This is a genomic window from Klebsiella sp. 10 (assembly GCF_018223925.1).
Classification (GTDB): Bacteria; Pseudomonadota; Gammaproteobacteria; order Enterobacterales; family Enterobacteriaceae; genus Klebsiella; species Klebsiella pneumoniae.
Genome location: NZ_JAGRRB010000012.1, coordinates 113509 through 169002, shown reverse-complemented (window position 1 = coordinate 169002; position 55494 = coordinate 113509). Strand labels below are relative to the sequence as shown.

Sequence of the window (55494 nt, the reverse complement as noted above, 5' to 3'; positions counted from 1 at the left end):
TGCACACCGGCCGTTACAGCTACCAGCCCGCGCTGGTGGCCCCCTCGGCGCTACAGGCGCCGATCAACCGTTTTACCCCCCATGAACTGAGCCACGATGAGATCCTGACGCTGATCGATGATTTTGCCCACTGCGCCCAGCTGGCGCGCGAAGCGGGCTATGACGGCGTCGAGGTGATGGGCTCTGAGGGCTATCTGATTAACGAATTTCTCGCCGCGCGCACCAACCAGCGCGACGACCAATGGGGCGGCGATTATGCCAGGCGCATGCGTTTCGCCGTAGAGGTGGTTAAGGCGGTGCGCCAGCGCGCCGGCCACGATTTCATTATCATTTACCGTCTGTCGATGCTCGATCTGGTCAACGACGGCAGCACGCTGGCGGAAGTCACTGAACTGGCCAAAGCGATTGAAGCGGCGGGAGCGACCATCATCAACACCGGGATTGGCTGGCACGAAGCGCGCATTCCGACCATCGCCACGCCGGTACCGCGCGGAGCTTTCAGCTGGGTCACCCGCAAGCTGAAGGGCGCGGTGTCGATCCCGTTGATCACCACCAACCGCATTAACGATCCGCAGGTCGCGGAGGATATTCTCGCCCGCGGCGATGCCGATATGGTATCGATGGCCCGCCCGTTCCTTGCCGACGCCGAATTTATATCAAAAGCGCAGGACGATCGCGCCGATCAGATCAACACCTGCATCGGCTGCAATCAGGCGTGTCTCGATCGGATCTTCGTCGGCAAAGTCACCTCCTGTCTGGTCAACCCGCGCGCGTGTCATGAAACCCTGATGCCGGTCCTGCCGGCCAACGCGCCTAAACGGCTGGCGGTGGTCGGCGCCGGGCCTGCCGGTCTGGCCTTCGCCGTAAACGCTGCCGCCCGCGGTCATCACGTCACTTTGTTTGATGCGCTCCCGGAGATCGGCGGTCAGTTTAATATCGCCAAACAGATCCCCGGCAAAGAGGAGTTTCACGAGACGCTGCGTTACTACCGCACCATGCTCGATCTCCATGGTGTCGATCTACGCCTGAACACCCGCGTCACGACAGACGATCTGCTGGCGTTCGATGAGACGATCCTCGCCACCGGCATCGCCCCGCGCCTGCCGGCGATCGACGGGATCGATCATCCAAAAGTGCTGAGCTACCTTGATGTCTTGCGCGATAAAGCGCCGGTTGGCGCGAAGGTGGCGATTATCGGCTGCGGCGGCATCGGCTTCGACACCGCGATGTTTTTAAGCCAGTCGGGCGCGGCCACCAGCCAGGATATCGGCGAGTTCTGCCGCGAATGGGGTATCGATACCAGCCTGCAAACGGCGGGAGGGCTGAGTGCTGAAGGCCCGCAGCTGAGTAAAAGCCCGCGACAGATTGTGATGCTGCAGCGCAAAGCCAGCAAACCGGGCGAAGGGCTCGGCAAAACCACCGGCTGGATCCACCGCGCGACGCTGCTGGCGCGCGGGGTGAAAATGATCCCGGCGGTCAGCTATGAAAAGATCGATGATGAAGGGTTACATGTCACTATCGGCGGCGAGCGCCAACTGCTGGCGGTCGATCAGGTGGTGATCTGCGCCGGTCAGGAGCCGCGCCGCGAGCTGGCGGATCCGCTGCGCGCGGCGGGGAAAACGGTGCATCTCATCGGCGGTTGCGACGTGGCGGCGGAGCTGGATGCGCGTCGGGCGATTGCCCAGGGCACTAAACTGGCGCTGGCGATTTAGCCCTGTCCCGGGGGCGGCGCGATGCGCCTTCCCCGGGCTACCACGATAATCCCGCACGCTAGCCCGGCTAAGGCGACAGCCGCGAGCCGGGGGAAACCGCGACAAGAATCAGCGCTGCTTACGCACCTTCGTTGCTTTCAAAATGACAAACTTATTGTTCGTCGCAATCGTCGTGCAATTACCAAACGCACGCTTCAGCTTACGGAAGTAATCGAGGTGGCGGTTGCCGACGACGTACAGCTCGCCGCCGTATTTCAGGCTGCGGCGGGCATCGTTAAACATCTGCCAGGCGATATGGTCGGTAATAGCGTGCTGCTGATGGAACGGCGGATTACACAGAATCGCCGTAAAGCGGTCGGGCTCAATGCCGGAGAGCGAGTTGTTGACCATAAATTCACAGCGTGCGATATCGTCCGGCAGATTGCGCTCGACGTTCAACCGGCTGGAAGCCACCGCCATGTGCGACTCATCGGTAAACATGACCCGCGCGTTCGGGTTTTGCGCCAGCGCCTGCAGGCCAATCACCCCGTTGCCGCAGCCGAGATCGGCGATCTCGCCTTCTAGATCAGACGGTAAATGCTGCAAGAAGAAACGCGCGCCGATATCCAGCCCGCTGCGGGCAAAAACGTTGGCGTGGTTATGGATGGTCCACGGCGTGCCGTCCAGCTTCCAGCTGTAGGTTTGCGGCGCATCGGCAAGCTCAGGAGCGGTGAAAACGCAGTGGATCAGACGCGCTTTTTTCCACGCCAGCGAGGTGGTGGTGGTGCCGAGGATTTTTTCAAACAGCGCCAGCGTCGAGTTGTGCACATCACGGGCTTTCGCCGCGGCGATGATGCGGGTTTCCGGCGTAACTACTTCGCGCAGGGCGCGCAGCTGCTGTTCCAGCAGCGCCAGCTGTTTTGGCACCTTAATCAGCACCAGCGCCGGCGCGGCCGGTAGCGGGCTCAGGCTATCCTGAAAGCGCACGCTCTCTTCATCGATACCGTTCATCCGCAGGTTGTGGCGGGTCGCCAGCTCGGAAATAAAGGAGTCGTTGATACTGACCGGGTTGCGCTCCGCCAGCGCGCAGGCGAGCGCGCCGAAGCCGTCGTTGAAGATGAGCGTCAGGCCGTCGACGTCATTCACCTGTTGCAGCAGATATTCATCCGCCGCTTCCCATGCCTGAAGCGCTTCTTCTTCAGCGTTAGGTGGGAACCGCTCTAATGTGAATAACTCACCGTTTAACTCTGCCTGGCTCATCGCCTCTCCGCCTCCGGAATAGTAAAACCCGCGAGTTTATACGCAAATCCTGTCCAGTTGAAGAGAGATCGCTGATCATCGCCGCTCAGCGTAGATCGCCCTCGTCATCGGCTCGCAGCAGCGTTATCGACGCGCGAGCGCCGGGCATCAGCTGCTGCAGATAACCTACCAGCCGCTCTCCCGCCTCATGCAGGGCCGACAACGGCATCGCCGGCAGGCTTTCGAGAATAAACCACATCGTCTGCGCGCCGCTGTCCAGCCGGGTGCGCACGCCCTGTCGCCAGTTCCAGCGTCGGCAGGTTACGCCTATATCATCCCGCCAGATGACTTCGCCCGGCTCCGGATATTCCACTACCGGCTCTGCCGATTTTAGCGTATCGAATGGCTCATCGCCGCGGGCAATGGCCAGCCGCGGTTCGCCACGGTAGGCGGCCAGATTTTCCCCACCGACCGGGACGGCATAGCGAATGCTGATCGCGTTGTAGATATCCACCACCGGATCGATGGCCGGCAGGCTCCCCTCTTTCAGCACCCGCTTGCGCAGCGCCTGCGCCGAACAGGGGGTACGTTTCGCCTTCGCGCCGAAGGCGCTGAACGCTTCATCCCATGCCGCCAGGTGCGCTTGCGCCCAGGGCACATCATCCTGCTGCACCGCCAGGCAGGCCTCGGCCAGCGCCTGCTCCGCGACGGCGGGATCGGCCACCGGCGCGCTCTCCACCACAATACTTAATGCCCGAAAGCCCGGCGCCAGGCGGCTGACCGCAGATTCGATTGACGGCGTTACGCTACGCATTCGATAATCCTGTAATGACCAATTTGTTTCATCATAGTGACCAATGAACGTAAAAGTCAATATAACGACCGATTCAGGATCTGATGTCGACCAGGTAAGTCGCGCCGTCGCCACGCGGCTGAAGGCCTACCGTAAAGCGAAAAAAATGTCGCTGGACGAGCTGTCGCGCCGGGCCAGCATCAGCAAAGGTATGCTGGTCGAGATGGAAAAAGAGGCCGCCAATCCCAGCATTGCGATCCTCTGCAAACTCGCCGCCGCGCTGGGCGTCTCGGTGGCGGATATTGTCAATGTGTCAAGCGAACCCGCGTTGCATATTATTCCCGCCGAGCAGATCCCCACCCTCTGGCAAGGCCCGCTGGGGGGCAGCGCCAGGCTCCTCGCCGGCACCGCCGGGCCGAATATGATTGAGCTGTGGCGCTGGGAGATGCAGCCCGGCGAAGCCTTTGCCTCGCCTGGCCACCCGGCAACAACCTTCGAGCTGCTGCACGTGGAAGCCGGCGCGCTGACGCTGACGCTTGGCGAGACCTGCCGCACGGTGGCGGCCGGGGAATCGGCGGTGGCCCGCACCGAAATAGAGCACGGTTACCGCAATGAGGGTACCGCGCCGCTGGTCTTTACCATGACCGTGGCTGAACTGCCCTCCTGACAGACATAATGATAAGACGATGACAAAACTCATTTATTTACAGGGCTATCCTGAATCGCTGCTGGCGCAGGTGACCACGTTAATCGAGCAAGACCGCCTCGGCGAGGTGCTGCAAAAGCGCTATCCGCAAGGGCACGACGTTAACAGCGATAAAGCGCTGTATCAGTACACCCAGGACTTGAAAAACCGCTTTCTGCGCGGCGCGGCGCCGATCAACAAAGTGATGTATGACAGTAAGATCCACGTGCTGAACAATGCGCTCGGCCTGCATACCGCCATTTCCCGCGTGCAGGGCGGTAAGCTGAAAGCTAAAGCGGAAATTCGCGTGGCGACGGTATTTCGCGACGCGCCGGAAGCCTTTCTGCGGATGATCGTGGTTCATGAACTGGCGCATCTGAAAGAGAAGGATCACAACAAGGCTTTTTATCAGCTGTGCTGCCATATGGAGCCGCAGTACCACCAGCTGGAGTTCGACACCCGCCTGTGGCTGACGCACCTTTCGTTAAATCGTTCTGCGTAGTGACGCACTGGTTTTGTCATGACGGCATGATAGAGTGGCGGCAGGTTCCCTTTAACGGAGTTCGTCAACGTTTATGATACGTTTCGCAGTTGTTGGCACAAACTGGATCACCAAGCAGTTTGTCGATGCCGCCCATGAAACCGGCAAATATAAACTTACCGCCATCTACTCCCGCAGCCTCGAACAGGCGCAAGCCTTCGCCAAAGACTATCCTGTCGAGCATCTGTTTACCTCGCTCGATGAACTGGCACAGAGCCCTGACGTTGACGCGGTCTATATTGCCAGCCCGAACTCGCTGCACTTTCCGCAGACCCGGCTGTTCCTGAGCCATAAGAAGCACGTCATTTGCGAAAAGCCGCTGGCGTCGAACCTGCAGGAAGTCGAGGCGGCGATAGCGCTGGCGAAAGAAAATAACGTGGTGCTGTTTGAAGCCTTTAAAACCGCCAGTCTGCCTAACTTTCTCCTACTGAAAGAAACGCTCGCTAAAGTGGGCAAACTACGCAAAGCCTTTATCAACTACTGTCAGTACTCCTCGCGCTATCAGCGCTACCTTGACGGCGAAAACCCCAACACCTTTAACCCGGCGTTCTCTAACGGTTCGATTATGGATATCGGCTTCTATTGCCTGGCGTCCGCTGTGGCGCTGTGGGGCGAGCCGCAGGCCGTTCTTGCCACCGCCAGCCTGCTGGACAGCGGCGTAGACGCCCAGGGCACCGTGGTGCTGAGCTATGGCGACTTCGACGTGACGCTGCATCACTCCAAAGTTAGCGATTCCGCGATCCCCAGTGAAATTCAGGGCGAAGACGGCGCGTTAGTGATCGAAAAAATCTCCGAATGTCAGAAGCTGGCGTTTGTGCCGCGCGGCGGTAAAGCCCAGGACCTGACGCAGCCCCAGCACATTAATACCATGCTGTATGAGGCGGAGACCTTTGCGCGGCTGGTGGAGACACAGGATGTGGATCACCCGGGCCTGGCGGTGAGCCGGATCACCGCCAAACTGTCCAGCGAAATTCGTCGCCAGACCGGGGTGATCTTCCCGGCCGATACGCAGCCGCTGGCGTAAAAGAGTGTAAAGGCCTGACCGGCCGCCATTGACGAAAACCGCCCTGTGACATATTTTGTTACGTGCAAAGGGGAGTAACTTCCTTGCCGGTTGATCGTCATTACGATGCGTGCAATACCGCATCCGGTCGCCGGGCAATAACCAAAGCCCATCGCGATGTACTTTGGTTGTTGTAAGTGAGACCTTGCCGGAAGGCGAGGTCTATGCATAAAAGCGCAGCGGCTGCCGTCTTCCGACGTCAGCCGTTTTGTTTTTATGTAAGGAATATCAAATGAATACTGTCGGCACGCCGTTGCTATGGGGTGGATTCGCTGTCGTTGTCGCGATCATGTTGGCAATCGACCTGCTGCTTCAGGGACGACGCGGTTCGCATAGCATGACCATGAAACAGGCCGCTGGCTGGTCAATCCTCTGGGTCACGCTTTCTCTGCTGTTCAACGCCGCCTTCTGGTGGTATCTGGTGCAAACCCAGGGCCGGGCCGTCGCCGATCCGCAGGCCTTAGCCTTCCTCACAGGTTATCTGATTGAAAAAGCGCTGGCGGTCGATAACGTCTTCGTCTGGTTGATGCTGTTCAGCTATTTCGCCGTACCGCCTGCTCTGCAGCGCCGGGTGTTGGTGTATGGCGTACTGGGCGCGATCGTTCTGCGTACCATTATGATCTTCGCCGGCAGCTGGCTGATTTCGCAGTTCGACTGGCTGCTGTACGTCTTTGGCGCCTTCCTGCTGTTTACCGGCGTGAAGATGGCGCTGGCGAAAGAGGACGACTCCGGCATCGGCGATAAACCGCTGGTGCGCTGGATCCGCAGCCATCTGCGGATGACCGATAAAATCGAGAGCGAGCGCTTCTTCACCCGTAAAAACGGGGTGCTGTTCGCCACCCCGCTGCTGCTGGTGCTGATTCTGGTGGAACTGAGCGACGTGATTTTCGCCGTCGACAGTATCCCGGCAATCTTCGCGGTCACCACCGATCCGTTTATCGTGCTGACCTCGAACCTGTTCGCCATCCTCGGCCTGCGCGCCATGTACTTCCTGCTGGCGGGGGTCGCTGAGCGCTTCTCGATGCTCAAATACGGTCTGTCGGTGATCCTGGTGTTTATTGGCGTGAAGATGCTGATCGTCGACTTCTACCATATCCCGGTTGCCATCTCGCTGGGCGTGGTGGGCGGCATCCTGGCCGTCACGCTGCTGATTAACGCCTGGGTCAACAGGCAGCACGACAAGCAGCGCAAACTGCCAGAGTAATCTGCTACCGCGCCGTCGGCCCTCGCTGGCGGCGCGGTAATCAGCTATAGCAGACGTTCTCGTAACGAGAATACCTGCTCATGTCACAATTATGTTGCTACGCAGTTAAAAAATAAGATCCATATTAAAATCACAGTATTTTACGCTTCCCGCCAGTCTTTCTTTCCGTATACTCGACTATGCAAACATCTACTTACATCCTGACATAAACGTAAAAAATAATACGTGGCTGGGATGGCTTGCTACATCACTGGAAGGAATGAATTATGACAACACGCACTCCCTCATCAGGGTGGCTCTCCCGCCTGGCGCAAGGCAGCCTGGTGAAACAAATTTTAATCGGCCTGGTGCTTGGCGTACTGTTGGCGCTGGTCTCTAAGCCTGCGGCTATCGCCGTCGGTCTGCTGGGGACCCTGTTCGTCGGCGCGTTAAAAGCGGTAGCGCCGGTGCTGGTATTGATGCTTGTCATGGCCTCGATCGCCAACCATCAGCACGGACAAAAAACCAGTATACGCCCCATTCTGTTTCTCTATCTGCTGGGCACCTTTAGCGCGGCGCTGACCGCGGTGTTGTTCAGTTTTCTCTTTCCCTCGACCCTGCACTTAACCACCGCCGCCGACAGCATCACGCCGCCGTCGGGGATTGTTGAGGTGCTGCGCGGCCTGCTGATGAGCATGGTGTCCAACCCGATCGACGCTCTGCTGAACGCCAACTATATCGGCATTCTGGTGTGGGCGGTGGGGCTTGGCTTCGCCCTGCGTCATGGTAACGACACCACCAAAAACCTGATCAACGACGTCTCCCACGCGGTGACCTTTATCGTTAAAGTGGTGATCCGCTTTGCGCCGCTGGGGATCTTCGGCCTGGTATCTTCCACCCTGGCGACCACCGGTTTCGAGACCCTGTGGGGCTATGCCCAGCTGCTGCTGGTGCTGGTGGGCTGTATGCTGCTGGTAGCGCTGGTGATTAATCCGCTGCTGGTGTTCTGGAAGATCCGCCGCAACCCCTATCCGCTGGTGCTCACCTGCCTGCGCGAAAGCGGCGTTTACGCGTTCTTCACCCGCAGCTCCGCCGCCAACATTCCAGTGAATATGGCGCTGTGCGAGAAGCTGAATCTGGATCGCGACACCTATTCGGTCTCTATTCCACTGGGGGCGACCATTAATATGGCTGGCGCGGCAATCACCATCACCGTGCTGACGCTGGCGGCGGTGCATACGCTGAATATTCCGGTGGATCTGCCGACGGCGCTGCTGCTGAGCGTGGTCGCTTCGCTGTGCGCCTGCGGCGCCTCCGGCGTGGCGGGCGGCTCGCTGCTGCTGATCCCGCTGGCCTGTAATATGTTTGGGATCCCGAACGATGTGGCGATGCAAGTGGTTGCCGTTGGCTTTATTATCGGCGTGCTGCAGGACTCCTGCGAAACCGCGCTGAACTCCTCCACCGACGCCCTGTTTACCGCCGCGGCCTGCATGGCGGAAGACGACCAGCTGGCGAAAAACGCCCTGCGCGGATAACGCCTTTCCCCTCCGCTATCGGGCGGAGGGGCTCTCTTCCTGTACTGCGTTTTCAACCTTAAACGGATCGATACCGCGCTTTTGCATCCGGCGGAAGCGAATGATGTTCAGCCCGTTGACGATCAGGAAACTGCCTTCTATCAGCGTCCCGCCAATGGAACCCAACCACAGATTATGCGTGACCCAGCAGGCGGTGGAGCACCACATCACGCAGCGGACGGTTAGCCCTTTGCAGCGAAACAGCGCCCAGGTGCTGGCGACGGTGCCAATGATCGGCAGCAGCTCCATGGCATGCTGCAGTTTACCCAGGCCGAGAATCAACGTCAGGAGGATAAAGACTGTCATCACCCACAGACTACGGGTGCGTAAGGAAATGACCGTGCGAAGCGCATTGAGCCCGGCGCTCATTCCAGCCGGCCCGGCGCCCATCAGGAAAAAATGAACGCCGATAATAGCGCTATAGACCGCCAGCTGTAGCCTGAAACGGCGTTCATCGCGGTTGATAAAGGTGGTAATGCCGATAAGAAAGGCGATGACGCCGACCCCCTGGGCCAGCCAATACGCGGTCATGTAAGCTCCCTGACTGAAAAAAACAAACGGCGCTTCACTGGCTGAAACGCCGCTGTTACGAGCCCGATGGCGCTACGCTATCAGGCCGATACACAAACCAAGCCTCTGGGCGCCAACGCAAATACGCCTTTACAGGGTAACACCGCTTTTAAAGATGGCCAGCTCGCGGAAGTCATTCTGCTCATTACAGGTCGGTTTACCGTTGGCGAAGGCTACAATGGCATCCACAAACTCTTCCAGCAGCTGCGGCATCGTTTTGCCGTGGAGCAGCTGCCCGGCATCAAAGTCGATCCAATGCTTTTTCTTCGCCGCCAGCTCGCTATTGGTGGCGATCTTCACCGTTGGCACAAAGCCGCCGTACGGCGTGCCGCGACCGGTGCTGAACAGCACCATATGGCAGCCGGCGCCGGCCAGCGCGCTGGTGGCGACCGCGTCGTTGCCCGGCGCGCTCAGTAAATTCAGACCATGAACCTTCAGGCGCTCGCCGTAGCGCAGAACATCCACCACCTGGCTGGAGCCCGCTTTCTGAGTACAGCCCAGCGACTTATCTTCGAGGGTAGTGATCCCTCCGGCCTTATTACCCGGCGAGGGGTTTTCGTAAATAGGCTGGTCGTGAGCAATAAAGTACTGCTTAAAGTCATTGACCATGGTCACCAGCTTGTCGAAGGTCGCTTCGTCGCGGCAGTGGCTCATCAACAACTGTTCAGCGCCGAACATCTCCGGCACTTCGGTCAGCACGGTAGTGCCGCCGTTGGCGATCACATAGTCTGAGAAGCGGCCCAGCATCGGATTAGCGGTAATGCCCGACAGGCCGTCCGATCCCCCGCACTCGAGGCCAAACTTCAGCTCGCTGAGCTTGCCCGGCTGGCGTTTATCCTGACGCATCACTTCATACAGCTGATGCAGATGCTCAACCCCCGCCTCCACTTCATCGTCCTGATGCTGGCAAACCATAAAGTGCACGCGCTGCGGGTCAAACTCGCCCAGCGTCTCGCGAAAGGCCTCCACCTGGTTGTTTTCACAGCCAAGGCCAACCACCAGCACCGCCCCGGCGTTCGGGTGACGAACCATATTTTGCAGCATGGTGCGAGTGTTGATGTGATCGTCCCCAAGCTGCGAGCAGCCATAGGTGTGGCTGAAGAGATGTACCCCATCGATATCCTCAGCGCCATACGTCTCTTTCAGGAAACGGTTCTGCATTTGTCTGGCCATCGCGTTGACGCAGCCGACGGTCGGCAGGATCCACAGCTCATTGCGCACGCCGACGTCACCGTTGGCGCGACGATAAATCTGTACTTCGCGATCCGCAGGCTGTGGCGGTTGGGCAACCAGGTCCGGTTGATAGCGATACGCGTCAAGGTCGCTGAGATTGGTGCGCGTATTGTGCGCATGAACATGCTCTCCCGGCGCGATATCCGCCAGCGCATGGCCAATCGGCAACCCGTACTTAACGACGTTTTCCCCTTTCGCGATAGCGCGCAGTGCAAACTTGTGGCCGCGAACGATATCCTGGCCGAGGGTGACCGAGTCATTATCAATCGTCACCACGCTACCGGCAGCGATATCCGTCAGCGCGACCGCGACGTTATCCTGCGAATGGATTTTGATGTATTGCATATCAACCGACCTCTGGCCTTAGTTCAGTTCAATGGCGAAATAGTCACGCGCATTGTTAAAGCAAATGTTTTTCACCATCTCGCCCAGCAGCGCGATATCCGCAGGCGCTTCGCCGGCAGCCACCCAACGGCCGATCATCTGGCACAGAATGCGGCGGAAGTATTCGTGGCGCGTGTAGGAGAGGAAGCTGCGACTGTCGGTCAACATCCCGACGAAGCGGCTCAGCAGCCCGAGCTGCGCCAGCTGGGTCATCTGCCGCTCCATACCGTCTTTCTGATCGTTGAACCACCAGCCGGAGCCGAACTGCATCTTGCCTGGCATGCCTTCACCCTGGAAGTTACCGATCATGGTGCCCAGCACTTCGTTATCACGCGGGTTCAGGCAGTAGAGAATCGTTTTCGGCAGCAGGTTTTCTTCGTTCTGCTTGCTCAGCAGCTTAGACAGCTCTTCCGCCATCGGACGATCGTTGATCGAGTCGAAGCCGACGTCTGGCCCTAACAGTTTGAACTGACGGAGGTTGTTGTTACGCAGCGCGCCAATGTGGTACTGCTGGACCCAGCCGCGACGGGCATACTCTGCGCCGAGGAACACCAGCACCGCGGTTTTGAACTGCGCCACTTCGTGTTCGCTAAGGGTCTCGCCAGCCAGGCGGCGCGCCAGAATGTCATCCAGCTCGGCGTCGGTCGCTTCGGCAAACAGCACCACGTCCAGCGCATGATCGGAGACTTTGCAGCCGTGTGCGGCAAAATGATCCAGACGTTTGGTCAGGGCGCTTTGCAGGTCAGCGAAGCGGCGAATATCGGTATCGGATACCTCGCCCAGCTTAGCCATATAATCATTGAAGGTCGCCAACTCGATGTTGAAGGCTTTATCCGGGCGCCAGCTCGGCAGCACTTTGATGTCAAAGGAGTTGTCTTTGGCGACAGCCGCGTGGTGCTCAAGAGAATCAATCGGATCGTCGGTGGTACCGACCATCTTCACATTCATCTGCTTCATGATTCCGCGGGCGGAGAAGGCATCCTGAGCCAGCAAATCATTACACTGGTCCCAGATCTCATCGGCGGTGGATGGCGACAACAGCTTACCTGTAATACCAAAAGGTCGACGCAGCTCTAAATGGGTCCAGTGGTATAACGGGTTGCCAATAGTGTGTGGAACCGTGGCCGCCCAGGCGTCAAATTTCTCGCGATCGGACGCATCACCGGTACACAGACGCTCCGGCACGCCGTTAGTGCGCATTGCGCGCCATTTATAGTGATCGCCTTTCAGCCAGATGTCATACAGGTTTTTAAAGCGATAGTTTTCGGCAACCTGCTGCGGCGGAAGGTGGCAGTGGTAGTCGAAAATCGGCTGATCTTTGGCGTAATCATGGTACAGACGGCGGGCAAACTCGGTATCAAGTAGAAAATCTTCAGTCATAAACGATGTCATTCGCGTGTCCTCTTCGCTCCAGTGCGGGAGCCTTTCAGATGATTGACTACAATGCTGACAAAGTTATCACACCAATTTCTACAGACCGAACTGTTTTTCGTGAGTTAGATCAACAAACGTCGATAAAAAAATGACCGCCCTGGAGCAAAACACCTCGCCAGAGCGCGCCATCTCTGGCTTTCCAGGCAAGGGATAAAGACCACACTAACTTTCCCACTTTTGTGACAGCTCTCAACTTTTAAAGTTGTATGACAAGTTATCTTTCTGCCGTCGCAACATATAAACCGACGGAATGCATTACCGGTGCTTATGGCATCGGCTTATACGGAATGGATACCGACTTTCAACATAACAACTGATGGTAAGGTTCAGGCCAGAGGGGACTACCCTCCTGAATCCTCCGTTTCGCTTTCCCGGCCGCTTATTGCGCTCGGTAAAGGCCGCACCTGATGCGGAAAGATAACAGACGATGAGGTTTACATGCGTAAAATTAAAGGGTTACGTTGGTACATGATCGCGCTGGTGACGCTGGGCACCGTGCTGGGCTACCTGACCCGTAACACCGTAGCGGCGGCCGCGCCGACGCTGATGGAAGAGTTACACATTTCGACCCAACAGTACTCCTATATCATTGCAGCCTATTCCGCTGCCTATACCGTTATGCAGCCCGTCGCGGGGTATGTCCTTGATATTCTGGGGACCAAAATTGGCTATGCCTTCTTCGCCATCGCCTGGGCGGTATTCTGCGGCTCAACGGCGCTGGCCGGCAGCTGGGGTGGACTGGCGCTGGCCCGTGGCGCAGTCGGCGCAGCGGAGGCCGCAATGATCCCCGCCGGCCTGAAGGCCAGCTCAGAGTGGTTCCCGGCAAAAGAGCGCTCTATCGCGGTGGGCTACTTCAACGTGGGTTCCTCTATTGGCGCCATGATCGCGCCGCCGTTGGTGGTGTGGGCGATTGTCATGCACAGCTGGCAGATGGCGTTCATCATCTCCGGGGTATTGAGCTTCGCCTGGGCCATCGCCTGGCTTATCTTCTACAAACACCCGCGCGACCAGAAAAAATTATCTGACGAAGAACGTGACTACATCATTGGCGGTCAGGAGTCTCAGCATCAGACCAATAACGCGAAGAAAATGTCGCCGTGGCAAATCCTGCGCAACCGTCAGTTCTGGGGTATCGCCCTGCCGCGCTTCCTCGCCGAGCCGGCCTGGGGGACCTTTAACGCCTGGATCCCGCTGTTCATGTTCAAAGTTTACGGTTTTAACCTGAAAGAGATCGCCATGTTCGCCTGGATGCCGATGCTGTTCGCCGACCTCGGCTGCATCGTCGGCGGATATCTGCCGCCGCTGTTCCAGCGCTGGTTTGGCGTCAACCTGATCGTGTCGCGTAAAATGGTGGTCACCATGGGCGCCCTGCTGATGATTGGCCCGGGGATGATCGGCCTGTTCACCAGCCCGTACGTGGCGATTGCCCTGCTGTGCATCGGCGGGTTCGCTCACCAGGCGCTGTCCGGGGCGCTGATTACCCTCTCTTCCGACGTCTTTGGCCGTAACGAAGTCGCTACCGCCAACGGTCTGACCGGGATGGCCGCCTGGCTAGCGAGCACCATGTTCGCCCTGGTCGTCGGCGCGCTGGCAGACACCATCGGCTTTAGCCCGCTGTTTGCGGTACTGGCCGTCTTTGACCTGCTGGGCGCGCTGGTTATCTGGACGGTGCTGAAAAACAAACCGGCTGACGATGACTCGACGCCGCTTAGCAGCCGCAAACCGGTCACGCAGAGTTAGATCGAATGGCAAGGTAATCGCCGATCAAGCCGCCTTCTCAGGCGGCTTTTTCATGCCTGCCAGTGGTGGAAAGCGCGTAAAAGTGGTATAACAAATCGAATATTGTCGCCATCTTCCGGGAGCGAATATGGAAATCATTGAACCACGCCGTCTATATCAGCAGCTTGCCGCTGAGCTGAAGACGCGCATCGAACAAGGTGTCTACCTTGTAGGGGATAAGCTGCCCGCCGAGCGCTTCATCGCCGATGAAAAAAACGTCAGCCGCACCGTGGTTCGTGAAGCCATTATCATGCTGGAAGTGGAAGGGTATGTCGAAGTCCGCAAAGGGTCGGGTATCCACGTTATCTCCAACCATCCGAAATACCAGCAGGTGGCCGATGAAAGCCTTGAGTTCGCCAACTATGGCCCCTTTGAACTGCTGCAGGCGCGGCAGCTAATTGAAAGCAATATTGCCGAATTCGCGGCGACTCAGGTGACCAAACAGGACATCATGAAGCTGATGGAGATTCAGGAGAAAGCGCGTAACGAGAAATGTTTCCGCGACTCCGAGTGGGACCTGCAGTTTCACGTCCAGGTGGCGCTGGCGACGCAGAACAGCGCGCTGGCGGCGATCGTGGAAAAGATGTGGACCCAGCGCGTGCATAACCCCTACTGGAAAAAGCTGCATGAGCATATCGACCTGCGTACGGTCGATAACTGGTGCGACGACCACGATCAAATCCTGAAAGCTCTGCTGCGAAAAGATCCCAACGCCGCCAAGCTGGCGATGTGGCAGCATCTGGAAAATACCAAGCAAATGTTGTTCAACGAAACCAGCGATGACTTTGAATTTAATGCCGATCGCTACTTATTTGCCGAAAACCCAGTCGTTCATCTCGATACCGCAGTCAACGCCGCGAAATAAGGCCTTATCCCTCCGGCGCGCCCCCCTGCGCGCCTGTCTGACAGTGAGGCTGGAGTAAGCAAGTCATATATAGTGTCAGCCTGTGTAAATCCTCTCGCCTCCCATCTCCGCAATCAGCAAAATCAACGAGCAACACGTTGCAATTTCTCTGACGGAAAGTCAGGTGATTTGTTACAATTAGATGCATTTTGTCGTTCTGGGGGTAGGTATTTACTTACTTCAGTCTTATACAGGGAAGCGTTCAGAGCGCCTAAGCAGCGACCATAATCTCATAAAAATCTTGTCGCCCTATATGCCACGCGCTCAGACGTGCCGTTAACCGATGTACCAGGAATCGTGAATGGAACTATTTACCCAGTTATTGAATGCCTTGTGGGCTCAGGATTACGAAACGCTCGCGAATCCCTCCATGATAGGCATGCTGTATTTTGTCTTGTTTATGATTTTGTTCCTTGAGAACGGGTTATTGCCTGCCGCGTTTTTACCGGGGGATAGTCTGCTCGTGCTCGTGGGCGTGCTGATCGCCAAAGGGGCGATGGGTTTTCCGGAAACTTTGCTGCTGCTCACCGCCGCCGCCAGCCTCGGCTGCTGGCTAAGCTATATTCAGGGGCGTTGGCTGGGTAATACGCGGATCGTGCAAAACTGGCTGTCACACCTGCCTTCGCACTATCACCAGCGTGCGCATCACTTGTTTCATAAGCATGGGCTCTCCGCGCTGCTGATCGGCCGCTTTATCGCCTTCGTACGCACGCTGCTGCCCACCATCGCCGGGCTTTCCGGCCTTAATAACGCCCGTTTTCAGTTTTTCAACTGGATGAGCGGCCTGCTGTGGGTGCTCATCCTGACCTCGCTTGGCTATCTGCTGGGTAAAACCCCGGTATTCCTCAAGTATGAAGATCAGCTGATGTCCTGCCTGATGCTCCTGCCGGTTGCCCTGTTGGTCTTCGGACTGATCGGCTCGCTGGTGGTACTGTGGAAGAAAAAATACAGAAGCCGGGGCTAATGATGGTCATGAAACGCCCTTCCCTGCGCCAGTTCAGCTGGCTGCTGGGTGGTTCTCTTCTGCTCGGCGCCCTGTTCTGGCTTTGGCTGGCGGTGCAGCAGCAGGAGGCCACGCTGGCGATACGCCCGGTTGGCCAGGGTATCGGAATGCCAGACGGTTTCTCCGTCTGGCATCATCTTGATGCCAACGGCATCCGCTTTAAAAGCATCACGCCGCAGAAGGATGGTTTGCTGATTAAGTTCGATTCCACCGCCCAGGGCGCGGCGGCGAAAGAAGTTCTCGGCCGCGCTCTGCCACATGGTTATATTATTGCCCTGCTGGAGGACGATAACTCGCCCACCGCCTGGCTATCCCGCCTGCGCGACGCGCCGCATCGCCTCGGGTAAGCTGCCACAAGACTGGGTTTTTAACCCAGTCTGGTGGTTTCCCGCATTTGTTACTATGCTTAAACCTGCGGGAATCAACGCATTCACGTTCACCAACGGGAACGGGTATATCCTCCGGGTATCCCCTCAGACAATGGAAGGTACTATCCATGAAACACCGCATCGCTCTGCTTCTGGTCCTGACTTCACTTAGCGCCAGCGCCCTAGCCGCCTCTCCCTGCCAGGAAAAAGAGCAGGATATTCAACGAGAGATCAGCTACGCCGAAAAGCATCATAATCAAAGTCGCATTGATGGGCTAAATACCGCGCTACGTCAGGTTCGGGAAAACTGTAGCGACAGTAAACTCAAAGCCGATCATCAGCAAAAAATTGCCAAACAGCGGGAAGAGATCGCTGAACGTCAGCGCGATCTGCAGGAAGCCCGGAAGAAAGGCGATGCGGACAAAATTAACAAACGCCAGCATAAACTCAATGAAGCGCAACAGGAGTTAAAAACGCTGGAGTCTCGGGATTACTAATCACCATTAACTTTCGCAACACGGACCACGCTACAGGAGAACGACATGGCTAAAGAGAATGTGACTGACGACCTTCGTGCAGAACTGAAAACGCTGGCGGATACCCTGGAGGAAGTACTAAATTCCTCGGCGGACAAGTCGAAAGAAGAGATGGGTAAACTGCGCAGTAAAGCCGAGAGCGCGCTGAAAGAGAGCCGCGCTCGTTTGGGTGAAACCAGCGAAGCGATTCTTCGTCAAACTCGTGAGACCGCCGCGCGAGCGGATGATTATGTTCGCGAAAATCCGTGGACTGGGGTAGGAATTGGCGCCGCCGTCGGGCTGGTGCTGGGTGTCCTGCTGTCGCGTCGCTGATTATGGCGAATACTCAACACACGCAGGGACCGGGTCAGCGCGTTTTCTCCATTGGTCAGCGCATCGTCACGCTGCTGGTCGAAATGGTGGAAACACGGCTGCGTCTGGTCGTCGTGGAGCTGGAGGAGGAGAAAGCCAACCTCTTCCAGCTACTGATCATGACCGGACTGACGCTGCTGTTTGCCGCGTTTGGCCTCATGAGTCTGCTAGTGCTGGTTATCTGGGCCGTTGACGCTCAGTACCGCCTGCACGTGATGATCGCCACCACCGTTGTGCTGCTCCTCGCCGCCGCGATCGTGGGTATCCTAACCCTACGTAAGGCGCGCCGCTCCACGCTGCTGCGTCTAACGCGTAAAGAGCTGGAGAACGACCGTGCCCTTCTGGAGGAGGATAAATCGTGAATGGCCGACAGGAGCGTGAACGGCAAAAGACGCAGCTGCTGCGCCAGATCCAGCAGCAACGGCTGGAGCTCAGCGCCTGCCGCCGTCACTGGCACGAGGCGACTGCGCCCCTCGACCGCGGCTGGCATACGCTGCTGAGTTTACGTTCGTGGCTGATGGTTGGCAGCGGTCTGATGGCCGTATGGTCCGTACGACATCCGCATTTTTTAATGCGCTGGACCAAACGCGGACTCGGACTGTGGAGCACCTGGCGCCTGGTGCGCGGGATCCTGCGCCAGTCGGCAGTTCGCTAGCGGCCCTGAGCGTGGGCGCTTTCCCTGGCGCCCACGCTCTGCCATTTCCCTGTCCCTTACTGCACGCTGTTCGCAGCAACATGCGCCTTTTCCGTAGCCGCCCTTCTCTACGACGCCCTTTACCTTACGCCATACCAGGTCCGGTGGTGGCCCATCGCGTTCGGTACGCTTTCGCCTCCGCGTACTGATTGCTCAGAAACTTTGAAATAGATCTACAGTTTTCCTTGCTAACAATTCCCTCTCCGCCTCGCTACTATCCTCTCCATCGACAGCAACACCGCGTAACTACGCGGGATTGCACTAAAAAACAAAACCGCCGCCCTTTGGGTTTTCTGGAGTAACAAATGAAAAAATTAGAAGATGTTGGTGTATTGGTAGCGCGTATTCTGATGCCGATTCTGTTTATCACTGCAGGATGGGGCAAAATCACCGGTTATGCGGGAACCCAGCAGTATATGGAAGCCATGGGCGTCCCGGGCGCGCTGCTGCCGCTGACCATCCTCCTTGAGTTCGGCGGCGGTCTGGCGATTCTGTTCGGTTTCCTGACCCGGACCACCGCGCTGTTCACTGCGGGCTTTACGCTGCTGACCGCGTTCCTGTTCCATAGCAACTTTGCGGAAGGCGTGAACTCCCTGATGTTCATGAAGAACCTGACCATTGCGGGCGGTTACCTGCTGCTGGCCATTACCGGACCGGGCGCCTTCAGTATTGACCGTGTACTGAATAAGAAATGGTAAGCGCACTATACTGAATGAATGAAAAAAGCGAGGAGACCACTCCTCGCTTTTGCTATCTGTAGTCTGAAGGAGGAGCAAAGATGGGACAATTAGTTGACGGCGTCTGGCAGGATACCTGGTATGACACAAAATCCACCGGTGGGCGTTTTAAACGTTCCGTTTCCGCCTTCCGTAACTGGCTGACCGCCGACGGCGCGGCTGGCCCCAGCGGTGAAGGCGGTTTTGCAGCGGAAAAGGATCGCTATCATTTGTATGTTTCTCTCGCCTGCCCGTGGGCGCATCGCACGTTAATTATGCGTAAATTAAAAGGTCTGGAGCCTTTTCTCCCCGTATCCGTGGTCAATCCGCTGATGCTGGAAAACGGCTGGACCTTTGACGATAGCTTCCCGGAAGCCACCGGCGATACCCTCTACCAGCATGACTTTCTCTATCAGCTGTATCTGCACGCCGACCCGCACTACACCGGACGCGTGACCGTGCCGGTGCTGTGGGATAAAAAACAGCAGACCATCGTCAGCAATGAGTCGGCAGAAATCATCCGCATGTTTAATACCGCCTTCGATGGCCTTGGCGCCCGGGCCGGGGATTACTACCCGCCAGCGCTGCGGGAACAAATCGATGAGCTGAACGGCTGGATCTATGACAACGTCAACAACGGCGTGTATAAAGCCGGCTTTGCCACCAGCCAGCAAGCTTACGACGAAGCGGTGGATGCGGTCTTTACCTCGCTGGAGCGGCTGGAGCAGATCCTCGGCCAGCATCGCTATCTGACGGGCAATCAGCTAACGGAAGCCGACATTCGCCTCTGGACAACGCTGGTACGCTTCGACCCGGTATATGTGACCCATTTTAAATGCGATAAACGGCGCATCAGTGATTACCTCAATCTGTATGGTTTCCTGCGCGACATCTACCAGATGCCGGGTATCGCCGAGACGGTGAGTTTTCCGCATATCCGTCACCACTATTACCGCAGCCATAAAACCATTAACCCTACCGGTATTATTTCCATTGGGCCGCAGCAGGATCTCAACGAACCGCACGGTCGCGATCAGCGCTTCCGTTGATCTGTCGGGCGCCAGTGATGGCGCCCAATAATTCAGAAAACAGATATTTACCCACCATTCATTCACGTCTATTCTTATTGCGATCGCTTAAAAAACAAGTGATTGACGGTTAATTGAGGCGTAGAAATGGACTGGTATCTCAAGGTATTAAAAAACTATATAGGATTTGGCGGCCGTGCGCGGCGCAAAGAGTACTGGATGTTTATTCTGGTCAACCTCATCCTGACCGGCGTATTGAGCATCATCGATAAAATGCTGGGCTGGCAGCGGGCTGGCGGCGAAGGCATTCTGACCACTATCTATGGCGTACTGGTCTTTTTACCGTGGTGGGCGGTGCAATTTCGCCGTCTGCATGACACCGATCGTTCGGCCTGGTGGCTATTGCTGCTGTTGATCCCGGTCATCGGCTGGCTGGTGATCCTGATCTTTAACTGCCAGCGCGGCACCGAAGGCAATAATCGCTTCGGGCCCGATCCGAAACCCTTTTCCTACTAATCTTCCTGCTCCTCCCGCTAGCGGGAGGAGCGTCTTCATCACTATCTGCCGGCAAACAGCTTGGGGATCTCACGCAGACACCAGGACTTCGCTTCGCCCATACTGTCCCGTCGCCAGGCCATGATAATGTCAATTTCATTGGTGTATTCCGGGCTGACGACCCGCAGGCGACCTTCGGCAATATCCTTCTCCACCAGCGGATAGGGCATAGTCGCCACGCCCAGTCCGGCCAGTAGCGCCTGACGTTTATCTTCTATCGTACTCACCGTTAAACGCGGCTGTTTATCCAGCAGTTGAACGGTGAGAACGGGCCGCTCGCGCGCGGTATCCGCCACCGCGACGCCGCGGTATTTCACGCGGGTAACCTCAGAGAGCGGCTCCGGCTCCTGATGGATCGGGTGATCCGGCGCCGCGACGTACACGCTGAGCACCGAATAGAGTTTGCGTGAGTTAATCTCCGAAGAGGAACGAAAATGCATATCCGGTGCGACAACGATATCCGCCCGCCCCTGCTCCAGCCGCTCCCAGGCGCCGGCCAGCACCTCAGTGATAATCGACAGCTGGGTGTTTGATTTAGTCGCCAGTTTCTCAATCAGCGGAAACAGATCCGGAGTGGGCACCAGCGCTTCGGTAACGATCGTCAGGTGGGTTTCCCAACCACGCGACAGGGCTTCAGCATCGGTGGTGAGTTTATCCGCCGCTTCAAGCAGCACGCGCCCGCGCTCCAGCAGCATTCTTCCAACGTTAGTGAACTTCGTGCGATGACCTGAGCGGTCAAACAGCACCACGTCCAGTTCCTCCTCCAGTTTTTGCATGGTGTAGCTCAGGGCGGAAGGCACGCGTCCCAGCTCATCAGCCGCGGCAGCGAAGCTTCCGCGCCGGTCGATCGCATCCATCACGCGTAACGCTTCCAGCGTTAATGCTCTCTCTTTGGCCATCGCTTTCTCATTCAGGAAATTTGAACATACCGGGCAGAATATCTGGCTAACAATACAGCGTCCATACCTTTACCATTGATTTAGTGTAAAGAGAGGTCAAGAACATGATTACTACCCGAACAGCCAAACAATGCGGACAAGCAGACTTCGGCTGGCTGCAGGCCCGCTACACCTTCTCCTTTGGCCACTACTTCGACCCGAAATTACTGGGCTTCGCATCCTTGCGCGTCCTCAACCAGGAAGTGCTGGCGCCCGGCGCTTCCTTCCAGGCCAGAACGTACCCAAAAGTCGATATCCTGAACCTGATTCTGGAAGGCGAAGCGGAGTATCGCGACAGCGACGGCAACCACGTGCAGGCCAAAGCCGGTGAAGCGCTGCTGATCGCCACCCAGCCTGGCGTGAGCTATAGCGAGCATAATCTGAGTAAAGAGCAGTCGTTAACGCGAATGCAACTTTGGCTTGATGCCTGCCCGCAGCGGGAAAACCCGCTGCAGCAGAAAATCAATGTCGCAGACGCGACGCTGCAGCTGCTGGCCTCTCCGGAGGGCGGGGATAACAGCCTCCAGCTTCGCCAACAGGCCTGGGTCTACCATATCGCGCTGGAGAAAGGTGAGCAGATCAACGTGCAATTACATGGTCCACGCGCCTACCTGCAGTCGATTCACGGCTCCGTCCATGCCGTCGCACAGGAACAGCAAAAGCAGGCTCTCACCTGCGGTGACGGCGCATTTATTCGTGACGAAGCTAACATTACCCTCGTCGCCGATACGCCGCTGCGCGCTTTGCTGATAGATTTACCGGTGTAACAACGGAAGTGATGGAGTCTGTCAGTGAGTAAGAAGAAAAACAGAAAAAAGGCGTCACCAACGCCGTTAGCCCCGGTGCAACCGCAAGTCGCCGGGGCCGCCAGCTTTGGTTATGATGAGATGCTTAGCGAACTGGAAGCCATTGTTGCCGAAGCGGAGATCCGCCTGCGGGATGAAGAAAGTCTCGCCTGAAACGGCAAAATGGCTGGGTTGATTTTCATTAATGGCCTGAAGAAGATATCGGCCCCGCGAGGGGCCGATGGCATTATTCACTCAGCGCGTCGGCAAGATCTTTTTTCACCTGCGTGCGCTGCTCCGGCGTCAGTACCTTATTCACCTCAAAATAGTACTTCACGCGGTAATAACGCACCTGCTGATCAATCTTGCTGAAGGCCGCCAGCTGATCGTTGACCGCTTTTTCATCCCATTTACCGGAATCAATTACGTTTATCAGAGCCCCGTCTTTAATTTCCTGTTGGGAAATCTGCTGGACATTACTCTCCAACTGCTGATGCAGGCTTTTAATTTTCGCGACCTGATCGTTGGTAAGTTTTAAGTGCTGAACAATAGGATCCTGCGCCGGTGCTGGCGCCGCCTTAACGTCTGCGGCCTGAGCCGTGATAGAGAAACCGGTGGTCAACAGCGTGGCAAAGGCAATACGGGTTATCAATTTCATTTTTTTTCCTGAAGTAAAGGTGGCAGAAATAGCGGATTATTATTTTCCAGGGCGCAGTGAATAAATGTAAAAAATGATAGCCAAACATTATATATCCACAGCACTAATATACTTCACTAAAACATATAAAATATGAATACTGTGTTAACTTATATATTTGACGCCCTAACATCACCAGTTTTTATTTTAATTTCAACAGCAGGCAAAATATTTGACAGCGGTGACTTTTCCTTTAATTTAATTAGCGCATATTACGTTATCCAGCGCATCAAGGATATCATTTAAAAATAGATAAGGAGATTGAGATGTTATTACGTTTTCGCGTATTACCGCTGGTTTTTGTCATCTCGCTGTTAAGCGGCTGCGGCCTGGCTTCTAAAGCCTTTTATTCCGCGGGAGACAAATTATTTCAACCCGGAGATGACGCCGTCGCTTCGATGCAGACGTATTCAGTGGCTCAGTTCCTGCAGCCGTTTACTCTCAACCCGGCGAAGGCCAGCAGCGATTATCTGGGTAAATGGGTCAAGGTACGCGGGGTGATTGTCGACATTCGTCGGAAGAGCGGTATCGCCGGCAGCTACTATTTTATCGTGACCATGCGAGATGAACAGAATAAAACGGATAAACGTCTTACCTTTAATTTTGGCTCGCATAACAGCGCAGACGTAGAGGCTTTAAGCAACGGCAGCGTCGCTACGATCGTCGGCCAGGTTCATCAGGTGCAAGATTCCACGATCCCGACGCTACAGAATCCTAAGGTGGTTAAATAACGGTAGCTGACCGATAAGCCGCCTTCTTTTGGTATAGCGTCGTGGACAGTTATTCATCCGCGTCACGGGTTCAGATAGCAAAAACCCCGCCGAAGCGGGGTTTTGACATAAAAAAGGTGAAACTGACCGATGAGCCGCGTTCTTTTGGTATAGCGTCGTGGACAGTTATTCATCCTTTCTCCGCTATTCGAATAGCAAAAACCCCGCCGGAGCGGGGCTTTTGCGTAAAAGGTGAAACTGACCGATAAGCCGGGTTCTGTCGTGGACAGTCATTCATCTAGGCCAGCAATCGCTCACTGGCTCAAGCAGCCTACCCGGGTTCAGTACGGGCCGTACCTTATGAACCCCTATTTGGCCTTGCTCCGGGTGGAGTTTACCGTGCCGCGGACTGTTACCAGCCGCGCGGTGCGCTCTTACCGCACCCTTTCACCCTTACCTGATCCCGCTTGCGCGGGCCATCGGCGGTTTGCTCTCTGTTGCACTGGTCGTGGGCTGTGACACCCCCCAGGCGTTACCTGGCACCTTGCCCTATGGAGCCCGGACTTTCCTCCCCTCCGCCCGTCTCCCCCCGAAGGAGGACGACGACGAAGCGGCGACTGTCTGGTCAGCTTCGGCGCGCAGTATAGAGGGTTTACCGCCCGTTGTCATCCCTCAGTGGTCATCCCAACCTGCAGGGTGGCAGCAATATTACGCGACGCCCGGTAAATATTATCAAACGCCCCGCGAAATGCCTCTTCCAGCGTCGAAACGGAAGTTAACACGCTGAATACGGCATCGATACCGTGCTGGTGAACCACGCCGACATCGTGAGCCAAGCTGCCAGCAATACCGATCACCGGCTTACGGTATTTCTTCGCCACCCGAGCCACCCCCACCGGCACCTTACCGTGAACAGACTGGCTATCGAGCCGCCCTTCCCCGGTGACCACCAGTGAGCAGTCATGGATCTGCTCTTCCAGCTTCAGCGCCTCGGTAACGATCTCAATCCCGCTGCGCAGCTCCGCATTGAGAAAGGCCATCAGCGCCGCGCCCATGCCGCCGGCCGCTCCCGCGCCAGGGATCGACTTCACGTCCACCTGCAGCGACGCCTTAATGACGTCGGCATAATGCGCCAGATTACGATCCAGCTCGACGATCATCGCCTCGGTCGCCCCTTTCTGTGGGCCAAAGATCCGCGACGCCCCACGCTCGCCCACCAGCGGATTGGTAACATCGCAGGCCACGTGGATCATCCTGTCACGTAAGCGCGGATCGATGGCGGAAAGATCGATCCGGCTCAGACGGCTCAAACTGCCCCCGCCATGGCCGAGCTCTTGTCCCTCGGCGTCACAGAGGCGGGCNNCCTGCATCATACCCGCCCCACCGTCGTTGGTCGCACTACCGCCGATGCCGATAATGATCCGTTCCGCACCATGCTCCAGCGCCTGTAATATTAGCTCCCCGGTACCCCGTGAAGTGGTGATGAGCGGGTTACGTTTGTCGGGCGGAACGAGCCCCAGACCGCTGGCTGCCGCCATCTCAATAAACGCGGTGACGCCGTCGCCGGACATGCCCCAGCAGGCCTTCACTCTCTCACCCAGCGGACCCGTTACCCATGCGAAATGTTCCTTTCCCTGCGTGGCGGCAATCATGGCTTCCACCGTTCCCTCGCCGCCGTCGGCGACGGGCAGGGAAACATACTGTGCATCAGGGAAAATTTCCCGAAATCCTTTTTCTATCGCCTGAGCTACCTCGCTGGCAGAAAGGCTTTCTTTGTAAGAGTCTGGGGCAATGACGATTTTCATAATTTTGTAGCCTGACAGTGCCGCGCAAGGCAAGCATAACAGGGCGCGCAGGGCGCCCTTCTTGTTAGCGAGTGACTTCCACTTTCGCCAGTTTTTCGTAATAGCACGCCAGCGCGCTATGGTCTGCAGTGCCGAGACCGTCCGCGCGCAGCGCCTGCATCATCTCCATCACCGCCGCCGTCAGCGGCAGTTGGGCGCCCACGCCGTGTGAGGTATCCAACGCATTGGCCAGATCTTTAATATGCAGGTCGATACGGAAACCCGGTTTGAAGTTACGGTCCATCACCATCGGGGCTTTCGCATCCAGCACGGTACTGCCCGCCAGACCGCCGCGAATAGCCTGATAAACCAGATCCGGATTGACGCCGGCTTTAGTCGCCAGGGTCAGCGCTTCAGACATCGCCGCGATGTTCAGCGCGACAATCACCTGGTTAGCCAGTTTGGTGACGTTGCCCGCGCCAATATCGCCGGTATGCACTACGGAGCCGGCCATCGCTTTCATCAGATCGTAGTATTTATCGAAGATCGCTTTATCGCCGCCGACCATGACCGACAGCGTGCCGTCGATGGCTTTCGGTTCGCCGCCGCTCACCGGCGCATCCAGCATATCAATACCTTTGGCTTTCAGCGCTTCGCTGATTTCCCGACTCGCCAGCGGCGCAATGGAGCTCATATCGATCACCACGGTGCCCGGTTTCGCCCCTTCAATAATGCCGTTTTCACCCAGCGCCACCTCTTTAACATGCGGAGAGTTCGGCAGCATGGTGATGATCACCTCGCACTGTTCGGCAATCGCTTTCGGCGTCGTCGCGGTCTCAGCGCCAGCGGCGATCACGTCGGCAATCGCTTCCGGGTTACGGTCAGACACCACCAGCGAGTAACCCGCTTTCAGCAAATTTTTGCTCATCGGTTTGCCCATAATGCCAAGACCGATAAAACCTACTTTGATTGTCATAATGTTCTCTCTCTTCATCCTGGTGATTATTTTTTAAACGCGTCGGCAAGTTTCTGGGTTGCAGAACGGAAGACGCCCAGATCGCTGCCAACGGCGACGAAGGTCGCGCCCCATTCCAGATAGCGGCGCGCATCGGCTTCCACTGGCGCCAGAATGCCGCTTGGCTTACCGTGCTTCTTCGCGCTGGCGAAGATATGTTGGATAGCGCGCTGCACCTCAGGATGGGAGGCATTGCCCAAATGGCCTAAGGCGGCGGCCAGGTCGCTCGGGCCGACAAACACACCGTCCACGCCCTCGGTCGCGGCAATCGCCTCGACGTTGTCCACTCCGGTCTGGCTCTCAATCTGCACCAGAATGGAAATGTTCTTGTTGGACTGGGCGAAGTAGTCCGGCACGGTGCCAAACATATTGCCGCGGTGGGAAACGGAGACCCCGCGGATCCCTTCCGGCGGATAACGGGTCGAAGCCACCGCCTGCGCCGCCTGTTCAGCCGTCTCGACAAACGGCACCAGGAAGTTATAGAAGCCGATGTCCAGCATGCGCTTGATGATGATGGGTTCATTGGTCGGCACACGGACTACCTGCGCGCTGGAGCTACCTTTCAGGGCCATCAGCTGCGGAATGAGCGTGGTGACGTCGTTTGGCGCGTGTTCCGCGTCCAGCACCAGCCAGTCGAACCCCGCCAGACCCAGCACCTCGGTGCTAATCGGGTTAGCCAAAGCGCACCAGCAGCCAATCTGCACCTGATGCGCCGCCAGCGCGGCCTTAAATTTGTTCGGAAAAATTGCGTTATCCATGATTTTTACCTTGCGTTAATCGTTGCTTACTTCTGCAATTCCATACGTTTGATATCGCCAACCACAAACAGGTAGCAGACCATCATCATCAGCGCGGAGCCGCCAACAAAAATCAGTGCGCCATTAAATGAGTGCAGTTCGCTCACGATATAGCCAATAACCAGCGGCGTGGCGATCGAGGCCACATTGCCAAAGACGTTGAATACCCCGCCGCACAGGCCAACAATCTCCTTCGGCGCGACATCCGAGATAACCGGCCAGCCCAGCGCGCCAAAGCCTTTGCCAAAGAACGCCAGCGCCATCAGCGTAATGACCAGCGGCGTGCTGGCCGTGTAGTTACACAGGATGATGGACGACGCCAGCAGCATTCCCAGCACAATGGGCAGCTTACGCGCAAAAGTCAGCGTGCAGCCGCGGCCAATCAGATAATCCGAAAACAGCCCGCCCAGTACGCCGCCAGCAAAGCCAAACAGCGCCGGAATCGAAGCCACAAACCCCACTTTCAGAATCGACATTCCCTTGTCCTGCACGAGGTAGATCGGAAACCACGTCAGGAAGAACCATGTAATGGTATTCAGGAAATACTGACCGAAAAATACGCCTAACATCATTCGGTTAGTCAGCAACTGGCGGATATAGTCCATCTTCGGCCCGGCCGCCGGGGTGGCCTCTTTTTTATGGTCCATATCGACCACTGCGCCGCCTTCTGAGATATATTTCAGCTCCGCGGCGGACATTCGCGGATGATCGGTGGGGTTATGCACAAACTTCACCCAGATGATGGTGAGCACAAACCCTATTATCCCCATCACGGTAAAGACATGTTCCCAGCCCAGCGCGAAGGTCAGCCAGCCGAGCAGCGGCGAGAACAGAGCCAGCGAGAAGTACTGAGCGGCATTAAAGATAGCTGAAGCCGTACCCCGCTCTTTGGCCGGAAACCAGGCCGCCACAATGCGGGCGTTGGCGGGAAACGAGGGCGCTTCGGAAAAGCCCAGCATAAAACGCATAAAGAACATGGAGACCCCGGCCCAGGCGAGCGGGAACACATCAATAAAGCCTTGCAGGAAGGTAAACAGTGACCAGAAAAACAGACTGTATGAGTAAACCTTTTTCGAGCCAAATTTATCCAGCAGCCAGCCGCCAGGGATCTGCATCAGCAGATAAGCCCAGCCGAAGGCGGAAAAAATGTATCCCATCGACACCGCGCTGAGCCCCAGCTCTTTCGCGACTTCAGTACCGGCGATAGACAAGGTCGCGCGGTCGCCATAGTTCACTGCCGTCACCACAAATATCATCAACAGAATTAAATAGCGGGTCGGTATTCCTTTTTTTTCATCTAATGTAGAATCCAAAATCATTTAGACATTCCTCGGGCACAGAACACCTTTTATAATTGTTTTAAGTGGTTTCTGATTTATTTAAAAGACGATATTGAAACTGTCTATTCGCATATCGATCACCTCAAAAACATGACTCAGTATAATCAGCACGCCCCCGCCAGACACTATGCATACCCACAATATAAAGTTATTATTTAAAGCCATAATTGTGCTTATGCCATAAGTCATGGGCGCTAATCCACACTTCTTACGATTGCCTGCCCTGCAGAGGTTAGCGTCATAAAAAGGAGTGATGACGATCACATTTTAAAATCAACTCAGCTGACATCCTTTATTCCATCATACTGATACGTAGCAAATGAATTAGCGTTTTATTTTATTATTAGCACCTGTTTGGAGATGACTGGACAATGGCTGACATTGCAATTCGACAACAATCGCCGACCGCGTTTTATATTAAAGTTGACCCGACAGATAATGTGGCGATTATTGTCAACGATCGCGGCTTAACCGCCGGAACGCGTTTCCCGGACGGCCTGACGCTCGTCGAGCATATCCCGCAGGGTCACAAAGTTGCCCTGGTGGATATCCCCGCCCATGGTGAAATCATCCGCTACGGCGAAGTCATTGGCTATGCCGTACGCGATATCCCGCAGGGAAGCTGGATTGACGAGTCGCTGGTGGAGCTGCCCACCGCCCCGCCGCTGAATACCCTGCCGCTGGCCACTAAAGTGCCTGAACCGCTACCGCCGCTGGAAGGTTACACCTTCGAAGGCTACCGCAATGCTGACGGCAGCGTGGGTACCAAGAATCTGCTGGGTATTACCACCAGCGTGCACTGCGTCGCTGGCGTGGTCGATTACGTGGTTAAAATCATTGAACGCGACCTGCTGCCAAACTATCCCAACGTCGATGGCGTGGTGGGCCTGAATCATCTCTACGGCTGCGGCGTGGCGATTAATGCGCCGGCGGCGGTAGTGCCGATTCGCACCATTCATAATATCGCCCTCAACCCAAACTTCGGCGGCGAGGTGATGGTCATTGGCCTCGGCTGTGAGAAGCTGCAGCCGGAACGCCTGCTGCAGGGCACGGAAGACGTCAAAAGTATCCCGGTGGACAGCGCCAGCATCGTCAGCCTGCAGGATGAAAAGCATGTTGGTTTTAAATCGATGGTCGATGACATTCTGCAGGTCGCCGAGCGCCACCTGGCGAAACTGAACCAGCGCCAGCGGGAAACCTGCCCGGCCTCTGAGCTGGTGGTCGGGATGCAGTGCGGCGGCAGCGACGCCTTTTCAGGCGTGACCGCCAACCCGGCGGTAGGTTACGCGTCCGACCTGCTGGTGCGCTGCGGCGCGACGGTGATGTTCTCAGAAGTGACCGAAGTACGCGACGCCATTCATCTGTTGACGCCGCGGGCGATTAACGAAGAGGTCGGTAAACGTCTGCTGGAAGAGATGGCCTGGTACGATAACTATCTTGATATGGGCAAAACCGACCGCAGCGCCAACCCCTCCCCCGGCAACAAGAAAGGCGGTCTGGCCAACGTGGTGGAAAAAGCGCTGGGGTCGATTGCCAAATCAGGGAAAAGCGCCATCGTTGAGGTGCTCTCTCCGGGGCAGCGTCCGACCAAACGCGGCCTCATTTACGCCGCAACCCCCGCCAGCGATTTTGTCTGCGGCACCCAGCAGGTAGCCTCTGGCATCACGGTGCAGGTATTCACCACCGGTCGCGGTACGCCGTACGGACTGATGGCGGTACCGGTGATAAAAATGGCGACCCGTACCGAGCTGGCCAACCGCTGGTATGACTTAATGGACATTAACGCCGGGACCATCGCCACTGGCGAAGAGACGATTGAGGATGTCGGGCGGAAGCTGTTCGAATTTATTCTCGACGTCGCCAGCGGACGCAAAAAAACCTTCTCCGATCAATGGGGCCTGCACAACCAGCTGGCGGTATTTAACCCGGCGCCGGTAACCTGATCGAGAGCGTAAGGATTTAACCACTTTTAGCCCGGATCTATCCGGGCTTGTTGGTTAGGGATGCTGGGCGGCAAGAAAAGCGCTGATCTCCGCCTGCGTCGAGGTGCCTTCCATGGGGCCGCGTTGGCTAATCGCCAGCGAGCCGCTGGCGTTTGCCCATCTCAGCGCCTCCCGGGGCGTGGCGCCATTGAGGAACAGACTAACAAAAGTGGCGCCAAAGCAATCCCCGGCACCAGTCGGATCCACCACCGGCACGCTGAAGCCGGCGACATGGTGCGTCTCGTTGGCGCTAAAGTAGCTTGCGCCACGCGGCCCGCGTTTAATCACCACATGCTTCACGCCGCGTTTCAGTAGCTTATCAACCAGGACCTGCTCATTGCGTTCCGGATTGAGACCAAAGTAATCCAGCTCGCCATCGCTCGGCAGGAAGATATCGGTGTAGTCGAGAATATATTCAAAGGCCTGCGACATCTCCGGGATGTTCAGCATCTCTTTGCGAATATTTGGGTCGAACGATACTGTGCCGCTGCGGCCTTTAATGTTTTCAATCGCTTTACGCATCGCATCGATAATACGGAACGAGAATAGCGATGACCCCATAATATGAAAATGCTGACACTGATTTAGCAACGCTTCGTCAATGTGGTCGGCAGTCAGCAGACCGCAGGCGCTGTTAGGCATATTAAAAATAAAATCGCGCTGCGCCTGGCTACGATAGCTGACGAAGGCGCTACCGGTAGTCGCTTTCTGCAGCATAGCGATGCCGTTGACGTTGACGCCGTCTTTCTCCAGCCGCGCAATATTCATCTCGCCAAATGCGTCGTTGCCCACACAGCTAAACAACACGGAGCCGAAACCCAGCTTTGCCACCTGATCGGCAAATATTGCCGGCGCCCCGCTGGGATAGGGCCCCCAAAATTCACCGGGACGGGAAAACCCCTGATTCTCTTCCTTGGCGAGAAACTCCACCAGCAGCTCGCCGATGGTGCAAATGGTTACGTTCATCACCGCTCCTGGTTTGTCTTATGCAAAGCCGTGTTGAGCCATGTCAGGCATTCATTGTTGGTATAGCTGTTGGTCAAACCCGCGGCGAGGAAGCAGGCATGGTACTCTGCCGCGACGACCTGAGGGGTCACGACGCTGCTGATCTGCTGTAATTCACCCACAGCATAACGTTTCTCGCCATAGACCGGCCGGGAAGCGACAATCGCAATGACTCGTTTACTCTGGGCCACCGCTTCGCTTAACAAATGTGCCGTAACCTCGTTACGCACGCTTAGCGTGCCGTCTTCAGCAATGTGGTCCACCGCTATCAGCGCACGTGAAGGGCGGTAATGACCCAACGCCTTCAGCGCCAGTTCGCCCTCCACAATCCGCCCCTGACCGGACAACACCCCGCCAAGCAGAACGGTTTCCCCATTTAAAAACTCCTGCGCCAGCGCGACGTGGCCCAGATCATTTAATAGCAGGCAAAGCTCTTCTCTGTTGGCCAGAAAGGGGATCACTTTACGCAAAATGGAACCCTGGCCTAGAAACAGCGTTTCGCCATTTTCTATCTGCGCCGCCACCTGGCGAGCCATTTCCGTCTCCAGCGCTTTATCTCTGACGGCAGGCGCTTCTCGGGTCATCGCAACCGGCGCGCCAGCCTGGGCGGTATAAATCGCCCCGCCAAAAGAGCGTTTCAAGTAGCCCTGCTGCTCGAGGTAGTTGAGATCGTTACGGATTGTCACCCCGGAAACAGCCAGCATTTCTGCCAGATCGTCGACTTTGATCTCGCCGTTCTTACGAACGATCTCTGCGATGTCCAAGCGCCTTTTCAGCAGGCTGGTTGACGGTTTTGCCACGGTTTATGCCTTATTATTTTCTCCTGGAATAACTTTCATTTTTAAATTTCCCTGGTGCAATGTCAAACCGCGGCTGTATACCCACTCCGCCATAAATAAAATAATCAATAATAATCATATTGTTACAAAAGCACACCTTCCCGGCGAAAACTTTAAAAAAGAAACATTAAAAATATTATTAACTTTCATTTTAAAAATCAATTCATCATTGTGTGCGGTTGATCACACCTAAAAGCCGAGACGATCGTTACATTACTTTCAAATTGAAGGTTATTAGAGACAAATAACTTACAGCCTGAAAGTAGAGGACTAAAATGTACATCATTTCCAGTAAAAACATGCTGTTGAAAGCTCAACGACAGGGTTATGCCGTGCCGGCTTTCAATATCCATAACCTCGAAACCATGCAGGTCGTCGTTGAAACGGCAGCTGAGCTACGCTCCCCCCTGATCCTTGCCGGCACGCCCGGTACCTATAGCTATGCCGGCACCGGCAACGTGGTAGCGATCGCCCGCGATCTGGCGAAAAAGTGGGATCTCCCGCTCGCTCTGCACCTCGATCATCATGAGGATCTGGCTGATATCACGCGCAAAGTCCAGGCAGGGATCCGCTCGGTCATGATCGATGGCTCTCACTCGCCGTTCGAAGAGAACGTGGCGCTGGTAAAAAGCGTGGTGGAGTTGAGCCACCGCTATGATGCCAGCGTAGAAGCCGAGCTGGGCCGTCTGGGCGGGGTAGAAGACGATCTGGTGGTCGATGCTAAAGATGCGCTCTATACCAACCCCGAACAGGCCCGCGAATTTGTCGCTCGTACCGGTATTGATTCGCTGGCCGTTGCCATCGGTACCGCGCATGGCCTTTACACCGCCGAACCGAAGCTTGATTTTGAGCGCCTGGCGGCTATTCGCGACCGCGTTGACGTTCCGCTGGTCCTGCATGGCGCTTCCGGCCTGCCGGATAGTGATATTCGCCGCGCCATTTCTCTGGGCGTCTGCAAAGTCAACGTCGCCACCGAACTAAAAATTGCTTTCTCGGATGCGCTGAAAGCCTACTTCCTGGAAAATCCGGGCGCCAACGATCCTCGCCACTATATGAAACCGGCGAAAGCGGCAATGAAAGAGGTCGTTCGCAAAGTGATTCACGTTTGTGGCTGCGAAGGACAACTGTAATCAGCGGATCGAAGGAGCCTTGTCGTGATCCACACCCTGACACTGAATACCGCGATTGATATGAATATCTTTTGCGATCCGCTCCAGCCGGCGGCAGTCAACCGCACCCGGCAGACGGAATATTGCCCGAATGGTAAAGGGGTTAACGTCTCGCTGGTATTACATCATTACCAGCAGCCAACCCATGTCATGGGCATATTCGGCGGTTTTACCGGCCGCTATATCGTTGAGGAACTACGCAAACAGCATATTAACGTCACGCCGGCATGGGTCGCTGAACCCACCCGTATTAATATTTTTATTAACGACGGCAGCGATGAATACAAACTGGTAAATCCCGGCGCGCGGATTGACGATGAAGGAAAAGAACAAATTCTTCATCATTTACAGTGCGTCACGCCTGGTGATTATTTAGTTATCAGCGGCAGTCTGCCACCGGGAATAGAGAGCCGGTTTTATAGCGAGATTCTGGTGCTGTGTCAGCAAAAAGGGTGTGAAGTCATCTTAGATATCAGCCACCCGGTGCTGCGCCAGCTGTTGGAGTGGCGTCCGCTATTGATTAAGCCCAATGACGACGAGCTGAAAGAGATCTTTGGTCTGGATGTCAGCAGCCCCCGGCGGGTACGCGAAGCAATGCAAACGCTCCACCAGCTCGGGGCTCGCAATGTTCTGCTGACCCTTGGCGCGCAAGGGCTCTATTTTTCGAACGGCGCGCAACTGTGGTTCTGCTCGGCACCGAAAATCGAACTGGTCAGCTCGGCCTGCGCCGGCGATGCCGCGCTGGGTGCATTCCTCAGCCATTGGCTTAACACAGACGATATTCCCCAGGCCCTGGCGCTGGCCAGCGCCACCGGCGCTGATGTGGCCGCCTCCGCCGGGCTGGGTAAATTAAACCGTACGCAAGAATTATTACAACAACTTCAGATCGTCCAATTATAAAGGTCCGATTATGAAAAAAATTATTGCCGTGACCGGCTGCCCTACAGGTATTGCTCATACATTTATGGCTGAAGAGGCCTTAAAAACCGCAGCGAAAAAATTAAATGTTGAAATAAAAGTCGAAACCAATGGCGCTTCCGGCGTAGAAAACGCCATTACGCCGGAAGACCTGAAGGATATTTATGGCGTGATTATCGCTGCCGATAAAGATGTTAATGCCGAACGTTTTAATGGTTTACCGGTTATTGAGGTGCCGGTTAAAGAAGCCATTCACCATCCGGCGGAATTAATTAATAAAGTCGTTAACGGTCAGGCGCCGCGTCGTCAGGGATTCTCCGCGGCAACGGATCCAGACGAGAAATATGAGCGAGAATCGTTCGGCCGACAGATTTACAAACATCTGATGAGCGGCGTTTCCAACATGCTACCGTTCGTTGTCGCCGGCGGGATCTTAATCGCTGTTTCTTTCTTATGGGGTATCTACTCCGCCGACCCGAATTCACCGCAGTATAATGTGATTGCCGCCACGCTGATGAAAGTCGGTCAGCAGGCGTTCTCGATCATGGTGCCGGTGTTTACCGCCTACATTGCCTGGTCGATATCTGGCCGCCCTGGCATGGTTGCCGGTTTTGTCGGCGGTCTGCTGGCGAACGCCACAGGCGCCGGATTCCTCGGTGGGATCATCGCCGGTTTTGCCGCCGGGTATTTTATGCTGCTGATCCGTCATCTGCTCGACGGTCTGCCGCGCCAGTACGAAGGGCTGAAGTCGATCTTTATTATGCCGCTGATAGGCGTCCTGGTGATCGGCGTGATGATGGTCCTGCTCGGCCAGCCGGTGGCAGCGATCAACAATGGCATGATGAACTGGCTCAGCTCTTTACAGGAAGCCAACCCGATCCTGCTGGGGATCGTGGTAGGCGCAATGTGCTCCTTCGACTTCGGCGGGCCGGTCAACAAAGCGGCCTATGTCACCGGTACGTTGCTGCTGGGTCAAGGTAACTACTTTTTTATGGCCGGTGTATCTGCCGCCTGCATCACGCCGCCGCTGGTCATCGCTCTGGCGACCACGTTCTTTCCGAAAGGCTTTAGCGAGGAGGAACGCGCCGCCGGGATGGTCAACTATATCCTCGGCTGTACGCACATTACCGAAGGTGCGATTCCCTTTGCCGCCAAGGATCCGCTGCGGGTGATCCCGATGATGATGATCGCCTCCTCAATTTCTGCGGTACTCAGCTACAGCCTGCATATTCAGGTTCCGGCACCGCACGGCGGCTTCTTAATCCTGCCGCTGGTCAGTAAACCGTTGATGTGGGTGCTGTGCATTCTCGCCGGTTCCGCCTGCGGGGCACTTATGCTGGGATGCTGGCGGCTGTGGCAAAAACGCACTGACAAAGCGACAGCTCTTGCTGGCGCCATGAAATAAGGAGCAAGCTATGCAACTAACTTTTGCCGATATTTGTTTCGATCGTCAGGTCAAAACGAAAGACGAGGCGCTACAGCGTGTCGTTGCAGCCCTGACCCATGCCGGACATACGCGGGCAGACTATCTACAAGGCATGCGCGAGCGCGAGGGGCAAATCAGCACCTATCTGGGCAACGGCATTGCCATTCCCCACGGTACGCCGCACAGTCGCGACGCAGTGCTTAAAACGGGCGTTAAGGTGCTGGCTTGTCCGCAGGGGGTTGACTGGGGTGAGGAGCAAACCGCCTATCTGATTGTCGGTATCGCGGCTCAGGACAATGAGCATCGCGATATTTTGCGCCAGCTCACCCATGCTCTGGGCGATGATCGAGTACCTGAGGCGCTGACGCGCGCTGATACCCCCCAGGCGGTGCTGGAAATTCTCGCCGGCGACATTCCTCTGCCAGCAGGCGAAGAACCACAACCCGCGCCGCAATTTGACGAAGAGGCCACCTTTACCCTGCGTAATCCGCACGGGCTACATGCCCGTCCCAGCGCGGTGCTGGTGAAAGCCGTCAAGCAGTGGCGATCGCAAATCCGGGTCGAAAACCTTGATACGCGCTCCGCCATTGTTGATGCCAAGAATCTGATGCGCGTCGTATCGCTGGGCGCCAAACAGGGTCATCGTCTGCACTTTATGGCCAGCGGCAACGATGCGCAGCAGGCGTTAAAAGCCATTGGTGACGCTTTTAACGCCGGTCTCGGCGAAATTGCCGCCCAGCCGCAGCAGGTCTCCCAGGAAGCCGTCAAAACGAAACGCAGCTGGCTATCCCGAATATTTAGTTAATTTTCAATCAATTAAAAACGCCCTATCTTCCTGGTCAGGGCGTTTTTGTCTCGAAAGACGATACCTTTCACTGCGTTACAACACTATTTATCGATGCAGATCACAAATCAAAACAAAGCCATTTGCGACCAAAACAAAACATAACGAATATATTCGAAAGAAAACGGAGGTTGTAAATGAAAGACATTATCACTCGCCATAAGTCAGGCGAACATATCGGCATCTGTTCAGTATGTTCGGCGCATCCGCTGGTTATCGAAGCGGCGTTACGTTTCGACCTGTCGACCAACAATAAGGTGCTGATCGAAGCGACGTCCAACCAGGTGAATCAGTTTGGTGGCTACACCGGCATGCAGCCGGCCGATTTCCGCGACTTCGTCTACAACATCGCGCGTACCGTCGGTTTTCCGGCGGAGCGCATTATTCTTGGCGGCGACCATCTTGGACCGAACTGCTGGCAAGACGAACCGGCCGCCGTGGCGATGGAAAAATCAATCGACCTGATCAAAGCCTACGTCGCCGCCGGCTTTAGTAAAATCCATCTCGATGCATCAATGTCCTGTGCTGACGATCCGGTGCCGCTGAATCCTGGTGTGGTTGCTGAGCGCGCCGCTCGCCTGTGTCAGGCTGCCGAGGAGACCGCCAGCGATGAGCAAAAGCGCCACCTGACCTACGTCATCGGGACCGAAGTTCCGGTTCCCGGCGGCGAGGCCAGCACCATCGGCAGCGTACATGTCACCCGGGCGCAGGATGCCGCCGCGACGCTCGAAACCCATGAAGCCGCCTTCCGTAAGCTGGGGCTCGACGCCGCGCTGGAGCGAGTTATCGCCATCGTCGTGCAGCCCGGCGTGGAGTTCGACCATACGCAAATCATTCATTACCAGCCGCAGGAAGCGAAAGCGCTCTCCGCCTGGATCGAAAGCACCCCGATGGTCTACGAAGCGCACTCTACCGACTACCAAACCCGCCAGGCTTATCGTGCGCTGGTCCGCGACCACTTCGCCATTCTGAAAGTCGGCCCGGCGCTCACCTTTGCCCTGCGTGAAGCCATCTTTGCCCTCGCCCAAATGGAAAATGAGCTGATCGCCCCGGAGTCTCGCAGTCGCGTGATGGAGGTGATCGACGAAGTGATGCTTAACGAACCCGGCTACTGGAAAAAATACTATCGCCCCACCTGGAGCCAGGCGATGGTCGATATCCACTTCAGCCTTTCCGACCGTATCCGTTATTACTGGCCGCATCCGCGTATTCGCCAAAGCGTTGAGAAACTTATCGCTAATCTGACCGACGCTAAGCTACCGCTGGGGCTTATCAGCCAGTATATGCCGGTGCAGTTTGAACGACTGTCGCTGAATGAACTGAACGCCGAGCCGCACGCGCTGATCCTCGACAAAATCCAGGATGTCCTGCGTGCCTATCGCTACGGCTGTTCTTCTGAAACCGCGTGAAGTTAAGAGGATATATGAGTCAACTGTTTGTTCGTACCGGCATTCATTTCAGTTCCAGTCAGCAGGCACTGGAACACGTTGGCGCAGAGATGCTGGCGCGAGGCGTCGTACATGACAGCTACCCCGCCGCCCTGCTCGAACGCGAAGCGACTTTTCCCACCGGCATCGCCCTGGAGAAGCATGCTGTCGCTATCCCGCACTGCGAAGCGATCCACGCGAAATCACCGGCCATTTACCTGATACGTCCGGACATGCCGGTCTCTTTTCAGCGCGCTGACGACGACGGCGAAATCGACGTTTCGCTCATCATCGCGCTGATTGTTGAAAACCCGGCGGCACAGCTGAAGCTGCTGCGCCGGTTATTTAGTGAGCTACAAAATCCGCACACGCTGGAGGCACTGCTCGCCGCTTCCGACGATCGGCTGCCGGTGCGGTTCCAGCAATTAATCCTTGAGCCCGAGCTTAGCGCCGTGGCTTCATAAGATACTGATAATAAAAGGGGTACCCTATGAAACGTAAAGTTATCGTCGCCTGCGGCGGTGCCGTCGCCACCTCCACGATGGCGGCAGAAGAGATTAAAGAGCTGTGTGCAGACCACAATATTGAACTGGATTTGGTGCAGTGCCGGGTCAATGAAATCGAAACCTACATGGACGGTGCGGACCTGATCTGCACCACTGCGCGCGTGGAGCGGACCTTCGGCGACATTCCGGTGGTGCACGGCATGCCATTCGTCTCGGGCGTCGGCATTGAAGCCTTACAACAGAAAATCCTCGGCATCCTCGCGGAGTAAACGCCATGTTTAGCGAAATCATGCGTTATATCCTCGATCTCGGTCCGACGGTGATGCTGCCGATCGTGATCATTATCTTCTCCAAATTACTGGGGATGAAGCTCGGGGATTGTTTTAAATCCGGTCTACATATCGGGATCGGGTTTGTCGGCATCGGGCTGGTCATTGGCCTGATGCTCGACTCCATCGGCCCGGCGGCAAAGGCGATGGCGGAGCATTTCCAGATTAATCTTCACGTGATCGACATCGGTTGGCCGGGTTCATCACCGATGACCTGGGCGTCGCAAATCGCCCTGGTGGCGATCCCGGTGGCCATCGCGGTCAATATCGTGATGCTGGTTACCCGTATGACCCGCGTGGTGAATGTTGATATCTGGAACATCTGGCATATGACCTTTACCGGCGCAATGCTGCATATCGCGACCGGGTCGTACTGGATAGGTATTCTCGGCGTGGTGGTGCATGCTGCTTTTGTGTATAAGCTGGGCGATTGGTTTGCCAAAGATACCCGCGATTTCTTCGGCCTCGAGGGTATTGCGATCCCGCACGGCAGTTCGGCGTATTTAGGGCCAGTTGCCGTCCTCGTGGATACCATCATCGACAAGATCCCCGGTCTTAACCGTATTCACTTTAGCGCCGATGACATTCAGAAACGCTTCGGCCCCTTCGGTGAACCGGTTACCGTTGGCTTCGTCATGGGGCTGGTGATTGGCGCGCTGGCGGGTTACGACCTGAAGGGCATTCTTCAGCTGGCGGTGAAAACCGCAGCGGTGATGCTGCTGATGCCCCGGGTGATCAAACCGATTATGGATGGCCTCACCCCGATAGCCAAACAGGCGCGTAAACGTCTGCAGGCTAAATTCGGCGGCCAGGAATTCCTGATTGGTCTCGATCCGGCGCTGCTGCTCGGTCATACCTCGGTAGTCTCGGCCAGCCTGATTTTCATCCCGCTGACCATTCTTATCGCCGTCGTGGTCCCTGGCAACCAGGTTCTGCCATTTGGTGACCTGGCCACCATCGGCTTCTTCGTAGCGATGGCAGTGGCTGTACATCAGGGCAATCTGTTCCGCACGTTGATTTCCGGGGTCATCATTATGGGAATCACCCTGTGGATCGCCACCCAGACCATTGGCCTGCACACCCAGCTGGCGGCAAACGCCGGGGCCCTGAAAGCCGGCGGCATGGTGGCCTCAATGGACCAGGGTGGTTCGCCGATTACCTGGCTGCTGATCCAGCTCTTTACCTGGCAAAATGTGGTTGGCTTCGCGGTCATCGGCATCATCTATCTGGCCGGCGTTCTACTGACCTGGCGTCGCGCTCGCGGCTTCATCGCCGCGGAAAAAGCAGAAAAAAGCGCTGCCCCGCAACAAAGTACAGGCATGTCTTGATCTAAAAGGGGAGCGTTCGCTCCCCTGAATCTTATAGCTGGAGAATGTTATGAAATCAGTGGTAATCCATGCTGAGGGGAACGTCTGCGTTGAAGAACGCCCTATCCCCACGCTGCAAACGGAAAACGATGTCCTGGTCAAAGTGGTCAGTTCCGGGTTATGCGGCTCCGATATCCCGCGCATTTTCGCCAAAGGGGCGCATTACTACCCTATTACGCTGGGGCACGAATTCAGCGGTTATGTGGAATCCTACGGCGCGGCGGTAACCGACCTGCAGCCCGGCGATGCCGTCGCCTGCGTGCCGCTGCTGCCTTGCTTCCAGTGCCCGCAATGCCAGCGCGAGTATTTCTCTTTATGTAAACAGTATCAGTTCGTCGGCTCACGCAGCGAAGGCGGCAACGCCGAATATGTGGTGGTAAAGCGCGCCAACCTGTTCCGCCTGCCGGACCAGATGCCAATTGATGATGGCGCGTTTATCGAACCGATAACCGTTGGCCTGCACGCTTTTCATCTGGCGCAGGGCTGTGAAGGTAAAAACGTGATTATTATCGGCGCCGGCACCATCGGCCTGCTGGCGCTACAGTGCGCCCGCGAACTGGGCGCCAACAGCGTCACGGCGATCGATATCAATCCGCAGAAGCTGGAGCTGGCCAAAACCCTCGGCGCAACCCATGTGTTCAACAGTCGCGAGATGAGCGGCCAGGCGATTCAGCAGGCGCTGGAATCCATTCAGTTCGACCAGTTAGTCCTCGAGACCGCCGGTACGCCGCAGACCGTCGCGCTGGCGATTGAGGCCGCCGGTCCGCGGGCGCAGCTGGCGTTGGTTGGCACGCTTCATCACGATTTAACCCTCCCGGCAGCCACCTTCGGGCAGATTCTGCGTAAGGAGTTGAATATTGTGGGTAGCTGGATGAACTACTCTGGCCCGTGGCCGGGAGAAGAGTGGCAAACGGCCACCCGTCTGCTGACTGAAAAACGCCTGCAGCTGGCGCCGCTGATCGCCCATCGTGGCGACGCAGAAAGCTTCGCTCGTGCAGTGCAGGCGCTCAACGGCGCGCCAATGCAAGGCAAAATCCTGCTCAAACTCTCTTGACCGCCCGAGCCAGCCATCAGCGCTGGCTCATCCAACCTTTCGAAAATTATCGTTCACCTTTCGTTACCCTTCGATTACACTGAGATGAGTTAATTATCAGGCAAATCAAGATGAACTCATTTGAACGAAGGAACAAAATTGTCGATATGGTGAATACGCAGGGTAGCGTATTGGTTCTAGACCTTTCGAATCTCTTTGGCATCTCTGAGGTAACTATCCGCGCCGATCTCCGCTTACTGGAAGAAAAAGGACTGTTAACCCGTTTTCACGGCGGCGCCGCCCGTGCGGGTAGCGACCTGACCGACGCCGAGAATCAGGAAGTGGTGCTTGAAGACCGCTATCAGCTTGCCAGCGATCCCAAAAAGCGCATCGCCCATGCCGCGGCAGCCATGATCCGTGAAGGTATGACGGTGATCCTCGATAGCGGTAGCACCACTCTTCTTATCGCCGAGGCATTAGTACGGATGACCAATATCACCGTCATCACCAACAGCCTGCCCGCCGCGTTTACTCTGGCAGAAAATAAAGATATCACCCTGGTGGTGTGCGGCGGTACCGTGCGGCACAAAACGCATTCGATGCACGGCACGATTGCCGAACGTTCGCTGCAAGGTATTTGCGCCGATTTGATGTTTGTCGGCGCCGACGGTATCGACGCCACCAATGGCATCACCACCTTTAACGAAGGCTACTCCATCAGCAGCGTGATGGCCGCCGCCGCGCATCAGGTGATCGCCGTGCTCGACGCCAGCAAATTCAATCGCCGGGGCTTTAACCAGGTACTGCCGATGGAAAAGATAGACTGCGTGATCACCGACGACGGCATTAGTGAAAATGACCGTGCAGCGTTAAGCAGCAAAAAGGTGGAACTGAAGATAGTGTAATTGCACGCTGAGTGGAACATCATGGCGGCTGGTTCTACTTAACCAGCCAGCTTCCACCTTTTTTGGCGCCTATGCGAATCAATCTCCCTTTCGCCTGTAGCCCTTGCAGATGACGCTCAACCGTACGTGCTGATATCCCCAAGATCTCCGCCAGCGCTCTCGCCGTTAATTCCGGCTTTTCGGTTAGCAAACGCAAAATTGCGTTTTCCGGTGGGGCTAATTTGACGTCGATTTCTTCCGCCATTTCTTCCGACATTTCTTCCGACACGATGAATGAAGTTTCCAGACCTTCTTTCAGCGCCGCCAGGATATTTTGCAACATCCAGGTCACGAATAGCGTGCAATCACTGGTTTTATCACAAGCACCTAAAATGTCGTAATAACGTTCTTGCTGATGGTGGATCAGCGTTTCAACCGGCAGCCAGGCCAATTCCTGACGCCACTGGCTTAGAATCAACGTCTGCCATAAACGCCCCATCCGACCATTGCCATCAGCGAAAGGGTGAATGAACTCAAACTCGTAGTGAAAAACTGAACTGGCAATTAAAGGATGTAGCTCGGTGTGTTCCAGCCAACTGAGTAAATCAGCGATCAATCTTGGGACCTGGGCAGCAGGCGGAGCCATATGTATCACCTGCGTACCGCGATAAATGCCGACGTTTCCGCCACGTAAAGCGCCAGGACGATCAACCAGCCCGGTCATCAGCGTTTTATGCGCCGTCAGAAGATCGCTAATGTTTGCCGCATGCCATCCGGGCATTAATTCATAAGCACGAATGGCATTTCTCACTTCCTGAATATCCTTAGCCGGCGCCAGAACCCGTTTGCCTTCCAGCAGCGCCGTTACCTGTTCCATGCTCAGGCTATTATGTTCAATCGCGAGTGACGCCTGAATAGTACGAATGCGGTTTTCTTTACGCAGCAACGGCGATGCTTGTCCACGTTTCGCCGACCAATGCCCAAGCAATTCCCCAATCTCAACGACAAGGTTGAGGACCGAGGGTGTGATGCTAAACGGCGGTTGGTAACGGCTCATCGTTTACTCCCCCTGCTGCTCCAGGGCGTACTTATACAACGCATTTTTCTTCACGCCGTGGATATCCGCGGCCAGCGCGGCGGCTTTCTTCAGCGGCAGCTCCGCCTGCAGCAGCGCCAGAGTACGCAGCGCGGCCGCCGGCAGCGCCTCTTCCTGAGCCTTGAAACCTTCGACGATCAGCACCATCTCGCCTTTGCGACGGTTTTCATCTTCCTTCACCCACGCCACCAGCTCACCAATCGGCGCGCCATGGATCGACTCCCAGGTTTTGGTCAGCTCACGAGCCAGCACCACATAGCGGGATTCTCCCAGTACCGCGCAGATATCCTCCAGACTCTCCACCAGACGGTGGGTCGACTCATAGAAAATAAGGGTGCGCGGCTCTTCTTCCAGCGCTTTCAGGGTATCGCGGCGGCCTTTCGATTTCGCCGGCAGGAAGCCTTCATAACAGAAACGGTCGGAAGGCAGGCCGGCGGCGCTCAGGGCGGCGATAGCCGCACAGGGGCCCGGCAGCGGCACCACGCGAATATTCGCTTCGCGGCAGGTGCGCACCAGATGGTAACCAGGATCGTTAATCAGCGGCGTGCCGGCATCGGAAACCAGCGCGATGTTTTGCCCTTCTTTCAGTTTGGCAAGCAGGGTTTCCGCCTTTTGCTGCTCATTATGGTCGTGAAGCGCAAACAAACGGGCGTTTATCGCAAAATGTTGCAGCAGCAAACCGGTATGACGGGTATCTTCCGCTGCAATTAAATCAACGGCTTGCAGCACTTCCAGTGCACGCTGCGTGATATCAGACAGATTTCCTATCGGAGTGGGCACAATATAGAGCTGCCCCTGAGAATTATCCGCTGATTCGTGTTGTTTCATTGTCTCGTCCGTATTGCCGATTTAATATTGAGCATTGAGCCAAAAAAATATCACTGGACACTTATGGTATCGTCAACATTTCTTCGTTCTAAGCCCGCGCGCTGCCTGCCCGTATTGCTGGCGACTCTTATTTTTGCTGGCTGCGGCACCCACACGCAGGATCAAAGCGCGGCGTTTATGCAGGGTACGTCGCAGGCCAACTCCAGTTTCTACTTACAGCAGATGCAGCAAAGCACGAATGATAGCAAGACCAACTGGCAATTACTCGCCATTCGTGCACTACTGCAGGAAGGGAAGAAGCAGCAGGCTATCGACCTGTTTAACCAGCTGCCGGCGAACCTGAACAGCACTCAGGCCCGTGAACAGTCGCTGCTGGCGGTGGAAGTGAAGCTGGCGCAGAACGATTATCAGGCCGCCCGTAATCTGCTGGCTAAGATCGATCCGACAAACCTTGAGCAGCCTCAGCAGGCGCGCTACTGGCAGGCGCAAATCGATGCCAGCCAGGGCAAACCATCGCTGACCCTGCTGCGCGCCTTAATCGCCCAGCAGCCGCTGCTGAGTGACGCCAAACAGCGTCAGAAAAATATTGATGCGACCTGGCAAGCGCTCACCTCGATGCCCCAGGACCAGGCCAATGCGCTGGTGATCAACGCCGATGAAAATATCCTCCAGGGCTGGCTGGATCTGCAGCGGATGTGGTTTGACAACCGCAACGATCCGACGCTACTGAAAGCGGGCGTTAAAGACTGGCAGACGCGCTATCCGCAAAACCCGGGCGCTAAAATGCTGCCGACGGCGCTTGTGAATATGCAAAACTATAAGCCTGCGTCCATCAACAAGATTGCGCTTTTTCTGCCGCTGAACGGTCAGGCGTCGATCTTCGGCCGCACTATCCAGCAGGGCTTTGAAGCCGCCAAAAACGGCGCGCCGTCGGTGACGGGCAGCGCGGTTCCCGCCCAGGTCGCCCAGGCGGCGAATGTCTCCGGTAATGATGATGTGGTGAGTCCGTCGCAGGCAGAAATCAGCGATCTTACCGCCGCCGGAAGCCGCGCGGATCCGGTTCAGGCCCCGACGCAGGACCAGGCAGCGCCTGCTGCGGAACCGGCAGCCCAGGCGCCGGCAACATCCGCCACGCCGCAGACTACCGCTTCCCCGGCCACCCAGCCGGTTACCGCGCCGGCCGCACAGCCGCAGCCCGTGGTCGCAACCGCCGCTAACCCTTCTGCGGAACTGAAAATTTACGACACCACCAGCCAGCCGATAAGCCAGCTGCTCGCCCAGGCGCAGCAGGATGGCGCCACCCTGGTGGTTGGGCCGTTGCTGAAAGAAAACGTTGAAGAGGTTATCAAGAGCAACACGCCGCTCAATGTGCTGGCCCTCAACCAGCCGGAAAAAGTCGAAAGCCGCGCTAACCTCTGCTATTTCGCGCTTTCTCCGGAAGACGAAGCGCGTGACGCCGCCCGACATATCCACCAACAGGGGAAACAGACCCCGCTGCTGCTGGTTCCGCGCGGCGCGCTGGGCGATCGTGTAGTTAGCGCTTTTGCCGACGAGTGGCTGAAGCTGGGCGGCGCCAGCGTCCTGCAGCAGCGTTTTGGATCCACGGCCGAGCTGCGCGCCGGCGTGAACGGCGGCGGGGGCATTGCGCTGAGCGGCACCCCGGTCTCCACCCTGCCATCAGCGCAGAACAGCATCCTCGGCAGTGCGGATGAGATGCCGGTAAGCAGCGGCGGCAGCGTCGATGCGGCCTATATCCTCGCCACCCCGGAACAGATTGCCTATATCAAACCGATGATCGCCATGCGCAACGGCAGCCAGAGCAATGTCACCCTGTACGCCAGCTCGCGCAGCGCCCAGGGCACCGCGGGGCCGGATTTCCGTCTGGAGATGGAAGGCTTGCAGTATAGTGAGATCCCAATGCTGGCCGGCAGCAATCCGTCGCTAATGCAGCAGGCGCTGTCTACGGTGCGTAATGACTACTCGCTGGCGCGTCTGTATGCCATGGGCGCTGACGCCTGGTCACTGGCAAATCACTTCACGCAAATGCGCCAGACGCCTGGCTTCGAGCTGAACGGCAATACCGGCGATCTGACGGCCAACCAGGATTGCGTGATTAACAGGAAACTGTCATGGCTCAAGTACCAGCAGGGAAAAATCGTTCCGGCCAGCTAAGCAAACAGACCGGCGATGCCTGGGAAAACCAGGCTCGCCGCTGGCTGGAAGGCCAGGGCCTGCGTTTTATCGCCGCCAATGCCCGCGAGCGTGGCGGCGAAATTGACCTTATCATGCGCGACGGCACGGTCACCGTTTTTATCGAAGTGCGCTACCGCCGTAGCGCCCGGTACGGTGATGCGGCAGCCAGCGTCACTCCGCAAAAACAACAACGACTGCTTAAAGCCGCCCGTTTGTGGCTCTGCCGACAGAATGGGAGCTTTGAGACTGTGGATTGCCGTTTCGATGTGGTAGCCTTCACCGGAAACGACATCCAATGGCTAAAAAACGCCTTTGGCGAATAGCGTAATACCAGAAGTAAGGGATCCCGTGCTCGACAGAATCAAAGCCTGCTTTACCGAAAGCATTCAAACCCAAATTGCCGCAGCGGAAGCACTCCCGGACGCCATCTCCCGGGCGGCGATGACGCTCGTCCAGTCCCTGCTTAACGGCAACAAAATCCTCTGTTGTGGTAATGGCACCTCCGCCGCCAACGCACAGCATTTTGCTGCCAGCATGATTAATCGCTTTGAAACGGAACGCCCTGGTTTACCTGCCATTGCACTAAATACCGATAATGTGGTCTTAACCGCCATCGCTAACGATCGCCTGCATGACGAGATCTACGCCAAGCAGGTGCGCGCCCTGGGACACGCCGGCGATGTGCTGCTGGCGATCTCTACGCGCGGAAACAGTCGGGACATCGTCAAGGCGGTGGAAGCCGCCGTGACCCGCGACATGACCATCGTCGCGTTAACCGGCTATGACGGCGGTGAGCTGGCGGGCCTGTTAGGTCAACAGGATGTCGAAATCCGCATCCCCTCCCATCGCAGCGCGCGTATCCAGGAGATGCACATGCTGACCGTCAACTGTCTGTGCGATTTGATAGATAACACTCTTTTTCCACACCAGGACGATTAAGGAGAACACATGAAGGCTCTCTCGCCCCTCGCCATCCTGCTTTCTGCACTACTGCTGCAGGGCTGCGTTGCCGCCGCGGTAGTCGGAACGGCAGCAGTCGGCACCAAAGCCGCAACGGACCCGCGTACGGTGGGAACCCAGGTCGATGACAGTACCCTGGAACTGCGCGTCAATAGCGCCTTGTCGAAAGATGAACAGATTAAGAAACAGGCCCGTATCAACGTCACCGCTTATCAGGGCAAAGTTCTGCTGACCGGCCAGTCGCCGACGCCGGACCTCTCCGCGCGCGCCAAGCAAATCGCCATGGGCGTGGAAGGAACCACGGAAGTGTTTAATGAAGTGCGCCAGGGCCAGCCGATTGGTTTAGGCACCGCCTCGTCTGATACCTGGATTACCACCAAGGTGCGTTCGCAGCTCCTGAGCACCGATCAGGTCAAATCCTCGAACGTGAAAGTAACCACGGAAAACAGCGAAGTCTTCCTGATGGGGCTGGTGACCGACCGCGAAGGCCGGGCGGCGGCGGATATTGCCAGTCGGGTAAGCGGCGTATCCCGGGTGACCACCGCCTTTACCTACATTAAATAAAGCTGCAGTTTCCCGGCTGGCGCTGCGCTTAGCCGGGCTACCGCCCCCTGTCCGTTGTGTGCCGGGTAAGGCGTAGCAGCCACCCGGCATCCAATCCGGCTATGCGTACGTTTACGGCAAACTACACCAGCGCCAGCGCACCGACAATCGCCCCGCACAGCGCCACCAGTCCGCCCGTCAGCCACAGCGCTTTGGCCGGGAAGGCTTTACGCAGCATAATCAGCGACGGCACGCTCACTGCCGGCAGTGTGATGAGCAGCGCCAGCGCGGGCGCCGTCCCCATACCCGCCAGCATCATTGTCTGCACAATCGGAATTTCCGCCGCGGTAGGGATCACAAACAGGCAGCCGGCGATCGCCATCGCGATAACCCAGAACAACGTATTATCCACCACGCCATCGGCGTGCGGGAACAGCCAGACGCGCGCCGCTCCCAGCACCAGCACCGCGAGGATATAAACCGGGATCGTGTTCCAGAACAGCGTCCACAGCGCCCGCAGCCAGCGGCTAAAGAAGCCGCCCTGAGTCGCTTCCGACGGTGCAGCAGGCACCGCTACCGGCTGCGTCGCCGCCTCTTTCACCCATTTCTGCACCAGCGTCGCCACAGTTAATACTGTCGCCAGACCCGCCACCAGGCGAACCAGCGCAAACTGCCAGCCCAGAACAAAGCCCATAAACACCAGCGTCGCCGGATTGAGTAGCGGGTTCCCCATCCAGAACGCCAGCGCCCCGCCCATCGACACCTGCTGTTTGCGCATCCCGGCCGCGACCGGCGCGGCGCAGCAGGTGCACATCATGCCGGGCAGCGAGAAAATCGCTCCCAGCAGCGTGCCCTGAAACCGCGATTGTCCCAGGGTGCGTAGCAGCCAGTCGCGCGGAATGAGTACCTGAATCAACGACCCGAGCAGCACGCCGAGCACCGCCGCTTTCCAGACGGCAAGGAAGTAAACCATCGCATAGTCCCACGCCGCCATCAGCGGGTTAGCGTCGGCCTGGGCGAGAATGGATTTACCGATACTGTGGGTTTCCGCAGCGGTGAAGGCTTTCCCGTAGTACGGCTGCCATTTGACGTACCACAGACCAACAATCACGACGAGAAAGAAAAGCGCGGGTTTCCACCATTGAAATGGTGACGCCGCCTGAGATGAAGACTGACCAGCCATAGCATTCCCCAGCAAGAAATGTGGATATGAATTGAAGCCGTGAATACTACGCCGGAAGCCTGCGTTTGCAAACCGCTATTCAGCCTGCCGCGCGGCGCGCTCCCGTAGTTCCGATGATGTCAGAATTCGCACCCCTTCGTGGGTGGGCGACAGCGCCTCCGCCAGCAGGGCGATCGCCACATCGCGGGCCGCAATGGATTTCCAGTTCCCCGGCAAGAGCCGGAACAATGGTGCGAGGAAGGTCTCATTGGCCCGCTTTTTTTCCCGCTCGCCTGACAGCATCGACGGCCTGGCGATGGTCAGCCGCGGCCAGTCTTGCTCAATCAGCGCCGCCTCCATTTCTCCCTTCACCCGATTGTAGAAAAACGGCGAGTGGGCGTTGGCGCCCATCGCGCTAACCACCAGCATATGTTGCGCACCCAGTCGTTTGCCGGTCAGCGCGGTATCAACCACCAGCGTGTAGTCAGCATGGACGAAGGCCTCTTTGCTCCCGGCCTCCCGGCGCGTCGTTCCCAGGCAACAGAAGACGATATCCACCGGGTCAACCACCTGCGCCAGGGCATCGGTCAGCTGGGGATCGTGAGGATTAAAGACACCTTCCGCCGGCGCCAGCGGGCGACGCGTCGGCGCGGCGATGGTGCTTATACGGGGCTCATTCTGCAGCAGCCGGAGTAAGTGACCGCCAACTAACCCGGTCGCGCCGGTTAATAATACCTGACTCATTGGTTCTCCTTTACAGAATTCTCCGCCTTGCACTTTCGGGCTCATGTTCCAGGCTTAATACCTTACAAGGTAAGTATCCACCATCATCATGGAATTACCTCATTGACCATCCAGACAGTGGAGGAAGCATGAGTAAAAAGATAGCCGTCCTCATTACCGACGACTTTGAAGATTCTGAATTTACCTCTCCCGCCGAAGCCTTTAAGCTCGCCGGGCATCAGGTCATCACGATCGAAAAGCAGGCTGGCAAAACGGTGAAGGGTAAGCAGGGAGAAGCCGAGGTCGCCATCGACAGAGCCATCGATGACGTCACACCGGGTGAATTTGATGCCTTATTGCTGCCCGGGGGCTACTCTCCCGACCAGCTGCGTGGTGATGAACGCTTCGTCACCTTTACCCGCGATTTTGTCAACGGCGGTAAGCCGGTGTTTGCCATCTGCCACGGCCCGCAGCTGCTGATCAGCGCCGATGTGATCCGCGGACGTAAGCTCACGGCGGTGAAACCGATTGTGGTGGATGTGAAAAACGCCGGGGGCGAGTTTTACGACCAGGAGGTGGTGGTCGATAACGAACAGCTGGTCACCAGCAGAACGCCGGACGATCTGCCGGCCTTCAATCGCGAAGCGCTACGCCTGCTCGGCGCCGGCATCACGCCGCCAGTGTAATTTCTTCCCGAAACCCAGCGTGTTGTCGGTAAATTTGATTTCGTCCGGACGAATCTCCCATACCGGCGCCGACAGCATGCGGGCCACCGGGAAGCGCTTGACGTAGCGCTGGCGCATTCGCGCCTCTTCGTCACCGCTCAGACGACGGATCTCGCCTTTGAACTGCACGCCGCGGATCAGAGCCACGGTTTTTGGCTGGCCGTTGACCGTGCCGGCCACCTTCGCCCTCTGTCCGGTCATCTGGCCATGGCGGGTGTGCTCCTCGCTGAGCAGATAAAAGGCCACGGTATCCGGGTCATAGACGTAAAAGGCATTCGCGCACCACAGCTCGTCTTCACGGGAGACGCACCAGGTGACGACGTGCTGTTTACTCAGCCAGCGACCAATGGCGGCAAGCGTATCCATCTTTCTTCTCCATTATGCTATGGTGCACACACCTTACCATAGTGACTTTGTGACCGTGTGCTGGTTTCTGTATCTCATTCGAACCGCGGATAATCGCCTTTATACCGGCATCACCACCGACGTGCCACGCCGCTTTCGCCAGCATCAGGCGGGAAAAGGCGCAAAGGCGTTGCGCGGCAAAGGCGACCTGCAGCTGGCCTTTAGCCACAAAGTTGGTGAACACTCACTTGCATTGCGACTGGAATATCGCGTCAAGCAGCTAACGAAGCGCGAAAAAGAGCGCCTCGTTGCCGGAGAGGATGCCTTCGAAACCCTGCTGGCAAGGCTTAAAGACGATTAAAGTGCTCGCTGTATTCTACCTGGCCATGGACGCCGTCGAGGGCGTCATCCGCCAGACGGTGAACCTGGAACGCCTCGGCGCTGTCCGGCCAGCGGCAGCGGAGATCGAAGCGCGCGGCCGATTCAAAGCCGAAGCGACGGTATAAATCCGGGTCGCCCAGCGTCACCACCGCGGCGTAGCCAAACTCATTCAGCGAGTCCAGCCCTTCATAAACCAGCTGCCGACCAATGCCCTGTCCGCGGTAGCGTTCATCTACCGCCAGCGGCGCCAGGCCGACCCACTGCAGCTCTTCACCTTCCACCGCCACCGGGCTGAAGGCAACGTAGCCGATCACCTGGCCTTCATCATCCGTCGCCACTACCCCCAGCGTGATCAGTCCATCTTCACGCAGATCGTGCACCAGCTGCGCTTCGGCATCGCGGCCGAAGGTACGACGCAGCAGCGCGTCGATTCCCGGTGCATCAATCCCAATCTCCACTCGAATCAGCATGCCTCACCTACCGATGTCTGTTCAGGTTTCTGCGGGCTCTTCAGTCCAGCTTCGACAAAATCCGCCAGTTGCAGCAACATCACGCGCAGCGCTTTTGGCATCTGCTCGAGCTCAATGGCGTCCATCAAATTTTTTACATACAGCCCCAGCTCCGTATCGCCTTCAATGACCAGACGACGCTGGAAGAATAGCGTATCCGGATCCTGCTTGCGCGCGGCGATCATTAACAGATCGCTGGCGTCGGCGCTGAAGCTGACGTCGGCGTCGGCCTGCTGGCTGACCACCAGTCGACCATCGACTACCGAGGTATACCACAGCAGACCGATGTCACGCACATGAATACTTAACCAACGCCCCTCAAGAAACTCCAGCTCCCCCTCCGCCAGCGCCTGGCGAAACTGCCAGCTCAGCACTTGCTCCAGCACCTGGCGCTTGAGGGCAAAAGGCGCCAGCTTAACCGGCACGCTCATTAAAGACGGGCCAAAGTGGACCAGCCGGGAACGCAGTTTATCCAACACAAGCTTTACTCCATGAATGCAATAGTTCCGCTATTGTGCCATATCACATAAACAACATAGCGGCGTAAATCAACAAAAACGCGATGACGGCCGCCAGTTATTGGCGCCGCCAATACACTTTTAACTGCCTCAAATCAAAAATTGTCACCAGAAGGTTAACTAAAATCCCTGCTCGTTAACCATTCAGCGTCCCTGACGGGCCGCATTTTTCAGGAAAAATTATGGAGCTGCTCTGCCCAGCCGGTAACCTTCCGGCGCTTAAGGCGGCCATCGAAAACGGCGCCGATGCCGTCTATATCGGGCTGAAAGATGACACCAACGCCCGCCACTTTGCCGGCCTTAATTTCACCGAAAAGAAACTGCAGGAAGCCGTCAGCTTTGTGCATCAGCACCGTCGTAAGCTGCATATCGCCATCAATACCTTCGCTCATCCCGACGGCTACGCCCGCTGGCAGCGAGCAGTGGATATGGCTGCTCAGCTGGGCGCCGATGCGCTCATTCTGGCCGATATCGCCATGCTGGAGTACGCTGCGGAGCGTTACCCACACATTGAGCGTCACGTTTCGGTGCAGGCTTCCGCCACCAATGAAGAGGCCATTCGCTTCTATCATCGCAACTTCGACGTCGCGCGCGTCGTACTGCCGCGCGTGTTGTCTATTCATCAGGTGAAACAGTTGGCCCGCGCTACGCCGGTGCCGTTGGAAGTCTTCGCCTTCGGCAGCCTGTGCATCATGGCGGAAGGCCGCTGCTATCTCTCTTCCTACCTGACCGGCGAATCGCCCAACACCGTCGGCGCCTGTTCGCCTGCCCGCTTCGTACGCTGGCAGCAAACGCCGCAGGGGCTGGAATCGCGTCTCAATGAAGTGCTGATTGACCGTTATCAGGATGGCGAAAATGCCGGTTATCCGACGCTGTGCAAAGGCCGCTACCTGGTTGATGGCGAGCGCTATCACGCGCTGGAGGAGCCCACCAGCCTCAACACCCTGGAACTGTTGCCGGAATTGATGGCCGCCAATATCGCCTCGGTGAAAATCGAAGGCCGTCAGCGCAGCCCGGCTTACGTGACCCAGGTGGCGAAAGTCTGGCGCCAGGCGATCGATCGCTGCCAAGCCGAACCGCAGAATTTCGTACCGCAGTCCGCCTGGATGGAGACCCTGGGCGCCATGTCCGAGGGGACACAAACTACCCTTGGCGCTTATCACCGTAAATGGCAGTGAGAAACATGAAATATTCATTAGGGCCGGTGCTGTACTACTGGCCAAAAGAGACGCTGGAAGATTTTTACCAGCAGGCGGCAAACTGCAGCGCCGACACCATTTATCTCGGCGAAGCGGTATGCAGCAAACGCCGCGCCACCAAAGTTGGCGACTGGATCGAAATGGCGAAAACGCTGGCCGCTAGCGGCAAGCAGGTGGTGCTCTCCACCCTCGCGCTGGTGCAGGCCTCTTCTGAACTGGGCGAGCTGAAACGCTATGTCGATAACGGCGAATTTCTGATTGAGGCCAGCGATTTGGGCGTGGTAAATCTCTGCGCCGAACGCAAGCTACCATTCGTCGCCGGGCATGCGCTGAACTGCTACAACGCCGTTACCCTGCGCCTGCTGCGGAAACAGGGCATGGTGCGCTGGTGCATGCCGGTGGAACTCTCCCGCGACTGGCTGGCTAATTTACTGACCCAGTGCGAAGAGCTGGGTATCCGCAACCAGTTTGAAGTCGAAGTGCTGAGCTACGGCCATCTGCCGCTGGCTTATTCCGCGCGCTGCTTTACCGCCCGCTCGGAAGACCGGCCAAAGGACGAGTGCGAAACCTGCTGCATCAAGTACCCAACCGGGCGCAGCATGCTGTCGCAGGAGAACCAGCAGGTGTTCGTGCTCAATGGTATTCAGACCATGAGCGGCTACGTCTATAACCTGGGCAATGAGCTGACCTCCATGCACGGCCTGGTGGATATGGTGCGCCTGTCGCCGATGGGCAACGAGACCTTCGCCATGCTCGAGGCCTTCCGCGCCAACGAAAACGGCGCTGCGCCGCTGGATCTCACCAGCAATAGCGATTGCAACGGCTACTGGAAACGATTGCCAGGACTGGTGCTTCAGGCCTGATAAACCGCTCACTTTGTTAACAACAGTGCTCAGATTTTAATGCATTATTAAAGATGCAGCTTTTCTGGCTGGCGCGTCCAGGATGCGCCAGGCTGGAAGAAGACCTTCAATCTGATGACGATGCTGTAGCAAAGTGAGCCTTTATGACTGACAAATCTGTTCCATTCTCGGTGCTCGATCTGGCGCCGATCCCGCAAGGATCTTCTGCCAAAGAAGCCTTTACCCACTCTCTGGATCTCGCCCGGCTGGCCGAATCGCGCGGCTATCATCGCTACTGGCTGGCGGAGCACCATAATATGGTCGGCATTGCCAGCGCAGCGACCTCGGTGCTGATTGGCTATCTCGCCGCCAACACCACCACCCTGCATCTCGGGTCCGGCGGCGTGATGCTGCCTAACCACTCTCCACTGGTGATAGCTGAGCAGTTCGGCACCCTGAACACCCTTTACCCCGGGCGGATCGACCTCGGCCTTGGCCGCGCGCCGGGCAGCGATCAGCCGACCATGCGCGCCCTGCGTCGCCATATGAGCGGCGATGTCGATAATTTCCCACGCGATGTAGCGGAACTGGTGGACTGGTTTGACGCCCGCGATCCGAACCCGCACGTGCGCCCGGTTCCCGGCTACGGGGAGCGCATTCCAGTATGGCTGCTGGGCTCAAGCCTCTATAGCGCGCAACTGGCGGCGCAGCTCGGCCTGCCGTTTGCCTTCGCCTCGCACTTCGCGCCGGATATGTTGTTCCAGGCCCTACATCTGTATCGCAGCAATTTCAAACCTTCGGCGCGGCTGGAAAAACCGTACGCGATGGTGTGTATCAATATCATCGCCGCCGACAGCAACCGCGATGCGGAGTTTCTCTTCACCTCCATGCAGCAGGCGTTTGTGAAGCTGCGTCGCGGCGAGACCGGGCAGTTGCCGCCGCCGGTGGAAAATATGCATCAGCTGTGGTCAGCGTCCGAGCAGTATGGTGTGCAGCAGGCACTGAGCATGTCGCTGGTCGGCGATAAAACTAAAGTCCGCCATGGGCTAGAGTCGATTCTGCGTGAAACCGAGGCGGACGAAATCATGGTCAATGGCCAGATCTTCGACCACCAGGCGCGTCTGCATTCTTTCGATTTAGCGATGCAGGTGAAAGAGGAGCTGTTGGGGTAGTGAGCTATGCGGCATTTTTGCCGCATTTCTTTTCCTCCGCTAAACCATTTTGTGATCGTCTTCATTCATATTTTCACATAATCCCCGCCTTATTACGTTGAGCGTAATTACATTACCTCTGGCGTAATTGCCCCCCTCTTTCAACGGTGTTAGTTTTCCTCTGTTTTATTTTTCAACCC

The 55494-nt window shown here is 56.7% G+C and carries 60 protein-coding genes and 1 other RNA gene (1 of these 61 only partly in view); 40 read left to right on the top strand and 21 right to left on the bottom strand.

Annotated elements, in window-relative coordinates; all coding sequences use genetic code 11:
* Positions 1 to 1712 carry the 3' portion of an NADPH-dependent 2,4-dienoyl-CoA reductase gene (locus KHQ26_RS14310; protein ID WP_020803695.1) on the top strand. Its footprint begins 310 nt before the window's first position, so 1712 of the gene's 2022 nt are visible here — the last part of the coding sequence; its start codon lies beyond the left edge, outside the window; it ends in the stop codon at positions 1710 to 1712.
* Between the two features lie 108 nt (positions 1713 to 1820).
* Here the strand turns inward: KHQ26_RS14310 and rlmG are convergent, their stop codons facing one another.
* Together rlmG and KHQ26_RS14300 are read right to left on the bottom strand one after the other, a co-directional pair.
* Positions 1821 to 2951, bottom strand: a complete 1131-nt coding sequence (rlmG, locus tag KHQ26_RS14305) for a 23S rRNA (guanine(1835)-N(2))-methyltransferase RlmG (protein ID WP_002917887.1) — start codon at positions 2949 to 2951, stop codon at positions 1821 to 1823.
* An 85-nt stretch (positions 2952 to 3036) separates the two neighbouring features.
* A complete protein-coding gene (locus tag KHQ26_RS14300; protein WP_002917889.1) occupies positions 3037 to 3744 on the bottom strand; it encodes a B3/4 domain-containing protein in 708 nt (235 codons plus the stop codon).
* Between the two features lie 43 nt (positions 3745 to 3787).
* Here KHQ26_RS14300 and KHQ26_RS14295 point away from each other — a divergent pair, with 43 nt between their 5' ends.
* The 5 genes from KHQ26_RS14295 (at position 3788) to sstT (ending at position 8730) form a co-directional block, all read left to right on the top strand.
* Complete coding sequence (locus KHQ26_RS14295) at positions 3788 to 4390, top strand: helix-turn-helix domain-containing protein (protein ID WP_004150936.1); 603 nt, start codon at positions 3788 to 3790, stop codon at positions 4388 to 4390.
* Between the two features lie 19 nt (positions 4391 to 4409).
* On the top strand, positions 4410 to 4910 hold the full coding sequence (locus tag KHQ26_RS14290) for a M48 family metallopeptidase (protein ID WP_002917891.1): 501 nt from the start codon (positions 4410 to 4412) through the stop codon (positions 4908 to 4910).
* Positions 4911 to 4983: 73 nt separating this feature from the next.
* Positions 4984 to 5973: a Gfo/Idh/MocA family protein gene (locus KHQ26_RS14285; RefSeq protein WP_004181399.1), complete on the top strand. Its 990-nt coding sequence runs from the start codon at positions 4984 to 4986 to the stop codon at positions 5971 to 5973.
* Between the two features lie 271 nt (positions 5974 to 6244).
* A complete protein-coding gene (locus KHQ26_RS14280; protein ID WP_004144845.1) occupies positions 6245 to 7216 on the top strand; it encodes a TerC family protein in 972 nt (323 codons plus the stop codon).
* A 266-nt stretch (positions 7217 to 7482) separates the two neighbouring features.
* Entirely contained in the window at positions 7483 to 8730 is a 1248-nt protein-coding gene (gene sstT, locus KHQ26_RS14275) for a serine/threonine transporter SstT (RefSeq protein WP_002917895.1), read from the top strand.
* Between the two features lie 15 nt (positions 8731 to 8745).
* Here sstT and KHQ26_RS14270 read toward each other — a convergent pair whose 3' ends face one another.
* The 3 genes from KHQ26_RS14270 to uxaC form a co-directional block, all read right to left on the bottom strand.
* Entirely contained in the window at positions 8746 to 9300 is a 555-nt protein-coding gene (locus tag KHQ26_RS14270) for a YgjV family protein (protein WP_002917897.1), read from the bottom strand.
* A 129-nt stretch (positions 9301 to 9429) separates the two neighbouring features.
* Complete coding sequence (locus tag KHQ26_RS14265) at positions 9430 to 10917, bottom strand: UxaA family hydrolase (RefSeq protein WP_002917898.1); 1488 nt, start codon at positions 10915 to 10917, stop codon at positions 9430 to 9432.
* 18 nt (positions 10918 to 10935) lie between these two features.
* Positions 10936 to 12348, bottom strand: coding sequence for a glucuronate isomerase (gene uxaC / locus KHQ26_RS14260; RefSeq protein WP_002917899.1), 1413 nt, complete (start codon positions 12346 to 12348; stop codon positions 10936 to 10938).
* Between the two features lie 480 nt (positions 12349 to 12828).
* Between uxaC and KHQ26_RS14255 the strand changes: the two genes are divergently transcribed.
* The 11 genes from KHQ26_RS14255 to KHQ26_RS14205 all read left to right on the top strand — a co-directional run bounded on the left by KHQ26_RS14255 (position 12829) and on the right by KHQ26_RS14205 (position 20285).
* On the top strand, positions 12829 to 14130 hold the full coding sequence (locus tag KHQ26_RS14255; RefSeq protein ID WP_002917905.1) for an MFS transporter: 1302 nt from the start codon (positions 12829 to 12831) through the stop codon (positions 14128 to 14130).
* Between the two features lie 127 nt (positions 14131 to 14257).
* A complete protein-coding gene (gene exuR, locus KHQ26_RS14250; protein ID WP_020803690.1) occupies positions 14258 to 15034 on the top strand; it encodes a transcriptional regulator ExuR in 777 nt (258 codons plus the stop codon).
* Positions 15035 to 15374: 340 nt separating this feature from the next.
* Positions 15375 to 16037, top strand: coding sequence for a DedA family general envelope maintenance protein YqjA (gene yqjA, locus KHQ26_RS14245; protein WP_002917909.1), 663 nt, complete (start codon positions 15375 to 15377; stop codon positions 16035 to 16037).
* 8 nt (positions 16038 to 16045) lie between these two features.
* Positions 16046 to 16423, top strand: a complete 378-nt coding sequence (mzrA, locus tag KHQ26_RS14240) for an EnvZ/OmpR regulon moderator MzrA (protein WP_004218213.1) — start codon at positions 16046 to 16048, stop codon at positions 16421 to 16423.
* Between the two features lie 149 nt (positions 16424 to 16572).
* The gene (locus KHQ26_RS14235) at positions 16573 to 16941 is read left to right on the top strand and encodes a DUF1090 domain-containing protein (protein ID WP_004144860.1); all 369 of its coding nucleotides are present in this window, start codon (positions 16573 to 16575) and stop codon (positions 16939 to 16941) included.
* A gap of 45 nt (positions 16942 to 16986) precedes the next feature.
* Positions 16987 to 17292: a DUF883 family protein gene (locus tag KHQ26_RS14230; protein ID WP_002917916.1), complete on the top strand. Its 306-nt coding sequence runs from the start codon at positions 16987 to 16989 to the stop codon at positions 17290 to 17292.
* Between the two features lie 2 nt (positions 17293 to 17294).
* Positions 17295 to 17693, top strand: coding sequence for a phage holin family protein (locus KHQ26_RS14225; protein ID WP_002917917.1), 399 nt, complete (start codon positions 17295 to 17297; stop codon positions 17691 to 17693).
* Positions 17690 to 17986: a YqjK-like family protein gene (locus tag KHQ26_RS14220; RefSeq protein WP_002917918.1), complete on the top strand. Its 297-nt coding sequence runs from the start codon at positions 17690 to 17692 to the stop codon at positions 17984 to 17986. Before KHQ26_RS14225 ends, KHQ26_RS14220 begins: the two co-directional genes overlap by 4 nt.
* A gap of 344 nt (positions 17987 to 18330) precedes the next feature.
* Complete coding sequence (locus tag KHQ26_RS14215; protein WP_002917920.1) at positions 18331 to 18723, top strand: DoxX family protein; 393 nt, start codon at positions 18331 to 18333, stop codon at positions 18721 to 18723.
* 80 nt (positions 18724 to 18803) lie between these two features.
* Positions 18804 to 19790, top strand: a complete 987-nt coding sequence (locus KHQ26_RS14210) for a glutathione S-transferase family protein (protein WP_002917922.1) — start codon at positions 18804 to 18806, stop codon at positions 19788 to 19790.
* Positions 19791 to 19916: 126 nt separating this feature from the next.
* A complete protein-coding gene (locus KHQ26_RS14205; protein ID WP_002917923.1) occupies positions 19917 to 20285 on the top strand; it encodes a DUF805 domain-containing protein in 369 nt (122 codons plus the stop codon).
* 41 nt (positions 20286 to 20326) lie between these two features.
* Here the strand turns inward: KHQ26_RS14205 and KHQ26_RS14200 are convergent, their stop codons facing one another.
* Positions 20327 to 21223, bottom strand: coding sequence for a LysR family transcriptional regulator (locus KHQ26_RS14200; RefSeq protein ID WP_004144865.1), 897 nt, complete (start codon positions 21221 to 21223; stop codon positions 20327 to 20329).
* Positions 21224 to 21327: 104 nt separating this feature from the next.
* Here KHQ26_RS14200 and KHQ26_RS14195 point away from each other — a divergent pair, with 104 nt between their 5' ends.
* Positions 21328 to 22029: a pirin family protein gene (locus tag KHQ26_RS14195; protein WP_002917925.1), complete on the top strand. Its 702-nt coding sequence runs from the start codon at positions 21328 to 21330 to the stop codon at positions 22027 to 22029.
* Between the two features lie 24 nt (positions 22030 to 22053).
* A complete protein-coding gene (locus KHQ26_RS14190; protein ID WP_002917926.1) occupies positions 22054 to 22221 on the top strand; it encodes a hypothetical protein in 168 nt (55 codons plus the stop codon).
* 73 nt (positions 22222 to 22294) lie between these two features.
* Here the strand turns inward: KHQ26_RS14190 and KHQ26_RS14185 are convergent, their stop codons facing one another.
* Positions 22295 to 22705 carry a Spy/CpxP family protein refolding chaperone gene (locus KHQ26_RS14185; RefSeq protein ID WP_004149907.1) on the bottom strand — a complete coding sequence of 137 codons (411 nt, stop codon included), beginning with the start codon at positions 22703 to 22705 and terminating at the stop codon, positions 22295 to 22297.
* A gap of 305 nt (positions 22706 to 23010) precedes the next feature.
* Between KHQ26_RS14185 and KHQ26_RS14180 the strand changes: the two genes are divergently transcribed.
* Positions 23011 to 23475 (top strand): OB-fold putative lipoprotein, encoded by a 465-nt coding sequence (locus tag KHQ26_RS14180; protein WP_004150939.1) that lies wholly within the window; start codon positions 23011 to 23013, stop codon positions 23473 to 23475.
* A 229-nt stretch (positions 23476 to 23704) separates the two neighbouring features.
* On the opposite strand, the gene rnpB is transcribed toward KHQ26_RS14180, so the two are convergent.
* The 5 genes from rnpB to KHQ26_RS14155 form a co-directional block, all read right to left on the bottom strand.
* Positions 23705 to 24087: RNase P RNA component class A (gene rnpB / locus KHQ26_RS14175), an RNA gene on the bottom strand.
* A 32-nt stretch (positions 24088 to 24119) separates the two neighbouring features.
* The gene (gene garK / locus KHQ26_RS14170) at positions 24120 to 25259 is read right to left on the bottom strand and encodes a glycerate 2-kinase (RefSeq protein ID WP_211777897.1); all 1140 of its coding nucleotides are present in this window, start codon (positions 25257 to 25259) and stop codon (positions 24120 to 24122) included.
* 64 nt (positions 25260 to 25323) lie between these two features.
* Positions 25324 to 26214, bottom strand: a complete 891-nt coding sequence (gene garR, locus KHQ26_RS14165; protein ID WP_002917952.1) for a 2-hydroxy-3-oxopropionate reductase — start codon at positions 26212 to 26214, stop codon at positions 25324 to 25326.
* Between the two features lie 26 nt (positions 26215 to 26240).
* Entirely contained in the window at positions 26241 to 27011 is a 771-nt protein-coding gene (gene garL / locus KHQ26_RS14160; RefSeq protein WP_004144873.1) for a 2-dehydro-3-deoxyglucarate aldolase, read from the bottom strand.
* A 26-nt stretch (positions 27012 to 27037) separates the two neighbouring features.
* A complete protein-coding gene (locus tag KHQ26_RS14155) occupies positions 27038 to 28369 on the bottom strand; it encodes an MFS transporter (protein WP_004149911.1) in 1332 nt (443 codons plus the stop codon).
* Positions 28370 to 28761: 392 nt separating this feature from the next.
* Here KHQ26_RS14155 and garD point away from each other — a divergent pair, with 392 nt between their 5' ends.
* Positions 28762 to 30333, top strand: a complete 1572-nt coding sequence (gene garD / locus KHQ26_RS14150; RefSeq protein WP_002917960.1) for a galactarate dehydratase — start codon at positions 28762 to 28764, stop codon at positions 30331 to 30333.
* Positions 30334 to 30387: 54 nt separating this feature from the next.
* On the opposite strand, the gene KHQ26_RS14145 is transcribed toward garD, so the two are convergent.
* Positions 30388 to 31338 (bottom strand): sugar kinase, encoded by a 951-nt coding sequence (locus KHQ26_RS14145; RefSeq protein WP_002917963.1) that lies wholly within the window; start codon positions 31336 to 31338, stop codon positions 30388 to 30390.
* Positions 31338 to 32141, bottom strand: a complete 804-nt coding sequence (locus tag KHQ26_RS14140) for a DeoR/GlpR family DNA-binding transcription regulator (RefSeq protein WP_004218217.1) — start codon at positions 32139 to 32141, stop codon at positions 31338 to 31340. Before KHQ26_RS14140 ends, KHQ26_RS14145 begins: the two co-directional genes overlap by 1 nt.
* Positions 32142 to 32491: 350 nt before the next feature.
* Here KHQ26_RS14140 and KHQ26_RS14135 point away from each other — a divergent pair, with 350 nt between their 5' ends.
* The 10 genes from KHQ26_RS14135 to KHQ26_RS14090 all read left to right on the top strand — a co-directional run bounded on the left by KHQ26_RS14135 (position 32492) and on the right by KHQ26_RS14090 (position 42140).
* Positions 32492 to 33346 carry a tagatose bisphosphate family class II aldolase gene (locus KHQ26_RS14135; RefSeq protein ID WP_020803712.1) on the top strand — a complete coding sequence of 285 codons (855 nt, stop codon included), beginning with the start codon at positions 32492 to 32494 and terminating at the stop codon, positions 33344 to 33346.
* 24 nt (positions 33347 to 33370) lie between these two features.
* Positions 33371 to 34285, top strand: a complete 915-nt coding sequence (pfkB, locus tag KHQ26_RS14130; protein WP_049123604.1) for a 1-phosphofructokinase — start codon at positions 33371 to 33373, stop codon at positions 34283 to 34285.
* Positions 34286 to 34295: 10 nt separating this feature from the next.
* A complete protein-coding gene (locus tag KHQ26_RS14125) occupies positions 34296 to 35708 on the top strand; it encodes a PTS fructose transporter subunit IIC (RefSeq protein WP_004149915.1) in 1413 nt (470 codons plus the stop codon).
* A gap of 10 nt (positions 35709 to 35718) precedes the next feature.
* A complete protein-coding gene (locus KHQ26_RS14120) occupies positions 35719 to 36534 on the top strand; it encodes an HPr family phosphocarrier protein (RefSeq protein WP_020803694.1) in 816 nt (271 codons plus the stop codon).
* A gap of 176 nt (positions 36535 to 36710) precedes the next feature.
* A complete protein-coding gene (gene gatZ / locus KHQ26_RS14115) occupies positions 36711 to 37982 on the top strand; it encodes a tagatose-bisphosphate aldolase subunit GatZ (protein ID WP_020803717.1) in 1272 nt (423 codons plus the stop codon).
* Between the two features lie 14 nt (positions 37983 to 37996).
* A complete protein-coding gene (gatA, locus tag KHQ26_RS14110; RefSeq protein ID WP_020803686.1) occupies positions 37997 to 38464 on the top strand; it encodes a PTS galactitol transporter subunit IIA in 468 nt (155 codons plus the stop codon).
* A 26-nt stretch (positions 38465 to 38490) separates the two neighbouring features.
* Positions 38491 to 38775: a PTS galactitol transporter subunit IIB gene (gene gatB / locus KHQ26_RS14105; RefSeq protein ID WP_002918119.1), complete on the top strand. Its 285-nt coding sequence runs from the start codon at positions 38491 to 38493 to the stop codon at positions 38773 to 38775.
* A gap of 5 nt (positions 38776 to 38780) precedes the next feature.
* Positions 38781 to 40163, top strand: coding sequence for a galactitol-specific PTS transporter subunit IIC (locus KHQ26_RS14100; protein WP_002918121.1), 1383 nt, complete (start codon positions 38781 to 38783; stop codon positions 40161 to 40163).
* Positions 40164 to 40212: 49 nt separating this feature from the next.
* Complete coding sequence (gene gatD, locus KHQ26_RS14095; RefSeq protein WP_004149917.1) at positions 40213 to 41256, top strand: galactitol-1-phosphate 5-dehydrogenase; 1044 nt, start codon at positions 40213 to 40215, stop codon at positions 41254 to 41256.
* A 110-nt stretch (positions 41257 to 41366) separates the two neighbouring features.
* Positions 41367 to 42140, top strand: a complete 774-nt coding sequence (locus KHQ26_RS14090) for a DeoR/GlpR family DNA-binding transcription regulator (protein WP_002918124.1) — start codon at positions 41367 to 41369, stop codon at positions 42138 to 42140.
* 34 nt (positions 42141 to 42174) lie between these two features.
* Here KHQ26_RS14090 and KHQ26_RS14085 read toward each other — a convergent pair whose 3' ends face one another.
* Entirely contained in the window at positions 42175 to 43065 is an 891-nt protein-coding gene (locus KHQ26_RS14085) for a Fic family protein (protein ID WP_025987714.1), read from the bottom strand.
* A gap of 114 nt (positions 43066 to 43179) precedes the next feature.
* Entirely contained in the window at positions 43180 to 44043 is an 864-nt protein-coding gene (gene rsmI, locus KHQ26_RS14080) for a 16S rRNA (cytidine(1402)-2'-O)-methyltransferase (protein WP_020803708.1), read from the bottom strand.
* Between the two features lie 63 nt (positions 44044 to 44106).
* On the opposite strand from rsmI, the gene KHQ26_RS14075 reads away from it, so the two are divergent.
* From KHQ26_RS14075 to dolP, 4 genes are read left to right on the top strand one after another with little or no spacing between them, the layout of a single operon-like run.
* On the top strand, positions 44107 to 46215 hold the full coding sequence (locus KHQ26_RS14075; RefSeq protein WP_020803689.1) for a penicillin-binding protein activator: 2109 nt from the start codon (positions 44107 to 44109) through the stop codon (positions 46213 to 46215).
* Entirely contained in the window at positions 46173 to 46559 is a 387-nt protein-coding gene (locus KHQ26_RS14070; RefSeq protein ID WP_002918206.1) for a YraN family protein, read from the top strand. Before KHQ26_RS14075 ends, KHQ26_RS14070 begins: the two co-directional genes overlap by 43 nt.
* 25 nt (positions 46560 to 46584) lie before the next feature.
* Positions 46585 to 47175 carry a DnaA initiator-associating protein DiaA gene (diaA, locus tag KHQ26_RS14065; RefSeq protein ID WP_002918211.1) on the top strand — a complete coding sequence of 197 codons (591 nt, stop codon included), beginning with the start codon at positions 46585 to 46587 and terminating at the stop codon, positions 47173 to 47175.
* Between the two features lie 9 nt (positions 47176 to 47184).
* A complete protein-coding gene (dolP, locus tag KHQ26_RS14060) occupies positions 47185 to 47760 on the top strand; it encodes a division/outer membrane stress-associated lipid-binding lipoprotein (RefSeq protein ID WP_002918214.1) in 576 nt (191 codons plus the stop codon).
* Between the two features lie 121 nt (positions 47761 to 47881).
* Here the strand turns inward: dolP and KHQ26_RS14055 are convergent, their stop codons facing one another.
* Both KHQ26_RS14055 and KHQ26_RS14050 read right to left on the bottom strand, forming a co-directional pair.
* Positions 47882 to 48922 (bottom strand): permease, encoded by a 1041-nt coding sequence (locus KHQ26_RS14055; RefSeq protein ID WP_004188467.1) that lies wholly within the window; start codon positions 48920 to 48922, stop codon positions 47882 to 47884.
* Positions 48923 to 48997: 75 nt separating this feature from the next.
* Positions 48998 to 49645: an NAD(P)H-binding protein gene (locus KHQ26_RS14050; RefSeq protein WP_002918218.1), complete on the bottom strand. Its 648-nt coding sequence runs from the start codon at positions 49643 to 49645 to the stop codon at positions 48998 to 49000.
* A 128-nt stretch (positions 49646 to 49773) separates the two neighbouring features.
* Here KHQ26_RS14050 and KHQ26_RS14045 point away from each other — a divergent pair, with 128 nt between their 5' ends.
* Complete coding sequence (locus KHQ26_RS14045) at positions 49774 to 50310, top strand: type 1 glutamine amidotransferase domain-containing protein (protein WP_002918221.1); 537 nt, start codon at positions 49774 to 49776, stop codon at positions 50308 to 50310.
* On the opposite strand, the gene KHQ26_RS14040 is transcribed toward KHQ26_RS14045, so the two are convergent.
* Positions 50272 to 50715: a YhbP family protein gene (locus tag KHQ26_RS14040; protein ID WP_002918223.1), complete on the bottom strand. Its 444-nt coding sequence runs from the start codon at positions 50713 to 50715 to the stop codon at positions 50272 to 50274. The two genes, KHQ26_RS14045 and KHQ26_RS14040, sit on opposite strands and share 39 nt — an antisense overlap.
* 49 nt (positions 50716 to 50764) lie before the next feature.
* Between KHQ26_RS14040 and KHQ26_RS14035 the strand changes: the two genes are divergently transcribed.
* The gene (locus tag KHQ26_RS14035) at positions 50765 to 51055 is read left to right on the top strand and encodes a GIY-YIG nuclease family protein (RefSeq protein ID WP_032409544.1); all 291 of its coding nucleotides are present in this window, start codon (positions 50765 to 50767) and stop codon (positions 51053 to 51055) included.
* On the opposite strand, the gene KHQ26_RS14030 is transcribed toward KHQ26_RS14035, so the two are convergent.
* Entirely contained in the window at positions 51042 to 51545 is a 504-nt protein-coding gene (locus KHQ26_RS14030; RefSeq protein WP_004174193.1) for a GNAT family N-acetyltransferase, read from the bottom strand. The genes KHQ26_RS14035 and KHQ26_RS14030 overlap by 14 nt on opposite strands.
* Entirely contained in the window at positions 51539 to 52063 is a 525-nt protein-coding gene (gene ubiT, locus KHQ26_RS14025; RefSeq protein WP_002918231.1) for a ubiquinone anaerobic biosynthesis accessory factor UbiT, read from the bottom strand. The genes KHQ26_RS14030 and ubiT overlap by 7 nt, the downstream gene beginning before the upstream one ends.
* A 221-nt stretch (positions 52064 to 52284) precedes the next feature.
* Between ubiT and ubiU the strand changes: the two genes are divergently transcribed.
* The 3 genes from ubiU to KHQ26_RS14010 all read left to right on the top strand — a co-directional run bounded on the left by ubiU (position 52285) and on the right by KHQ26_RS14010 (position 55315).
* Positions 52285 to 53280 carry a ubiquinone anaerobic biosynthesis protein UbiU gene (gene ubiU, locus KHQ26_RS14020; RefSeq protein WP_020803704.1) on the top strand — a complete coding sequence of 332 codons (996 nt, stop codon included), beginning with the start codon at positions 52285 to 52287 and terminating at the stop codon, positions 53278 to 53280.
* A gap of 5 nt (positions 53281 to 53285) precedes the next feature.
* Positions 53286 to 54164: a U32 family peptidase gene (locus KHQ26_RS14015; protein ID WP_002918233.1), complete on the top strand. Its 879-nt coding sequence runs from the start codon at positions 53286 to 53288 to the stop codon at positions 54162 to 54164.
* Positions 54165 to 54307: 143 nt separating this feature from the next.
* Positions 54308 to 55315, top strand: coding sequence for a luciferase-like monooxygenase (locus KHQ26_RS14010; protein WP_002918234.1), 1008 nt, complete (start codon positions 54308 to 54310; stop codon positions 55313 to 55315).
* Positions 55316 to 55494 lie beyond the last annotated feature (179 nt).

What these genes read in the sequence shown, in the direction of transcription:
- rlmG (WP_002917887.1), bottom strand. Translation starts at nt 2,951, where the DNA reads ATGAGCCAGGCAGAGTTAAACGGTGAGTTATTCACATTAGAGCGGTTC.
- KHQ26_RS14300 (WP_002917889.1), bottom strand. Translation starts at nt 3,744, where the DNA reads ATGCGTAGCGTAACGCCGTCAATCGAATCTGCGGTCAGCCGCCTGGCG.
- KHQ26_RS14295 (WP_004150936.1), top strand. Translation starts at nt 3,788, where the DNA reads ATGAACGTAAAAGTCAATATAACGACCGATTCAGGATCTGATGTCGAC.
- KHQ26_RS14290 (WP_002917891.1), top strand. Translation starts at nt 4,410, where the DNA reads ATGACAAAACTCATTTATTTACAGGGCTATCCTGAATCGCTGCTGGCG.
- KHQ26_RS14285 (WP_004181399.1), top strand. Translation starts at nt 4,984, where the DNA reads ATGATACGTTTCGCAGTTGTTGGCACAAACTGGATCACCAAGCAGTTT.
- KHQ26_RS14280 (WP_004144845.1), top strand. Translation starts at nt 6,245, where the DNA reads ATGAATACTGTCGGCACGCCGTTGCTATGGGGTGGATTCGCTGTCGTT.
- sstT (WP_002917895.1), top strand. Translation starts at nt 7,483, where the DNA reads ATGACAACACGCACTCCCTCATCAGGGTGGCTCTCCCGCCTGGCGCAA.
- KHQ26_RS14270 (WP_002917897.1), bottom strand. Translation starts at nt 9,300, where the DNA reads ATGACCGCGTATTGGCTGGCCCAGGGGGTCGGCGTCATCGCCTTTCTT.
- KHQ26_RS14265 (WP_002917898.1), bottom strand. Translation starts at nt 10,917, where the DNA reads ATGCAATACATCAAAATCCATTCGCAGGATAACGTCGCGGTCGCGCTG.
- uxaC (WP_002917899.1), bottom strand. Translation starts at nt 12,348, where the DNA reads ATGACATCGTTTATGACTGAAGATTTTCTACTTGATACCGAGTTTGCC.
- KHQ26_RS14255 (WP_002917905.1), top strand. Translation starts at nt 12,829, where the DNA reads ATGCGTAAAATTAAAGGGTTACGTTGGTACATGATCGCGCTGGTGACG.
- exuR (WP_020803690.1), top strand. Translation starts at nt 14,258, where the DNA reads ATGGAAATCATTGAACCACGCCGTCTATATCAGCAGCTTGCCGCTGAG.
- yqjA (WP_002917909.1), top strand. Translation starts at nt 15,375, where the DNA reads ATGGAACTATTTACCCAGTTATTGAATGCCTTGTGGGCTCAGGATTAC.
- mzrA (WP_004218213.1), top strand. Translation starts at nt 16,046, where the DNA reads ATGAAACGCCCTTCCCTGCGCCAGTTCAGCTGGCTGCTGGGTGGTTCT.
- KHQ26_RS14235 (WP_004144860.1), top strand. Translation starts at nt 16,573, where the DNA reads ATGAAACACCGCATCGCTCTGCTTCTGGTCCTGACTTCACTTAGCGCC.
- KHQ26_RS14230 (WP_002917916.1), top strand. Translation starts at nt 16,987, where the DNA reads ATGGCTAAAGAGAATGTGACTGACGACCTTCGTGCAGAACTGAAAACG.
- KHQ26_RS14225 (WP_002917917.1), top strand. Translation starts at nt 17,295, where the DNA reads ATGGCGAATACTCAACACACGCAGGGACCGGGTCAGCGCGTTTTCTCC.
- KHQ26_RS14215 (WP_002917920.1), top strand. Translation starts at nt 18,331, where the DNA reads ATGAAAAAATTAGAAGATGTTGGTGTATTGGTAGCGCGTATTCTGATG.
- KHQ26_RS14210 (WP_002917922.1), top strand. Translation starts at nt 18,804, where the DNA reads ATGGGACAATTAGTTGACGGCGTCTGGCAGGATACCTGGTATGACACA.
- KHQ26_RS14205 (WP_002917923.1), top strand. Translation starts at nt 19,917, where the DNA reads ATGGACTGGTATCTCAAGGTATTAAAAAACTATATAGGATTTGGCGGC.
- KHQ26_RS14200 (WP_004144865.1), bottom strand. Translation starts at nt 21,223, where the DNA reads ATGGCCAAAGAGAGAGCATTAACGCTGGAAGCGTTACGCGTGATGGAT.
- KHQ26_RS14195 (WP_002917925.1), top strand. Translation starts at nt 21,328, where the DNA reads ATGATTACTACCCGAACAGCCAAACAATGCGGACAAGCAGACTTCGGC.
- KHQ26_RS14185 (WP_004149907.1), bottom strand. Translation starts at nt 22,705, where the DNA reads ATGAAATTGATAACCCGTATTGCCTTTGCCACGCTGTTGACCACCGGT.
- KHQ26_RS14180 (WP_004150939.1), top strand. Translation starts at nt 23,011, where the DNA reads ATGTTATTACGTTTTCGCGTATTACCGCTGGTTTTTGTCATCTCGCTG.
- garR (WP_002917952.1), bottom strand. Translation starts at nt 26,214, where the DNA reads ATGACAATCAAAGTAGGTTTTATCGGTCTTGGCATTATGGGCAAACCG.
- garL (WP_004144873.1), bottom strand. Translation starts at nt 27,011, where the DNA reads ATGGATAACGCAATTTTTCCGAACAAATTTAAGGCCGCGCTGGCGGCG.
- KHQ26_RS14155 (WP_004149911.1), bottom strand. Translation starts at nt 28,369, where the DNA reads ATGATTTTGGATTCTACATTAGATGAAAAAAAAGGAATACCGACCCGC.
- garD (WP_002917960.1), top strand. Translation starts at nt 28,762, where the DNA reads ATGGCTGACATTGCAATTCGACAACAATCGCCGACCGCGTTTTATATT.
- KHQ26_RS14145 (WP_002917963.1), bottom strand. Translation starts at nt 31,338, where the DNA reads ATGAACGTAACCATTTGCACCATCGGCGAGCTGCTGGTGGAGTTTCTC.
- KHQ26_RS14135 (WP_020803712.1), top strand. Translation starts at nt 32,492, where the DNA reads ATGTACATCATTTCCAGTAAAAACATGCTGTTGAAAGCTCAACGACAG.
- KHQ26_RS14125 (WP_004149915.1), top strand. Translation starts at nt 34,296, where the DNA reads ATGAAAAAAATTATTGCCGTGACCGGCTGCCCTACAGGTATTGCTCAT.
- KHQ26_RS14120 (WP_020803694.1), top strand. Translation starts at nt 35,719, where the DNA reads ATGCAACTAACTTTTGCCGATATTTGTTTCGATCGTCAGGTCAAAACG.
- gatZ (WP_020803717.1), top strand. Translation starts at nt 36,711, where the DNA reads ATGAAAGACATTATCACTCGCCATAAGTCAGGCGAACATATCGGCATC.
- gatA (WP_020803686.1), top strand. Translation starts at nt 37,997, where the DNA reads ATGAGTCAACTGTTTGTTCGTACCGGCATTCATTTCAGTTCCAGTCAG.
- gatB (WP_002918119.1), top strand. Translation starts at nt 38,491, where the DNA reads ATGAAACGTAAAGTTATCGTCGCCTGCGGCGGTGCCGTCGCCACCTCC.
- KHQ26_RS14100 (WP_002918121.1), top strand. Translation starts at nt 38,781, where the DNA reads ATGTTTAGCGAAATCATGCGTTATATCCTCGATCTCGGTCCGACGGTG.
- gatD (WP_004149917.1), top strand. Translation starts at nt 40,213, where the DNA reads ATGAAATCAGTGGTAATCCATGCTGAGGGGAACGTCTGCGTTGAAGAA.
- KHQ26_RS14090 (WP_002918124.1), top strand. Translation starts at nt 41,367, where the DNA reads ATGAACTCATTTGAACGAAGGAACAAAATTGTCGATATGGTGAATACG.
- rsmI (WP_020803708.1), bottom strand. Translation starts at nt 44,043, where the DNA reads ATGAAACAACACGAATCAGCGGATAATTCTCAGGGGCAGCTCTATATT.
- KHQ26_RS14075 (WP_020803689.1), top strand. Translation starts at nt 44,107, where the DNA reads ATGGTATCGTCAACATTTCTTCGTTCTAAGCCCGCGCGCTGCCTGCCC.
- KHQ26_RS14070 (WP_002918206.1), top strand. Translation starts at nt 46,173, where the DNA reads ATGGCTCAAGTACCAGCAGGGAAAAATCGTTCCGGCCAGCTAAGCAAA.
- dolP (WP_002918214.1), top strand. Translation starts at nt 47,185, where the DNA reads ATGAAGGCTCTCTCGCCCCTCGCCATCCTGCTTTCTGCACTACTGCTG.
- KHQ26_RS14055 (WP_004188467.1), bottom strand. Translation starts at nt 48,922, where the DNA reads ATGGCTGGTCAGTCTTCATCTCAGGCGGCGTCACCATTTCAATGGTGG.
- KHQ26_RS14050 (WP_002918218.1), bottom strand. Translation starts at nt 49,645, where the DNA reads ATGAGTCAGGTATTATTAACCGGCGCGACCGGGTTAGTTGGCGGTCAC.
- KHQ26_RS14045 (WP_002918221.1), top strand. Translation starts at nt 49,774, where the DNA reads ATGAGTAAAAAGATAGCCGTCCTCATTACCGACGACTTTGAAGATTCT.
- KHQ26_RS14040 (WP_002918223.1), bottom strand. Translation starts at nt 50,715, where the DNA reads ATGGATACGCTTGCCGCCATTGGTCGCTGGCTGAGTAAACAGCACGTC.
- KHQ26_RS14030 (WP_004174193.1), bottom strand. Translation starts at nt 51,545, where the DNA reads ATGCTGATTCGAGTGGAGATTGGGATTGATGCACCGGGAATCGACGCG.
- ubiU (WP_020803704.1), top strand. Translation starts at nt 52,285, where the DNA reads ATGGAGCTGCTCTGCCCAGCCGGTAACCTTCCGGCGCTTAAGGCGGCC.
- KHQ26_RS14015 (WP_002918233.1), top strand. Translation starts at nt 53,286, where the DNA reads ATGAAATATTCATTAGGGCCGGTGCTGTACTACTGGCCAAAAGAGACG.
- KHQ26_RS14010 (WP_002918234.1), top strand. Translation starts at nt 54,308, where the DNA reads ATGACTGACAAATCTGTTCCATTCTCGGTGCTCGATCTGGCGCCGATC.